Below are 57671 nucleotides of genomic sequence, written 5' to 3' on the forward strand. Positions count from 1 at the left end.
AGCTTGTCAAGCGCTCGATCGGTCTTTGGTCGCTGCTGCCGGCCTGAAAGAATTACCCATTCAGCAAAATTAAAATTTTCGTCACTTCTTCAATGTATAATTGCAATTTTCACAGTTATATATTTGGTTCCCATCTAAATATTATTATTAATAATAATAAATACAATACGTTATATATAATATCAGCGTTATTTCGGCTTCGTATGCTGCTTTATAAAACACGAATCTATATTGATGACGTCAGAATTCCAAAACAGTTTGGGATTTTAAAAAGAATGCTGTAGCGTTCAGCAAATCTGTGGGAGGACACTTTCGAATATGGCAGAAAAGCATTCTGCATAGCCTTTTGTCTGATCGCTGAACTGATAGTCCAGCGGTGTCTTTCGAGGTGAGGAGGAAGCATGCAATTTTTTAATCGTAAAACTACTGTTTCTCTGGCCATGGCTATAGGATTAGCCGTCGGCATAACGCAAACACGAGCTGAAGAATTTGTAAATATTCTGACGGGCGGCACCAGCGGCGTCTACTACCCGCTCGGGGTCGCCATGGAAAAAATCTATTCGAGCATTCCTGATGTGCGTCCTTCGGTTCAGGCGACCAAGGCATCCATCGAGAATATCAACCTGATTAATAGCGGTCGCGGCGAAGTCGCCTTCACGCTGGGCGATTCCCTGCGCGACGCTTATGAAGGCAACGAAGCTGCGGGCTTTAAAAAGAAGCTCACCAATCTCAGCACCCTTGCAGCTATTTATCCGAATTATGTCCAGATCGTCGCCTCCAAGGAATCCGGCATCAAGACGTTGGCCGATCTCAAGGGAAAACGTCTTTCCGTAGGCGCGCCCAAATCGGGAACCGAACTGAATGCGCGCACCATTCTGGAGGCCGCGGGGCTTTCTTATGACGATCTCGGCAAGATCGAATATCTGCCTTTCGCAGAATCTGTCGAGCTGATGAAGAACCGCCAATTGGATGCGACCTTGCAGTCTTCCGGACTTGGCGTGGCCTCATTGCGCGACCTTGCCAACTCCGTGGACATCAACGTTGTTGAGGTTCCGGCAGACGTTATCGAGAAAATTGGTGCGCCTTATCAGGTCAACACAATCCCCGCGAATACCTATAGTGGCCAGGACAAGGACGTCGTGACGGCTTCCGTGATCAACTATCTGATCGTTCGTCCCGATATGGATGAAGAACTGGTTTACCGGATGACCAAGGGGTTCTTCGAGAATCTCGACCAGCTGGCTGCTGCCCATTCTTCCGCAAAGGCAATCAAGCTCGACAAAAGCACCATCGTATCTCCGGTTCCGATTCATCCCGGCGCGCAGCGTTACTACAAGGAAAAAGGCATCGAATAGGCCGGCAGCAATCCTGCCCGGCGGACGATATCCGAGTGACATTGCACGGGTATCGTCCTTTTCCGGCCGACGGCGCTCGATCCCTGTCAATCGGATCGCTCCCGTAACTGTTCATTTCAACTTGCATAATCTGATGAAGGTTCGTTCATGACGCAGAGCGAGAACAGCGCCGTTGAATCGGCTGAGCATATTCCCGCCTGGGGGGTCGGCGCAGGCGCAAAAATCCTGTTTGCCATCGCCGTGGCTTTTTCGGTTTTCCAGCTTTGGACTTCTGCCTATTCACCATTGCCAAGTCAGGTGGTCCGCTCCATCCATGTCGGATTTCTGCTTCTGCTTCTCTTCGGCCTCTATGCCAATGCGAGTACAGTCGCTGCCAAACGAGTGGCTTTCTGGCTGGCTGCCATTGTCGCTTTCGCGCTCAGTCTTTACCATTGGATTTTCTACGAAGATCTGGTGATCCGGGCTGGCGAACCCAATACGCTCGATATCGTGATCGGCATTCTCGTGGTCGGTCTCGTCTTCTGGGCGGGCAAAAAGATGATGGGCTGGACCTTGCCGCTCATCTGCGCGATCTTTTTGGCTTACGGTCTGTTCGGGCAATATCTGCCGCATCCATTCAATCATCGCGGATATGATTTCGAGCAGGTTGTCGAGGTTCTCTTTCTGGGAACAGAGGGAATTTACGGCACGCCGATCTATGTCTCGTCGAGTTATATTTTCCTTTTCATCCTGTTCGGGGCATTTCTCGAACGCGCTGGCATGATCCAGCTCTTCAACGACATTGCCATGGGAACGGTCGGCGCATCGCGGGGCGGGCCAGCAAAAGTTTCGGTAATCTCGTCCGCACTCATGGGAACGATCAACGGTTCCGGTGTCGCCAATGTCGTAACGACAGGCGCGTTCACCATTCCGCTCATGAAGCGTTCCGGCTTCCGCCCGTCCTTTGCTGGTGGTGTTGAAGCGGTGGCCTCGATGGGCGGCCAGATCATGCCCCCGGTCATGGGCGCGGTTGCCTTTATCATGGCTGAAACGCTCGGCCTGCCCTATGTCGAGATCGTCAAGGCGGCAATCGTTCCCGCAATTCTCTACTTCATAACTGTCTTCGTGATGGTTGATCTTGAAGCGCGTCGTCTCAAGATGAAGGGCCTCAATAAAAGCGAAATGCCAAGTGCGCTTGAAGCAATGCGAAAACGCTGGTTTCTGGTTCTGCCGCTGGTCGCATTGGTATGGCTGCTTTTCTCGGGCTATACGCCACTTTTTGCAGGCACGGTTGGCCTCAGCCTGACCGCGCTCATCATCCTCGGTGTGCCGGTTTCCGGCTCGATGTCGATGCCGCTGCGCGTGCTGTTCTGGGTCGCGCTCGGCGTCATGTCGGCTGCGGCTTTCGGCACCACCTTCAGTATATTCGGCTATGTCCTGCGCGGCATCACACTGATCATCTGCCTCGTTGCGCTGTTGGTCGCGATAAATTTTCTGGTGCGCGGCGGACGTGCAACGCTGAGCCTTTGCCTCGAAAGCCTTGCGGAAGGTGCCAAGAATGCGCTGCCCGTGGGCATCGCCTGTGCGCTGGTTGGCGTCATCATCGGCATCCTGGCGCTGACTGGTGCCGGATCAACTTTCGCACGCGCGATCGTCAGTGTTGGGGAAAACTCGCTCTTCTTCTCGCTGGTATTGACCATGCTGGCCTGTCTCGTGCTCGGTATGGGCATTCCGACAATTCCAAATTACATCATCACATCCTCGATAGCTGGACCGGCGCTCCTTCACCTTGAAGTGCCGCTGCTGGTGTCGCATATGTTCGTCTTTTATTTTGGCATCATGGCCGACCTCACTCCGCCTGTCGCGCTCGCAGCTTTTGCAGCGGCACCGATTGCGCGAGAGTCCGGTATGAAGATCGGCATGCAGGCGATCCGGATCGCGGTTGCGGGTTTTGCAGTGCCCTTCATGGCAGTGTACGAGCCGGTTATCATGCTTCAGGAGGGCGGGCCTCTTTCCGAAAAATTCGGTTTCTGGCCCGCCTTCGTCTATATGTTCATCAAGGCGCTGCTCAGCATTCTGCTTTGGGGTGCGGCCGCCATCGGCCATCTTCGAACACCGTTAAAGATGTGGGAACGCATATGGGCTTTCGTTGCCATTGCTCTGATGCTCGCCACCTATCCCTTTAGCGATGAGCTCGGCTTTGCGGCTTGTGCGGCCTTTCTTGTGTGGCATTTCTGGAGGTCGCGGCCTTCCGTTGTCGCGATATCCGGTTGATGGCGGTCTGCATTGCAACGGCTGGCGGCGTCCTGAAAATCGCCGCCACAAGTTTTATTCTTTCATGGACGCACAGCGTTGAGAAAGTGCCATGGCGGGAGTCCTGGACTGTCTCATCTCAGGGGCTTGTCTTGTCGGAAGCTCGCATCAAGGGCTCCGGCGCGGGGATGGATCCGCCAGCGGATGCGGTTCTGAAAGAGGGTTGGTATGTTTATCACCCGACCATTCCTCCTAGGCAGGAAATCCTTCTTGCTGCGTCTGGCAAGACGAGTGGAGGCTGGACTTTCTGTTCGAAACAGCAATGTATGGAACTGGGTAGCAGCGAAGAAGAACCCATCCATATACAAATCTGCAAGTAGTTCTGTTCACTGTATTTCAGCGAACGGAACGATCTCGGAGGACGATCAACCGTTTCAACCATTTGATTGCCAGTCAAGACATACTTAATGAACCTGCTTGGCACACTGGGGGTAGCTTTGCCAAATTGAGAGCAGAACTTAGGTCAGCTGTAACTAATGGCCCTGCAACAACGAACGTCGAGTATCGGCATCCGCGGATCAACGGCCGCATGCCTTTGGGCCCATAAAACTCTGACAGCGCTATCTCTTTTGCCAGCCGTCTTGCGCGAACTTCGGTCGAAGCTTACAAGGAGAAACATAGATTTGAGTCTTGTAGCAAGGAAAGTGGATCATCAGATTTTGGATGAGGCAGAAAATGGAAAAAGGCCGATTTGATACCGGGCCCATTCCGGTTCAAAACGCCTGAGTTGGACTATGGCGGTCATGGTCGCGACGACACGACTGCGCAGCTTGATGCGTCACTTCAAGCCATTTCGGCGATAGCCCACAATATTCGCATGCCCAAGTGCTAAAGCCTCTCTACCGTCGCCCATCCACCGGACGCGCGCACAACAATTGTTGCGCCGGAACCCACACGTGCGCCTCAGTCGCATGATATTTCCGAGGCAGCACCGATGACTGGCACTACCCTGACAATCGGGCAGCCATTGATCGCGCACGTATCTCGAATGTCCTCGATGTCTCAGCCAAGGGCAACATGACACCGATCTATGTTCAGGAGTTGGCGCAAACAATCGTCCAGACCGCCACGACTATCCTCGACGAAGTGAAGGCGCAGTTGGAACCGGTCGCGGCAATCTCTTCAATCGCGACGGTCCTTTAGCAGATGACAGAGCCCGGCCAACCGCTTGATGTGGCCTCTGAAGGTGGGAGGTCAGTTTCATCGCATTGCCGAGACTTCGAACCGCATCAATGCTCATAACAAAGGCCGACACCCTTTGGTCGCCGGCCCTTTGCATGGTGTAATAGCCTCACACTACATCTTCGGCAGAAGCACCCTGTCGACGACATGGATGACGCCGTTGGACTGCTTGACGTCAGCGATCGTGACATGGGCGACGCCGCCCATTTCGTCGGTCAGCGTGATTTTGCCCATGCTTTCCTTAGCTTTCAGGATGCAGCCCCCCAAGGTCTTTACGTCATGGATACCCTTGTCATCCTTGATCATCTTTTCGATGGTCTTGGACATGGCATCAGCGGCAACAACGTGGCAGGTGAGAACCTTGACGAGTTGTGCCTTGTTTTCCGGCTTCAAGAGGGTGTCGACGGTGCTTTTGGGCAGTGCGTCGAAGGCTTCATTTGTTGGCGCGAAAACGGTGAAGGGGCCTTTGCCCTGAAGCGTTTCGACAAGGCCAGCGGCTTTCACAGCGGCGACGAGCGTCGTGTGGTCCTTGGAGTTCATCGCGTTTTCAACGATGTTCTTGTTTTCGTACATGGCGGCACCACCGACTTCCGGATTGGCGGCATAGGCGACGGCTGCCGTGCCGGATACGAGCGCTGCAACTGCAACGGCGCGAAGTGCGGACTTGAACATGATGGTTTCCTCTTCCTCTGAACGCCTCGGCGCGGATTCGCGCCTCCCAGGCCGTCCCCTTTGGGTGACGCAAGAAGAGACGAGCACGTGAGAAAAAGAGTTTCAGCCGAAGCAATAAATATTTGCGAATTTTCTTCTGACGATCGCGAAGCTATGTCTTGGCTCGCCGGAATGGCCAGACGAGTAGGTTTCCAGCAAACACCGCCACCCATACCAGAGGAGGTTGCAAAGGCAGACGGACCAGATGATAGAGGCATTGCCACAGTGAGGCAGTTGCGTCCCCCAGTCCGTCGATTGCATGCTTGATATTGGCGGGGAATACGCAGACGGCATAGAGCGCCAGGCCAATAGCGGCAGCTTTGCGCAACCGCGGCACCAGAAGTCCGGCCGCGCCAGCGATTTCACACAGGCCTGTCAGGAAAATGACTGTCTCCGGCTCGGGAACCCAGGCAGGTGTAATGACGAGAAAGGGTTTAGGTAGGACGATATGTAGAATGCCCGCCAGGCCATAAAACGCGGACAATACCCAACGGCACCGCCGCTGCCATACATCAACCCTGCCATCAATGCTTGCCATCATTCGCGATCCGCCGCTCGACATCCCGCTTCATGCCAATCAGATTAGCCTTTCGGCCAGCAACAGTTTCAATCGCTGCGATTGCCAGGTCGCTGGCCACGAAGTCCGACTTGTGTCCGAGATTGTGGACGACGATCAGGCTTGCGCCGCGAATATCTCGGGCAAGATGCCGGGAGTGGACCTCCGGTGCCACGATCTTGTCCGTGTCACCTGTTATGATCACCGTCGGTGCTTTGATTTTGCGGTAGTTTGCCGACGCGGTTTTGGCCCAGGAGCTCAAAGCGGCAACCTCCCTTGCATTGTGCCGAAACGCGACCGGCCGCAGCGCCTGCCTCGCTCTGGTCTGTTCGAGATAGCCTCGCGGAACCGGGTTCGGCGCGAAGACACCTTTCGTCGCGCGATTGATCGCCACAATGCCGATCGGCGGCACGATCAGGGTGCTGAACAGCGCGCCTGTGACCGGGGAACTTGCAGCTTCGTAGTACCAGGCAATCCCGCCATTCAACGGATAGACCGCCGGAGACAGGAAGACGAGACCAGAAACCATATTCGGATAACGAACCGCAAAGGATGCGGCAATAGCCCCTCCGAAGGAATGCCCGACGATGATCGCGCGCGTGATGCCACGCTTCTTCATCAGCACGGCTATAGCGTCCGCTTGGCCATCGGGCAAAACATTTTGCTCGCCGCCGATGTCGGATTTGCCGTGACCCGGGCGATCGACGAAGAGCAGCTTCGCCCGCCCCTGCAGTTTCGCGCGAAACGAAAACATCGGGTCGTAAAGACTGGCGCTGGCGCCATGAATGAAGACGATAGGCGGAAGGTCTCCTCTCCTGCCCGGCTCATCCAAGACGCTATTGAGCTTGAAGCCGCCGACATTGATACGTACCGGCTCCGCTCCTTGTTTCGGCGCAGCAACTGCGAAAGCAGCAAAGAGCGCGAAGGAACCAGCCATTAGTAGCGCCGCAAACAGGCAAAGAATTCGTATCAGCATATCCTAGAGCTGCCGCGCCGTGCCGCTGGCGACAATTGGACCTGTGGGAAGCCCGGTGCGCGACCCTCCGAAGGGTTCGAGACTGACAGCGAGCGTAGCACCGGCGCCAATTGTCTGTCGCAGATCGGCCGGAATCAGCAACTCGCCGTCGGCATTCGGCTCGAAGACGCCAAGCGACTGCGGATTGCCGCTACCCGGCACGAACCAGAGCTGCAGCGATTTTTCCTGTGCTCTGCCAGCCGCGACGGGGACGATCCTGAGCCGTCCACTGGACGCGTCGAACGAAGCCAGCAGATTGACTCGATTGTCGGGTGCCGAAAGCTGCGCCACGACCAGGCCGCGCGACGAGGACGGCTGAAATACGCCGGACGCATATACCAATGCCGCGACCGCCACGAACGAAGTGGCGAGCGATACCCAGCGCCAGAAGCTTGCGGCGTCCAAGAGCCCGGTCGCGGCGGTCGATTGCGGCGCACCGAACAGCCGCCCTTCGATCTGTGCAAACACAGCCGCTCCTGGCGTCGCCTGCTGATAATCCTCATCGAACGAGGAGAAGTTCGACTGCCAGCGTTGGACAAGCAGCGAGAAATTCTGGTCGCTCTTCATCCGCTGATCCACACGTTGGCGCGCTTCTGCCGACAGGACACCCAGCACATATTCGCCAGCAATTACTTCGTCCTGTGCCCGTCCGCCGTCTTCGATGTGATCGCCCGGTGTCATCGCTGCATGCACTCCCTGAGCTTCAACAAGCTTCGGCGCAGCCACGTTCTGACCGTGTTCAGCGGAACATTCAGGTCGTCGGCCAATTCGAGATAGCTCAGCCCTTCGACATAAGCTCGCCTCACGGCTCCGGCATGGATGGCATCCAGTTCGCGCATGCAGTTGTCGATGCGGCGGCCTTCATCCGCCAGCACCATGTGCTGTTCGGGCGTGGAGATCGTCTCGTCGGCCAGATCGTAAGCCTCGTCAATATCATTGGTGACGGGTTTACGGGCACGGATAACATCGATGGCGTGATTGCGGGCAATCGCCGAAAGCCAGGTGGATGGTGAACCCGAACCGGTGGCAAAGGTCTTCGCTCGTTGCCAGACCTTGATATAGACTTCCTGAAGCGCTTCTTCTGCGTCCGGCCGATGTCTGAGGATCCGAAGACAGATCGCAAATAGTCTCGGATTGGTTGCCTGATAGAGAGACGCAAATGCGGCTCGATCTCCGATGGCAACCCGATTGATCAAATCTGCGATGTCATTAGTTTGCATTCGGGAATACCTCGCCACCGACCTTATATAGAGTTCACCGAATTTAAAAGGCAAGGAGGCGGTGGCAATAAATCTCGGCGCTGGCCGATCTCGGTCGAGCGATGTATTCGAGAGGCGACGACCATCGATCATCTGGATGCTCCCAATAATGGACTCTCGCCGCGTCCAAAAACGCGCATCGCGATCAAGCAGCTGGTTGCGGCGGCCATTGCGGAGAGGATCGTCCCCCAGGCGAGATCAGCGATCGTCAGCCCGATAACACAAAGAAGATAATAGGCGACGGCCGGCGCCCGCCTGAAATCCGCAATCAGCATATTGTCTATAACCGGCTGATAGAGCCTGCCCGCCATAGTGCTCATCCACACGAAGTCGATCGCGGCGAAGACGACAAGCGTCGCGACATAGGAAACAAAAATACGCTTCACGCAAACCTCCTTCATCGCTCGGTCCTCCACACTCAGTTGATCCGGGTCCAATCGATGGCCTTGCACAGAAGTCCGGCCACGATGCACCCTCTCGTGGTCATCTTGTCTCCATTCTCCGTCACCGTCAGCTTGTAGCTCATGTCACGCTGCGGGTCGAAGGCCGTGCCGGAGTAGACGCCATCGGCGCCCCGTTTGATGCTCATGACCAGCTTGTCGCCCTTCTTTCCTTTGGCGTACCTGGCTTGATCCAGGTGTTTATTGCGCAGATATCCGATCCACAGGACGCAATGCGAACCTTTGCATTGCCGTCGCCTCTCGCCCACTGGCCGTCGATATCGACGGCATGGGCTACAGCACAAACCGAAAAAGCCGTGAGTGACGCAGCCGCCGTGGCTAACATTATCTTCATCATGTTGGCGTCTCCTTTTCGAAGTGAGTTACAAATGCTGGATCGTGTAGAGGCCGACATCGATGCTTCCGTCCTCAAACCCTGCCTCGCAGTAACAGAGGTAGTAGTGCCAGAGCCTCTTGAATCGCTCGTCGAAACCGAGTGCGGCAATAACCGGCCAGCGTGCATGAAACCGCGCCCGCCATTCTCGCAGCGTTCGCGCGTAGGACTTTCCGAAATGTTCGACGTTGACGAGCTTCAGTTCGGCGGCACTCACCGCGGCCTCGAGCGCCTTGTCGGACGGCAGGAAGCCGCCGGGAAAGACGTATTTTTGGATAAAGTCGATGCTGCCGCGATAGCTTTCGAAACGTCGCTCCTCGATGGAAATGATCTGGAGGACGGCACGGCCATCCGGTTTCATGCAGCGCTTCAGGGTCTCGAAATAGCTTGGCCAATAGGCCTCGCCCACCGCCTCGAACATCTCAATCGAGACGATGCGGTCGAATTGGCCGTCGGTGTCGCGATAGTCCTGAAGACGCAGATCGACCTTATCAGATTTGCCAGCCTTTGTGACGACGTCTTTCGCCCAGGCGAGTTGCGAAGGCGACAACGTAATGCCGACTACATCGGCCTGGGAATTGACGGCGAGGTCGGAGGCCAAAGCGCCCCAGCCGCAGCCGATTTCCAGCACGCGTTCGCCGCCTGACAGCGCAAGCTTTTCGCGGATGCGGTCGAGCCTCTTGCGCTGTGCCGCCTCCAGGGTCGGCGTCGTCTTGTCGAAGATCGCCGAGGAATAGAGCATGGAAGAGTCGAGCCACTCCTTGTAGAAATCATTGCCCAAGTCGTAATGAGCTTCGATATTACGACGGCTGCCGCGTTTCGAATTGGCATTCAGGATATGGCCAATCCGGTTCATCAGCCGCATGAGGCCGTTTCCGTCGATCGCCGGCGCCAACGATTCGCCGTTTAAAGCCGCGAGCCGGATGACGGCCGTCAGGTCCGGCGTCGTCCAGTCTTCCTGCAAAAACCCTTCGGCGAAGCCAATATCGCCGGACGTCAGCACACGACGCAGCATCCGCCAACGGCGCAACACGATGACAGCGTCCGGTCCGGGCTCAGATCCGCCCGCCTCCACCACGGCACCGGATGGCAATATGACCTTCAGACGCCCATGACGAAGGCGGCCAATCAGGCGTTTCATCAGCCGGCCGCCAAAACCGAGATCTTCGTTCTCCGAGGGCAGGCCCGTCGGGATCCCCGGGAAATCGTCAAGCTGGCTCATGCAATTCTGCCTTCCTGAATGATGTTTCACTGTCGCCCTTCGATCTGCGGACATGGGAAAACGGATCTTCGAGAAGATGTGGGCGCATCCTCAGGCGAACGCCCTTCAGCCAGATCTTGAGAGCTTCCCAGTGAATGCCACCGACGACACGCAGCGTCAGCAAGGGGATCGTGAAGAATGCCCGCAAAAGAGCAGCGTCGGTCACTTCCGTCCGATTCCCCAGGTTCGCGGCCGTAAGCACCAGGCCTTCGCAGTCGTAGGTTTCGATGCGACTTGCCAGCCTACCCTTCGGGGCTGAGACACGGAACGTGAAGCGAAGGTTCATGTCCATGAAGGGCGATACGTAGAATTCCTTGTCGCAATGCTGGACGATCTCGTCGCCGGAACGCTCCTCGAACGGGATCATGTAGGCATGCCGCTCGCCGAAGGTATTGTCGACTTCCCCGAGGATTGCGCGCAATTCGCCGTATCGGCCATGGCAAAAGAAGACGCTGAGCGGGTTGAATGCCCAGTCCAACAACCTTGGCATGGTGAGAAGACGGATCGGTCCGCCATCCGGTTCGACGCCGACAGCGCTCATCAAGCTCTCCACCTGCATACGAAGGTTGGCGCCGGAACGATCGCCAGGATCTTTGAAAAAGAACGAAAAGAGGTTGAAGCGATCGACCGAAAACAATCCCAGCCGGCGATCGAGGATCTCAAGTTCGTCGATATCGATCAACAGCGAATAGATTCGATAAGCGAGCTTTTGCTCCTTAGGCCTCGGCCGCGCATGCGTCACATGACTGGGGACAAGAGCAGATTGAAGTGTGGCGCTCATACCGTCACCTCCAGTCCGACCGGCAGATTATGAGGTCTCACGAGCGGTTTGCGAACGATCCGGGCGCTTTCCTGTGCGACCTGCCAGGGCCGGCGCAGACCGCCGAGATCTTCGGCGACGGCCAGCCCCGCCTGAATGCCGTCCTCGTGGAATCCCGAGCCGAAATGCGCACCACAGAACCATGTATTGCGCACGCCTTGGAGCGACCAGATCTCCTGTTGCGCCCTGTCCGTGGCGGGATTGAAGACCGGATGCTCGTAGATTTCACGGCTAATCACGGTTTCCTCACGCGGCGCATGTTGCGGGTTGAGCGTGACAAATGTCGGGGGCGCCGTGCCGAGCGGCTGCAGCTTGTTCATCCAGTAGGTGATTGACGGCTGGACCGGCTCGTCGCATGCGCCGCACCTGTTATCGGCCACGTAGTTCCAGCTCGACCATGCGGCATGGCGTTTCGGCATCAGCGCGGTATCGCCATGAAGCACTGCCTCGTTGCGCGTATAACCGAAGCAGCCGAGCACGCGCCGCTCGTCATCGCTCGCATCGGCAAGTATGCGGAGCGCCTGATCGGCATGAGTCGCGATCACGACATCGTCGAACACGTGGCTCACACCATGCGTGTCGCTCAGTTCCACCCGTCCCTCAGTCCTGCGGATAGCCTTTACCGTCGTCGAAAGCCGGATTCTGTCAGCAAAACGGCACTTCATCCGCGCCACATATTCGCGGCTACCACCCTTCACCGTTCGCCAGACCGGACGGTTCCACAGTTCGAGCAGGCCATGATTGCAGCAGAATTTTACAAAATGGGCTGCGGGATAGGCGCCGACCTGCATCGCCGGGGTCGACCAGATCGCCGCCGCCATCGGATAGAGGTGATCGTCGCGAAACGCGCGACCATAGAAGTTGCGATTCAAATAGTCGTCGAGCGACATGTCGCCCATGATCGCCAGGTCGCGCGGCGCAGTCCTGTAGAAACGCAGGAGGTCGCGCATTATCGACCAGAAACGCGGATTGGTGAGATTGGATTTCTGGGCGAGAAGACCGAAGCCCGTGCCGCCGGAATACTCAAAGGCCCCGTCATTCAGCGAGACCGCGAATGACATGTTCGAAGCCGCCGTCGGTACATCGAGGGCGTGAAAAAGGGCGGTCAGGTTGGGATAGGTGACCTCGTTGTAGACGATAAAGCCGGTATCGACGGCAACCGGGCCGGTCGCGCTTTCGAACTCAACTGTATTGCTGTGGCCACCGATCCGGTCTGACGCCTCGAAAACGGTCACATCATGCGACTGTGAGAGCAACCACGCCGCCGACAGCCCCGAAATTCCACTGCCAATAATTGCTATATTCAAACGTCTCTTGCCTGCGTTTCGAGGGTAATGTCCCATCAAATCCAAATACCTCGGCATTTTTTTCGTGGCCTAACGATCCCAGTTACGACAGCCGACCCGAAAGAGTTTCACTTCGGGAAGACAAATTCCGAAAGTTTTTTTGCTCAAGCCGAAACTAAGGCCTCCCGCTTTCCGTTGTTGATGGCAGATCACCTTCATGCAGGTGCACCGCCAGACAGATGCGCGAGCAGAAAGGCGCATGGAAAGCCATATGAACATCTCGCTTCTGATCATCATTGCAATCTGGGTGTCGCTCGCCATGGCGAGCGCCTGTGCCATACAGCGCTCTAAGGGCCAGAGCGGCGGGATCGACACGATTTGGTCCGCGGCGGTCGGCATCGGAGCCTGGGCGATCCGGCTCGGCGGCCATATCAGCGTGCGGACTGGAGGGGGCGGTGAAGATCCCCGCTACGCCAGGCTCATCGAGGAATGGGGCACGGGCGCATCTTCAAAATTGTTCATGTTTCTCCAGATCCAGGCACTTGTCGCATTCATTTTGGTCCTCGCCGTTTATCTCGCGGCGGCCAACAATGTTGCCTTCCCGCGGACGATCGATGGACTTGCGATCGCGGTCGCGCTCGTTGCGCTGGGCGGCGAAGCCGTAGCGGACGCGCAGCGCGCACGGTTTCGCAAGACCCCGCAGGCGAAAACATCTGTCTGTGAGGTCGGCCTATGGCGCTATTCCAGTCACCCGAACTGCTTTTTAGAGTGGCTATTATGGTGCTGCTGGCCGCTTCTCGCTCTTGCGGCGCCGATCTGGAGCTGGCTGGCGTTTCTGGCGGCGCTCCTGATGTATTGGTTGCTGGTGCATGTCTCGGGCATCTCGCCGCTTGAAGAACACATGCTTCGTTCGCGCGGCGAACAGTTTCGCGCCCTTAAACGGCACGTCAACGCATACTTTCCCGGCCCCCCGCAAATCCGACCTCAAAAATCAAGGATATCAGCCATGAACATGCTGGCCTTCGCCATCAACACCGCCGAGCGTGCCCCTCTCACCGACGGCATGACGCTCGCCGGGATCGATTTCCTCTGCGGTCGCACCAAGCGGCGGCTTGCGGAAACAACCGCAGACGCGGAAAGGCAGTTCGTCGAAACGATGGGAAGCTTTCCGGTCGCAACCCATACCGATGAAGCAAACCGCCAGCACTACGAGATGCCGGCCGACTTTTTCGCACTGGCGCTGGGACCGCAGCGCAAATATTCCTGTTGTCTCTATCCTACGACCGATATGACGCTCGGCGAAGCTGAGACTGCCGCGCTTGCAGAAACCGTGCAGCACGCAGCCATCACCGATGGCATGACGATCCTTGAACTGGGCTGCGGATGGGGTTCGCTTTCGCTTTATCTTGCACGAAATTTTCCGAGCTCCCGCATCGTCTCGGTGTCGAATTCGACGTCGCAGCGCGCCTACATCCTCGACATTGCTCAGAAAGACGGCCTGATGAACCTGGACGTCATCACCGCCGACATGAATGACTTCACGACAGGGGATCGGTTTGACCGTGTCGTCTCCGTCGAAATGTTCGAGCATATGTCGAACTGGCGAACGCTTCTGGAGCGCGTGCGCGGTTGGGTGAAGCCGGACGGCAGGCTTTTCCTGCATGTCTTCACCCATAAGGATCGGTCCTATCGCTTCGATCAGGATGATCCGGCCGACTGGATCGCCCACCATTTCTTCACGGGCGGCATCATGCCGGCACACGACCTGCCGCATCGCTTCGGCGACCTCTTCCAGGTTGAGCTGGAATGGCGCTGGTCCGGCACGCATTATCGGCGCACAGCTCTTGATTGGCTCGCCAATTTCGATCGTGAGATCGACCGGATCCAGCCGATCTTAACGGCCGTCTATGGCAAGGACGCCTCGCTGTGGCAGCGCCGCTGGCGGCTGTTCTTTCTCGCGACCGCTGGCCTGTTCGGTCACGAGAACGGCAATGTCTGGGGCGTCGGCCATTATCTACTGGCGCCGACTGCATGATGTCCAACAAGGGTATTCAGTCAGACCCACTGACCCAGGCGACGGTCACGATCGCCTGGGTGGTTGCGCTGAACAAGCCATTCTATCCGCTCTATGTCTGGTACCTGGTAGGCAATGGCGTGGCGGCGTCGCTTTGCACCTTGCTGTCGGCGCCGCTTTTTCTCGCCATTCCATTCATTGCGCGCCGGTTCCCGCTTACGGCTCGGGTAGCGTTGCCGCTGGTTGGAACCTTCGACACATTGTTCGAGACTAAGCTCTTCGGTCCTGGCTCAGGCACGGAACTATTCTTCGCGGCTTGTATCATGCTGGTAGCGCTCGCATTTCGTCCCGACGAGAAATGGTGGCAGCGAGGATTGGCGGGACTGGTATTCATGGTCTTTATCTTCTCACGCAGTTTTATCGGGCCGCCATTGCATGTGTGGGCCGACACAGAGCTCTACACGCTCTTCAATCTCAACGCATTTGCCGTCGCCAGTCTGATGGCGTTCGTCGCCCTGCGCTATTCCGGGATCGCAAGAGATCGCGAACCGACAAGCCCGGATGAGAGTTAGGACCGTCAGGGTCTCAAAGAAAAAGAAACAGGAGGGAAGCATGCAGAGAGTTTTCAAGACGATCAATGTCGCGGCACTGGTGTTCATGGCCTTTTCCGGCTCTTCGACACCGGCATGGGCCGAGCCTAAGCCGGTTGCCGTCGGCATGGACCATTATCGCGGGACCTGGCTTGAAATTGGTCGGACACCAATGTGGCTGACCGATGGTTGCGTCGCCGGATATTCGACATACAGGCCGGGCAAGAAATGGGGCGAAATCGCGGTGGAAGACGGATGTCATGTGGACACTCCAAAAGGCCGCTTGAAAACCGTCGAGGGAACGGGCCGTATCCTCGATCTCGGATCGACCAACGCTAAAATGCGGGTTCGCTATCCGCTTCTCATCACGTTCAATTACTGGGTGCTCTACAAGTCGCCGGACAAATCATGGTTCATCAGCGCAAATCCGGGCATGACCGACCTCTGGATTTACGCGCGCAACGTACCGTCCAAGGCGAAACTGAAAACGATGGTGCGCAAGGCGAGCCAACTCGGCTACGACATTCGCAAACTCGAGTTTCCGGCACAACGGTAGCGAAAAAGGTAACGGGAAGAATTGGTTATCTGACCATCCGCTCCTGTCCATAGCTCTGCGGACCCGGTCGTCGATCGCCTCTGCCAGCCGGGACCGGTCTTCCAGTGGCAAATCGGGTACAAAGGCAACCGCCCGTTTCTCGATCGCTTCACGTATGGCCAGATCGGCCATGCAAGCGTCGTGCAAGGCTGCGAATTGCGCATCCCTATCGACGTTAGCTTGTCCCAAAAAAGTCGCCGCCGAAGCCTTCGCCTCGCGCCGTTGGCAATGATATCCGACAGGCCCGCCCGTGTCTGGCACAGCGCGGCGCGAAAGGGTGCGCTGCTCCGGCGGCATTTCGGCGCCCGCCACGAGCAAGGATACCGTATCGATCATCCGATGGCCAAATTTTTGCCAAGTGGCACTTCTGACGACCGATCTGACGAGAAAAAATAGAGGATGATCAGAACGGTGAGGATGAGAGGAGTTCTGTTTATCATATCAATTATCCCCATCATCGACATCGCCGAAGATCGTCGTTGTGTAGCTTTGACTGGACTGGCTGACGAATGCCGTGGCGAGCGTCCCGGTCACCGCACCCGATAGGGCTGCAACGATTTCGATGCCCGCCACCAGGTCCTGAGTTTGCGGCTGAGGGACCGGCTCGATCCCATTGCTCTGTCTGTGGCGCCGTTTTGTATTTTTACTGGCAGCGGATCAGTTTTCCAGACGCCAAGAATGCCATAGAGCTTCCTTTCTGCATCGAAAATGGCCTGCTCCTCTGGTGCCTGCGCAGTGGTCCGGGACGGGTCACGACTGGCGTCTGGCCATCTTCTATCATCTAAAAAGGGAAATCCACGAAGGATTCCATATCGCTGAAAATTGGATTAGATCCAAGTTTGTATTCTTCGGAAAGGTGGTGAATTGGCGACAAATTGCATTCACGAACAAGAAGTTTCGGCAGTGGCTCTACGCGGAATCTCGGGGCCTCGCTCCGCTGATCAAAGCTTACACCAATAAAACATTCATAAAAACGCGACAGAGCTTCACTAGCGCGCGCTGACGACAAAAGCAGTAAGCCGAGCAGTTGGGTAGCGCGTTGGTTTTTCTGATTTCATGTCAAGAACATGAAGTTTGGCACCAAGCCAAGCACACGCCGTTGCCTTCACACAGATGCCAGACAGAATTTCGTGTATTTTGCAGCCATCCAGATCGCGCGGTTGCTCCTATATCGAGCAACCTCACGTCTTCATGGGAACGGCGAGCGATACATCCTGACACAGTGACCATGCAGATGAGGGCGACCACTCGGGAGTCATTATCTGCCTACGAGTTACATACAGATACCGGTTGAATGCGCATATTTATGCGCATATAGTGATCCACCAAAGGAGCATGTCTTATGCCACAACTGGAATCTGCCCGGACCTTAAAGCGCGCAACCAATCTTTCAATCGATAATGAGCTTCTTTCTGAAGCGCGTCGACTTAAGATAAATATTTCGCGTGCAGCCGAGATTGGAATTGCGCAGGCGCTAGCTGCTGCCAAGTCAGCACTTTGGAAAGAAGAAAATCGTCCAGCAATGCAAAGTTCTAATGCTTACGTCGAAGCAAATGGCTTACCTCTTGAACATTATCGACAATTCTAATGCCAAGATATGACGTTTACTCCAATCCGGGTGGCGGCTATGTGCTCGACGTACAGGCTGACCTACTGGATGATCTGAAAACACGTATTGTTATCCCTCTCATTGTTAAAGCGCTGGCCCCAATCCCAGCCAAACGACTCAATCCGGGCTTCGAGATTGAAGGAGAGGAGTATGTGTTAGTTACACAGTTCATGGCGGCAATCCCGGTGTCGGCATTAAAGAACCCAGTAACGAACCTCTCCGATTCGCATGACGAGATCGTATCCGCTCTCGATATGGCGTTTCACGGGTTTTGAACTCTACCGCTCAGTTATTTAGCTGGCTGACAACATTGATGACCAGTCAGAAATTCGCGACTAGTACTAACCGTTTTTAGATGTCTGTTGGTTAATCGTTGCGATAAAGCACAATGAATGTGTATGAACAGCTCAATCGTGTCTTTTGGATTACCCGACCGTTGGCCGTGTGAGGAACTTTTACAACTTGGCTAAAAATGAGTACTCATAAATTCTGTCGCAACGTCTGTCTGGAGCGGGGGGAACCTATGCCCGGAGCTGGTGGGACCGCCCCACGTTACGTGCTCCTCCATTGGCCGCGACGCCACTGGCGCGTTCCAAGAACAAATGCGTTTGACATGCCCGAAGCACTTTCTCAGGCAATGATAACGGCTAATCAGGCTGGTATCCATGTGGCGCTTGTGGAGGGAGATGAAATTGCTCTCTCATGCGACAACATTATTCTACGCACAGCAACGACTGACATTCTGACCGAGCAATTGCTGGTTCTGGCCTCGGGAGGGGAACTCTGCGGAGAGCGCGATGAGCGCATTACCATCCTTTGCTGTACAGATGGAAAGCAGGACCCTTGCTGCGCACGTTATGGTTTTGCTACCTGGAAAGCGCTGCGTGATCAGGCCGACCCGACGGTTTTCCGGGTTCTACAGTCAACGCATATCGGCGGATGTCGCTTTGCCGCGTCGCTGCTCGTTTTGCCACAGCGCGCCAGATATGGACGTCTCGAACCAAAGGACGTTTCCGATTTCCTGTCCTGCCTTAGCAAAGGTGTTCCATTCCTGCCAGCGTACAGAGGCAATCCGGAACTAGACGCCTTGGAACAGGTCGCCGAGCACGCCGCGCTTTCATTCTGGAATGATGTTGGGCCACAGGAGAAAGTTGTTCTTGAGCGCAAAGCAGGGAACACGAATGAAATTGAAGCGGAGATTATTGCCTCCACTCAATCTCAACAGTTGCTCATCCAGTTGAGGCTGGATCAGTTTGACGTCAATACACGCTGCAGCACGCTAGAGCCAGACGGCGATAAGGATCAGGTTGAACGCTGGAGTGCAGTTTCAATTAAGCCGTTGGCCTGACAACCTATTAACGCTTCTGCCGGAGGATTTCCCGCTCGCCGATATGCGATAGAAGCAAAGTCGCAGAACCAATCAGGCCTTCCATCGTTTCGCCGTAGCGACTGCGGTTAAAATACAGAAATTGACGATTGCGAACAGCAAACAGATTGCGCCACTGGACAGTCGACCGGAAGGCGCGCATTTCTGCCTCTTCGTCCAGCATTTCTTCGTAAGTGTCAATGATGATATCACTGTCAAAGTCGGAAAGGCGTTCTAAGCTATAGGGTATATCGCTTTCGCTATTCTCATAAGCGGGAACATGACCAAGACCAAAATCTTTTATCACCTGTTCCATGCCACCACGCCCGATAATCCTGAAACCGTCGCGATAAATCTCCATCGGTGTCACTGTCATTGAAGCGGGTTTCTCTACGCGCCTTCCGAATTCACCGACTATATCCTGATATTCCCGATGCAATTCATCAAAGCGATGACGCTTACCAACAAGATCAGCCAATTGCTCTGAATAGGTTAATATGCCTTCTTCACGTAAAGGCAGCAGCACAACGGGCGCAATTGCTGAAAGCTTATCGCGAAGCGCTGCGTGATAAGATAACCCCACGATCAGGTCTGGCTTCAATGCCGCAATTGTTTCAATATCAGGAGCCTGATGTGTTCCGATATACTGGATTTCTGACGTGTCGTATCTCTGCGATGCACCCCTATAAATTGTGTCCGCGAGCAAGCGCTTGCGGCCCGATGAACCACAAGGCACAACGCTTAATTCCAGCAATTGCGTTGTCAGACTGAAATCGTGCAATGACACCACACAGCGTGGGTGAACTGGCACCTCAACCGAGCCGAAACGATTGGTAAATGTTCTTGTTTCTTCTCCATGAGCACTAACAACAAAGCCGAAACTGCATATAAGAACAAGCAAAGCTGACGCTATTCTGATCATCGGGTCGTTCCTTCTCGCGACAGCAGATATAGAAGATAAGGCGCGCCAACCACTGCAACCACAAGTCCCGCCGGAATCTGAAGCGGGGCGAAAACGGTTCGGCCTATTGTGTCACTGACAAGCACAATACTTGCACCAATCAATGCAGAGAGTGGCAAAAGCAAGCTATGCCTTTCCCCTACCAGCAGCCTTGCAGCATGAGGGGCTAAGAGGCCAATAAAGCTCATTGTGCCAACGTTCGCGACCGCAGAAGCCGTGAGCATCACACTCAGCAAAAGTGCGATGATCTGAAAGCGTGCAACATTCAGCCCGCGACTTGCTGCAACCGCGTTTCCAAGCTGAAACAAGTCAAACTGGCGGGAAAACAACAATATGGGAACAGCGGAAAAGAGCAGCCACAAAAGTTGCCCCCGCACATTTTCCCACCCTGCCCTGTGCAAGCTGCCTGCAAGCCAAAGCAAAGCCGATTCAACATGTTCGATCCGTCCGTAGGTGATAAGCAGGTCTGCTAATGCACTAAGTATTGCTGTTACACCAACACCCACCAGAATGAGACGCAAGGGCGAAACCCCTTTGTTCCAGGCAAGAGCGATAACAAACAATGCAACCAGCAGCCCACCAAGCAAAGCCGCAAGCGGATAAAGCTCAACAACCAGCGCAGATGGCCAAAGAATGAGCGCAGTCAGAACAGTAATGCCAGCCCCTGCCTCAACCCCCACCAATCCGGGTGCTGCCAGTGAATTGCGTGTCAGTACCTGCAATATCACTCCGGCAAGAGCCATCGCCATACCAGAAAAAATGGCAAGCAATATGCGTGGCAGGCGCGTATCAAACACGATGCTACGCAAAATACTATCGGTGCTTTGGGGCGCTGTAACTGCCTTGATTATTTCAGTTAGTGCGACAGGATAGCTGCCGAGCATTATTGCCAATATTGCGGTTACGCCAAGAAACACAGTGGCAGCAATCAGAATGATCCGGCCATGAGAAAACCGAGTGCGGGTGTGATTGGTGACATGGGTTTGCACTGCCATTATTTCACTCTCCCCAGAACGAGGGCGATGAAAATAGGGCCGCCCACAATGGCAGTCACAATACCCGTATTGATCTCCAGTGGACGTAATGCCGTGCGTGATACGATGTCACCGGTAACAATAAGCAATGCACCTATCAGAGGCGCTGCCGGGACGAGAAACCGATAGTCATTACCGAAAAAAATACGCCCAATATGCGGAGCAATAAGACCGACAAAGCCAATAGGACCAGCTATTGCAACAGATGATCCGGCCAGAAGCACGATCGCCAAAAGTGATGAAAGCCGCATCCGCAATACATTCAGCCCCATCAGCGCCGCCGACTGCGATCCCAATCGGTGGAGATTAAGTGCGGGAATGTTCGCTATTGCAATGCATCCAGCGAGAAGGATGAATGGAAAAGTCTGCCAGCGGGCCACTGAACTGTCAAAAGCAAGCGAACCAACAAGCCAGCGCCGCAGAGTTTCAAGCCCCTGCTGGTCAAGCAAAAGAACCATAGAGGTCAGGGCACTGAACAGGGCCGCAACCATCACACCAGACAAAACGAGGCGAACCGGATTGGGGTCCGATCCGCTGTTCAAAAGAACGATCGCTGCTGCAACAATCGCCCCCGCAAAGGCGAGAAGCGGTATCATGGCAAGCGTATTACCGGGGAGCACAAGCAAACCGAAAACGACAAAGAAGGCAGCACCACTATTTACCCCCATCAGCCCCGGATCTGCAAGCGGGTTTTCACTGACCGCCTGCATTAACGCGCCTGCAAGACCGAGAGTTGCACCGACGATGACAGCACTGATCAAACGAGGCATGCGCATTTCCATCACGATATTATGCAATGGGTCTGCCGGAACATAGGCGACAAGTGCTTGCCAGACCACGCTCCAGTCAAGCTGACGCGCACCGAGCTTCAGCTGAAGGATTGCTGCCACGATTAGCAGCACAAAAAGGGCGAAAAACTGAAAAGAACGCAGATAAACTGACAAAGGATGCACCCTTCACGCCCAGGAAGAAGCAATGCACATTGCAATTCCCGTTTCCGGATCATCCAGCATTCTTGATCGCACCGAAAACACATTATCGATATTAGGCACATTGAAGACCTGCTGTGTCGCGCCTTCGGCAACCACGCGCCCATCTTTCAGCATGACAAGTTGATCTGCATAACGTGCTGCCTGATTGAGGTCGTGAAGGATTGCAACCACTGTGCGCCCTGCATCGCGCAAGACCGACAGCAGATCAAGCAGGCTTAACTGGTTTGCAACGTCCAGAAATGTCGTAGGTTCGTCGAGCAGAATAACTGGTGTATCCTGAACCAAAGTCATTGCAATCCATGCACGCTGCAACTGACCACCTGAAAGGCTCTGCAATGGTCTGTCGATGAGTTGTTCAATGCCGCAAAGTGCAACGGCGCGCGAGACAGCGTCTTCGTCTTCACTTGACCAGCCACCGAGCCAGCTTCTCCACGGAAACCGTCCCTGTGCCAGTAATTCGCGCACACTCATTCCGACCGGCGTATGCACATGTTGTGGCAAGAATGCCATTTGCCGGGCCAGTTCGCGTCTTGAATATGAAACAAGCTGCTTAGATCCAAGTGCAACATGACCGCTTTGTATCGCGACCGTGTTCGCCATGCTGCCCAGAAGCGTTGACTTGCCAGAGCCGTTCGGCCCGATCAAAGCGGTAAAACGCCCCGGAAGAATTTTCAGATCAATGTCATGGAGAACATGCTGGGTGCCACGATAAACGTTCACTCGCTTCATTTCGAACATAGCCAGCATCTCCGTGCGCAATTGTAAGAAGCGGCTCTGACAGGCTCTTCCAATCGCGTCATATCATCCGCGCGACAGTGAGCGCGCTGCAATAAGTGTGTTGTGACACTTTTTTAATTTCTTCAAAGTGAATCACATGATAGCCAGAGCATATCTTTGTTGACTGCACTTGTCATGTTTATGCGATGACTTGCCAGCCTCCACTAATTCATGCATCGCTATTGGGGAATTCTATGCCGGTAAACCATCTGAAATCGAATATCGGCAGCCTGCCCTACATGTCAGCATTGCCATATAGCATTCCACTCGCTTGCGCGATGATGGCGCTTGCGGTCAGCAGTGTTTTAGCACAGGAAACGAATGCTGGAATTCAGCTGCAAACGATTGTCGTTCAGGACAATGCCAGCTCAACCGAACCTGTTAAGGGATATGTGGCTAAGGTCAGCAGCAGTGGCACGAAAACGGATACACCTATCCTGCTTACGCCCCAATCAGTTTCGGTGGTCTCAGCTACCGAAATCAAAGATCGCGAAGCGCAAACTCTTGCTGACGTGCTTGCTTATACGCCAAGTTTCACGGCACAGCCCGGCCCATTCTCGCGCGTCGCTGACCGGTTCAGAATTCGTGGATTCGACGTCGAATCCGGCACCGGCGGGATGCTGCGCGACGGCATGCGGCTGCAGAACAACTCTTATGATGGCACGCAGGAGCCATTTGGTTTTGAACGCGTCGATGTTGTACGCGGTGCGGCTTCGGTTCTTTATGGCCAGCTTTCGCCGGGTGGCTTTGTGAACGGCGTCAGCAAACGCCCGACATCCGAGCCTCTGCGTGAAGTCTCGGTTCAGGGCGGGCTTCATAACCGTAAACAGCTTACCGCAGATTTCAGCGATGCCATAACCGACACATTGTCATATCGTTTGACTTTTCTTGGTCGCGACAGCAACACCGACGTCGATTACATGAACAATGACCGCATTTATATCGCCCCGGCTTTGGAATGGAAGCCTGATGAAGACACATCGCTGACCATGCTTGGCTTCTACCAGAAGACCAGCACACGTTTCCCCGCTGCGTTACCCTACGAGATTGTGGAAGGCATCGGTAATGGCCCATTCATCCTCGGCCGCGACACTTTTATTGGCGAACCGGACTATGACCGGATGAAAACTAATATGGGTGCGCTGGGTTACGAATTTACCCATCGTTTCGACAATGATGTTCGGTTCTCAGCAAAATCACGCTATTACGAATCCGATCTGGACTGGCGTTATATGATGGCCCAGACGAGCGCCGCTGCCGTTAATCAGGTCGCACAGACAGGCATACTCGCTCGCCAGTACAGCGACCGTCATGATCGTGCGAAGGGCTTCACACATGATATGAATGTTGCATTCGATGTGGATACAGGTCCACTCTCGCATTCATTGCTCGTCGGTTATGACTTTTACGACACAACATATGATTCAGATAATTTTCGCGCAGCTGCTCCATCAATCGACCTGAACAATCCCGTCTATGGCGCAAGCTTCACAGTTAATCGTGACCCTGCTCGTAACCGTGGTGCGAAAACAAAAACCGTACAGCATGGTATTTATCTGCAAGACAAAATCACCTTTGATGAACGCTGGAACGTACTGCTTGGCGTAAGACACGACTGGGCTGATCAGGATTTCGGCTATCACGCGAACAACCAGTCGATCAGCCGCAATTCTGAAAAAACAACTTGGCGCGCGGGGGTGGTTTACGAAGCTGAGAATGGACTGGCTCCCTATGTCAGTTACGCACAATCCTTCTTCCCGATTTCTGTGGCTGAATATGTCGAAGACATGAATTTCTCACCTATGACGGGAGAACAAATTGAGGCCGGCATCCGTTATCAGCCGCTTGGAACAAACATGTTGTTCAGCGCAGCCGTGTATCAGCTTGATCAGAACAATGTCGTCACCCGTACACTTGCAGGTGATATCACACAGATCGGTCAGCGGCGTGCGCGTGGATTTGAGCTTGAGGCCAAAGCCGAGCTGACTGATTATCTGACCATGGTGGGCTCATATTCGTACACAGATGCCCGGATCACCAAGAGTGAAGAACTTTTGGAACTTGGTCAGCGCAGCGAAAACACGCCCTATCATCAGGCTGCTCTCTGGATGACTTATGATGTAACTCAGTTGGGCATCGACGGACTGACCTTTGGAGGTGGTGTACGATACACCGGATCGACCAGCGCATCAGGCATAGGTAAGCCAATACCCGGCTACACGCTTGTCGATGCAATGGTTCGCTATGAACTGACCAAAAACATTACCTTGTCATTGAATGCCACAAACCTCTTCAATGAAGAATACGCTGTCTGCGAATTTGCAAAGTGTCTTTACGGAGATGGCAGAGAGGTTATGGTGTCTTCCAGTTTCAAATGGTGACACCGCTTTAAGGGCTGTTGGGAATTCATGAGTAACGTCGGCTTCTAAGAATGATCCCCTATTTTCAACCGCGAGAGCAATGTTAGACCTGTGGTCAGGTCTTCCATACCAAGACCACCCAGACACAGCCGGATACCCGTCGCATTATCGTTTCGATCAGCACGAACGGCGTCCGGCTCTGTAACAACAACGCCAAGCGTCGCCGCTGCCTTTTCGAAGGCTTCCGCTTCCGTATGAGGCATTGGCAGCCACGCATGAAAAGCACAATCATCGGTTATGATTGTTCTGTTGTCGAAGAATGACCGGGCCAGTTTTGCCCTTTGCCGCGCCTCGGCACGCAAAGTACCCCTCACCGTTTCCATAACACCACTGGTAAACCACTCTTCGAGGAGCGCATAGTCTACTGGCGAAGAAGACAGTGGCAGCGCACGCAAGGCTTCCTCGGCATGCTCCTCCCAGCCTGAAGGCAAAACCAGAACGCCCAGTCGCAATCCTGGACTGAGTGACTTGGAGAGGCTCGTCACATGAAAGACGCGATCCGGTGCCAGGGTGACAAGTGGAGGAAGGTTGGGAGAGGCACCCAGTGTATAGACACCATCTTCAACAATCGGGACGTTTCGCTTGTTGCAGACGTCCACAATGTCCTTTCGCCGGTTTGCTCCCATAGAAATCGTCGTAGGATTATGAAGTGTGGGGGTCAGATAAACAAGGCGACGGCGCCCACTGTTCTCTTCTTCGCATAGCACCCGATCGAGATCATCCGGCACCATACCCTGGTCATCAATATCAACGCTCCGCATTGGATGGCCGCGATAGCGCGCAAGTGCAATAGCTCCCGAGTAACTGAGACGTTCTGTGACAATCAAACCATTGCCGCCGCACAGAATATCGAAAGCAAGCCAAAGTGCCTGCTGCCCGCTTCCAGCTAATATAATCCTCTTTGCGTCCGCCTCAATGCTCAGGCTTTCGAGCCAGCGCGCCAATAAACGCCGATGCTCATCATGGCCTGCTGGTGGGGGATAAAGATTGACGTGGGCTGAGTTTATTTTTCTGGAGATTGCAGAAAGTGTGCCGGCCAACAATCTGTCACTTAGCATAACAGGCAGCCGATTGACCGAGAAATCAATTGCAGGGCCCTTTCGTGATTCAAATACGGCGACGAATGTACCACTGCCCTTTACACTTCGCGCCAATCCGCGCCGTTCAAGCATCGCATAGGCTTTCGTAACTGTGCCTACTCCGAGGTTCAGTTTCCAGGCTAAATCCCGATGGGCAGGCAGTCTGTCGCCGCCAAGCAACTGCCCCGAGAGAATATCTTCAGACAAAGCTTCTACCAGCCTGTTTGCGGTTGTATTGCCATTATCTGAAAGACGAGGAGTCCATGGAGACTGAAGGCGCATGTTTGTAATCCGACAGAGTGCTCGATATAACACCGTTAGTACCGTCACAAGACATCATTGCAAACCGCTTTAAGCGGTTTAAATTCGATGAAAGAACACCGCAAAGCATTGCGAGTTTAATTGAGTACCAGTCAGAGACATTGGTTCCTTTAAAGCGGGCATGAACTGGTAGCAGGAACTGATTCGTTATGTGTGCTTTCCGGAAGATTTTGACGTAGAGTCAAGAACATGAGCCTCCCACCTACAGCAGGTACACCCAGCTGCGATTTCATGTTACCAGTCAAGAATATTTTCTGCGTAGAACTAAAATTGGGAATTCCATGAGAATTTACCCCGCTGTTATGTTCTAAAAATATTTACCCGCTTCGAAGGATGTGGTTTCCGGCGAATACGAGAGACGAAAATAGGTAGTATTATGCGATATTAAAACCGTCGCAGGTCCAGCAAAAGTACAACGGTTAAACAACAGGTAGTCGCACTCGAGGAGTCACGACCTTCGAATGACTGGATACAGTGGGCTCAAGTTTAGTCAAACTATCATCAGAAATGCGGAGTTTAATGATAACCACAGACAACACATTGTCTGTGGTTTCACGTCCTCATGTCCTGCCCACGGTTATAGCCCCCTTGCGGCAAGCTCATTATCCAATTCGGTTTGCACACGTGCTTCAAGCATTGGCAACTCTCTCTCTAACCGCCGAAGCGAAATCTGCGTGACATTTTGGAGATTAAAAAGATTAATGTGATTTTCTCCCTTCGATGAAGAAGGTTTTGCGAAGGGGATCTCTCCTGAAGCACCAGAAAACTCCAGATGTTCGTGGATATCATCAAGCCTTGGATGAACTATATTAAACGTCGAATTTTCATAAACAATGTTTTTAATAACAATCGTATCTCTAGCGTTTTTTACTTCAAGTCCATTGCAAACCGAGCAAGCTGCGACCAAGTTATTGGGATGAAAGCGAAACTCTGGGTGCAGAGAATCGGGAGCGATGTGGTCGCGCTCTACTCGGCGACGTGAATCGCGTCCCATTTTGAGTCCACAGTACGCGCACATGCCCGCCTGTGTAGCATCAAATATTTTATCCATTATTCTCTTGTATTCTTTAACTTTTTTCGCTCTGCTTTTCCATTTTCTGATATTGCAATCTGGGATTAGATCACTTGCGAGAATAATAATTGGAAGATTACGCATTGTTGAGAATCTCAGCGATCAATGGCATAACCTCAAGAACCACGGGAGCGCGCGCAGCCGCTGATTTTTGGAGCCTTAATTTTATTTCCAAAACCTCTTCCAATTGCCTTGTATTGAGCTTGGATTCGGTCCTTTGAGATTGCGATATTTCGATTATCCTTTGCACGTCTTTCAGCGCGTAATAGCTCGTTGCTGCATCGATTCCAAAAACAGAATAAAGTACTTGTTCCGATGGAAGGCCGTGCGGATCGAGTTCCATCGCCAAGAATTGCTTTCTTGCTCCTATCGAAGGTCTCATAGAGATAACTGATGAGTTCTTGGGTAGATTTGACACCAGCAGATTCGAGTGTGTTGCCATAACCACTGTGCAGCTATCGATAAATGGAACATTCCGATAGAGACCAGGAACATATTCCTGCTGCCGTTTCGGATGCAAGCTTACTTCTGGCTCATCTATCAATATTAATGATCGCGGTTCAATCTCTGAAACTAATCTAAGGTTTGTTCCTAATATTTGTTGATCTCCGCTACTTAGATCAGAAAATTTTACTTCGTTGCCATCTGATTTTTTTTTAAATAAAATTTCCGGATTCGTTATTACTTTAATATCTCTTAGAAATTCCATTCCTAAAATGTCGTTGGAAAATTTCCTATCAAGTAATTCAAATTTAATAAAATCATCATTACTTTTCGATAAACGTTGAACCGAACTCGCTCCGGCGCCTTCGATAAAACTGAATGCTTGAAATATAATATCATCATTCTTCGCTGAAAATATATCACTGTCAATCGAATTAACATTTCTTAAAGTGAACTGAAGTCTGCTACGAAAGCCTTCAAAATCATTAATACTCAAAAGTTCTTTGTCTCTAATTTTGAAACTTGCAGTTACACTTCTATCAAGTCCAACTGTTTGCAATGTATCAGATATCATATCTGCTCGAAGTGTATCCCTTGAAGCAATCCAAATACTTTTCATTATTTTCGACACCAGAGCACTTGTGCTCATCATATTGGTAGTTTGTCGCAGGCCTAAATAAACGTACCTGCTATCATCCGTTTGGATCTTGAACGGATAACGATCTGTCGGCAGGTGCGCGAAAGCAAGTACTTTGCGGGGCATAAAGCTCAAACTTGGTTGGATCAATCTTCGATCCAACATCATGGAAACATTATTTCCTTCAACAGATAAAATAATTTCTTTACTATCAATAATATACTTTATCGAAGAAAATTTTTGCTGCTGGTTTTTCTGTGATTTTCGGCGAGAGTGTTTATTCATTATTATTTCGAAAGCACGATCAAACAGATGCGCTATATTGAAAAGTACAGAACTCTTACCGGCTCCATTTTCCCCCACGATAATTGAGCACTTCACATCATAACTATCTGCTATGAAGTTTACAGTCGTAGTAGAGTTTTCGAACTGGATAAGTCTCAAAGTCACGCGCTAGGCCCCCATACTGACAATACATATCAACGTTGCTTGTTCAACGATTACGCGAAATCAATGTCTCAAATCAACATCGAAAAATAGCTAGACAGCGAACTAAACATCGTTCTCTACAACAGGCATACGCTGGTATAATTCGTAAGCGCGTCCCGCGCCCGCGTGTTCGCAAATGCTCCGTTGGGTGAAACGTTGAAATACATCGCTAAATACTGGGACGGCTTGTGCCTGTTTCTGCCTGACGGTCGCGTCGAGCTGGATAACAACAGCGTCGAAAGAACAATCCGGCCAATAGCATTGAGCAGAAAAAATGCATTATTCGCAGGTCATGAAGCAGGCGCTCATAACTGGGCTACAATCGCCTCACTGATCGAAACATGCAAACTCAATTCAGTCGATCCGCAGAAATGGCTGACCAGCACGCTCACTGCAATCGTCAATGGTCATTGGCAGAGCCACATTGACCAACTATTGCAGTAAGATGATACCGATAAGGTGTGATTGAGACACCGCTCTGATGTCCGTTATCAATGCTTTGGGCGCGAGGTGCAAGTTCGATGCGGCGACTTACGATCTGATCGACTGCGCCTCCCTTGCAACGGCCCACATGAAGCCACTCAGCTCGCGGGCAATGGCGGTACAAACGACCGTCGTTCGCTTTCCTCGTCTGATTAACGTTCGATACCGCGCAGTCAACCGGCTCTGAGCCTTCCATGCTATCTCCCGCACTTTCGGAGGCGCTTGCTCCATACGGTACACCTTCCTCGCGCCGACCTTCGGTGGATGGCGATATGTCCAGGCGCTCTCGACCAACATGTGCCGAACGCGCCCATTGCCCGCCTTGGTGATTGAGCCCCGTCTGACCGTCTCACCCGTTGATCGCTCACCCGGAACCAGGCCGAGATAGCCCATCAATTGGCGGGAGCTTTAAAAGCGGGTCACATCACCGACCTCTGTTGCATAGGTGACGGCAACGATCAAATCGACCCCTCGTAACGTCTGTAGAGCTCGAACGACGCGCGCGAGAGACCAGGTGGGGATAAACTCTTCAATGACCTTCTCCAGTCGTTCGACACGCTCCTTCGAGAGGCGAACTGCCTCGACCATTTCCTGCAAAGCGATCTGATGCGCGGGGTGATCGAAGTGTTGATCCTGCAGCCAGCACAGATATCGCATCGTCCAGCCCTTCTTTCGTGGATAGATGCGACTATGCTTGAGCTTAAAGGCACTTACCTGTTGCCGATGAACCCGTAATGTCTAGACAGCAGCAGCTCGAGCACGAACAAGGTCGCGCATAGCCTCATGGCCCTCGTCGGGGACCCACACTGCCGTAAGCTCGCCGGCCCTCAATAGCCGGGCGAGCGCGAGTGCGTCTCGACGGTTCGTCTTCACCCGGTCGCCAGGCTTCCTCGGGATCAATGACGGGGCAACAACCATGCATTTATGACCAAGGGATGGATCAGCCGATAGAGGCCATAACCGGTAGGTCCGGCTTCATAGCAGAAATGCACGTGATCAAACTTCGCGGCTATTCGCTGAATTATGCGGCGCATGCTGCCATCGGAGGCGTCAACCTCGCCGAAGTAGCGCACCTCTCCGTCCCGGCCAGATTCGGCAACAGCAATCGCATTCTTCAGCTTGGCGACATCAATTCCGACAAAAGCTTCTCTATAATCTGCCATGGCTCGTCCTCCTGTGATGAGGATCGGCTCGGCCCGTCCGAGCAAACCTCGGAAGACCAGTGTAGGGCGAGCCACCTCAGGCGCAAAGACGGACATACGGTCTTACTTTAATTCATTGATGAACAATCGCTTTCACAACAGGTATAATCTATTTTTATTCTAAAGTTGTCACCAGACCAAACCCAAAAGCATCATCGAAATTGCAACAGAGCCAATATTCGGTTTCGATTAACACCCTTTTCCAAAATGAACTGGTAAGACACACCTATGGTTGAAAAATCGTCGCCCGATGCCATTCCATAAACATCCGGTGTTTTTGTGTAAGACTCAAATGTTCCCGAAAGCGTAATGTTGATCGAGCTTCCAGAGTTAAACGCACCGAGAATTCTGGGCTTCCATCGTCATTAAACGTCACCAATCCTGTATCAAAAGCAGCATCCCAGAGCGCAGACAGCAGTAAACCATTATGTACATCAAGCCGCTCGGCATCGTTGTCACAATCCTTCCAAGGCTTGATGTGGGAGGCTCGGAGAAGCGCTTTGTCCGTAATACCCGTCAGAGGGCAACGCCCCTGCCAGTACGCCATCAGCCGCTCGCGAAAGATGTTTTGCCCGACCCGTTGAACGACGAGCCGTTCCGCTTCGGTCGTTTTCGGCAGACCCTTCGTCTGGTATAAGAACTCGTGTAGCGGCGCATCCGGAAGACTGACGGCAAGTTCATAAACGCGCGGCATCGCGGCATACAGCATAGCTAGATCGGCGAACCGATAGCGCGCAAGCCCCGGCCCTCCTCCTTCAATCGGCTCCAAACCAATCTCTGCGACGATACCGGGGTGATCGATCGCGACTACCCAGCCTCCCTTATTTTCGCGTGCGAGCCAGAGTGAGCCTTGCGCAGTTGTCGAGGTGTAGTGCCGCCAGCCGTTAAGCTCCTCATGTGGCCGCCGGAATCCGTTCTGAAATGCTACCTTGTCGCATTCCTGACGGATGACAAAGGACTGCGGCGACTCGATCATAAGAAGTCCATTGCAAAGAGCCGCGCTTCAGGCGGCGTCGATGAAAGTTTGAGCCGCAACGCAGGATGATCAAGCGTGATCTGCGAGGGCGCCGTTGTTGTCGTGACGATATACTGGAATGGGGGCGGACTTCCCTTTTTCTCCAAACTAAGAGCGAAATCAAAAAGATTGGCGTAGATTCCGGCGTCTAGGTCTGCTTCGCGTGGGCTGTCGTGGATAAGAAAGGACGGCATGTCGGCCTTACCATTCACAGACAGGATCATTGCGGCGAGATCGAAGGCTACGATTTTGAACGACTCGACAGCGGCCGTTGATAGTCCCGCGCCACGTTGCAGCAAAATTTCTGGATGAAGGCCGTTGCCATCGAGCTTCATTTTACCAAAACAGCCTTTAGGCATCAGTGTGGCGACGAGTTGCCCAAAAAGCCCCGCTAGATCACCGATTGCTGCCGCGGCACGCTCTCGCTCAAGCGCCGTCTTCTGCCGCGCCCCTTCTAGTTTTTTGTCGATGAGAGCTAGGCGTTGAGCTATCCCAACACGATCCTTCAACTGAAGGTCAAACCAAGTTGTCTCTCTTACGAGTTCGCTCGCTCGGTTGACTGCCATATTAGTCGCCGACATCTGCTGTTCGAGCTGAGCAAATGAACCATCGATCTGAGCGATCTCTCGGTCTAGTCGAAGAATCTCTCGGTCTAGTTTGTCGATTTCTGCTGGCAAAGCGAGCTGCTGGCGCTCTAGCTCCTTTATCTGTTGCTCGGCCAGCGCAATCCTTGACCGCACTTCGTCGAGGTTGCAACGTTCCAATGAGATGCCGCATCCATTGGCCGTCACTTCATCTATGTCGACGTGACAAATTGCACAGCGGACAATGACGCCTGTTTCCAGCCTCGCCTGCTCGGTTCCCTGTTCAGCGCGGGCGGCAGCAACCTGACTCGGAAGGCTATGCAATAGGGCTTTCTTCTCAGCTCTCGCGTCACTGCTCTTGTTCCGTTCGGATTGCAAAATTTGGCGTTTCTCGCGCAGCCCGTCGCCTGGTCTCTGACCTTTTGCGTGCTCAGCACCAACGGCCTTTGCCAGCACTTCATTCGCCTTGTCGATGAGTTCCTTGCGGACCAATTCCTCGGTCGGATCACGCTCCTTCGGGAAAGAAAGCCTTTCACAAAGCTCAGAAAACCGTTGGTTTTGAAACCAGTCGAGATGACCAAGCTTCTCGCGCAGTTTGTCCCGCTCACGCGTGAGAACTCTGGCCTCGGCGGTGGCCTGGATTTCGTCAGCGGAGAGCGCGCGGATAGCAAGGCGCACCACAGTCAGCTTTGTTTCAAGAGAGAGCTCCTGTGCAGGTGATCCTGAGCCGGATCGCTTGGACCGCCAATCAAACACGTCATCCAGCCGACACTCTTGATCGCGGGTGAGCCATGCGAGCAAGACGTCCCAAACTTGTTCTGCCTTCAAGTTTTCAGGAACCTGATCTCGGTAGCGGGTACAAAAGCTCTCCGAAATCATGGGGGCAATCGTCGGAGGTACGGTGGCCACCAGAAGCTCGTCAAAAGTTTCCTCAATGCGCTCCGCGCGGGAGGCGCGTGACGGTAGGTTCATGCCGAAAGGACGGGTAATCACCCAGCATTCGTCATCTATGATTATCTCCGCCCCAACAAAACCATTGGGCAGCTTCTGCTGCATGAGTGGTCGCTGTTCTTCGTGGGAGAAGTGCCGCTCACCCAGGCAGTATCGGATCAGACGGCAGAATGTTGTTTTGCCACTGCCGTGAGGTGTGGCGCCAGTCCCGTTCGTCGAGAGATCCGGCGACCAGACAATATTGACGCCGCGCCGAAGCGGAATGTCACGCAGCAAGGTCTGAGGGTCCTGCCAGAGCGCTATGCGTCGAACCCACAGCCTTGGTCCTTGCTGACCTTCCGGCAAGGTGAGCTCAATTTCGGCCGGCTGAAACAGATCAGGCTGCAACACGGCCCTCCCGGATGAATGGTAGGATAACCGCAGGAACCCGCGCCAATCCCTGATCGAGACTTATGCCTTTGAGCCGAGACCAAGCGAAAAGTGCGCGACCGACAGCAGGATCATTTGCATTCAAGGTTGATCGATCGAGCCTCTTGCCTGCGCCCCAGAGGGTACCGTCGCTGGAAACATCAAGCACGGCCGATGAAACGAGGGCATTGAATGCTGTACCCCATGCAACATTTGTTGGCGGAACGAGCTGGGTCACTTTGCTCGGGTGTGCCACGAGACGTTGCCACTCGCGACGATCTTCTTCAGACAGAAAGCCATCAAGGAGAGCAGGCTGCAGGCAGGCCAGCGCGGCCAGCCGGACGCGACGCACGTCGGAAGGTTCCGGCAGAATACCCACTAGAGCGCGAAGCTGGGTGCGCACCCTGTCGTGTTCGTTATTAGCTTGCGACCAAGCCCAAACTGCATCCGGTAATTGTCCGAGCGACGGAAGCTCGATCGGATGCGCAGCAGCAAATATTGCTTCGGCCGTACCAAGAGTGGCACTTCCGTCTCGCTCTAGCCGATCCCATGCTTCCTCGATCAACCGCTGGGTTCGGAACTCCTTGAACTCGCGGAGTTCAGCGTTTCGAAGTGCTTTGAAGGTTTCCACTCCACAGTCCAGACCAAGGATGTTGTCGGGATCGAGGATGTAGAGCATTTCCTGCTTCGACTGGCCGAATACGTCGCGAGCAACAAGAACGTCGATCTCAGCGGCAACGACCGCACGCTGTTCGGGGTCTTCGACGATTGCATCGGGTGCTTCTAGGATGCCTGCCTTCACCGCCTGTGCCCTGAACTCCTCCATCTCGTCGCCTACGGCACAGAGCGAACAGACGCGGCTCGCAATGGCAGCGGCTGACGGGGTACGCGCGAAGTCGCGCGGAAAGGGCAGGCTGTCCATGATCGTGTAGGACATCTTTAGTGCAACCTTCTTTCTTACCAAGAAGTCCATCACGATCGAGTTGGCGACCCCAAGCCAAAGCAAGTGGTCGCGTGGATCAGCAGACAAGATGATCGTTGGCACCTTGTCCCCGCAGATCACCCCCGGCGGGATGAGCGCTGCGGTAAGCGCTCGTTGGTTCGTCGGGCTGGCGACGTCGCCGAACCCGATACGATAGCGATAAACCCGGCCCCCTAGCTTTTCTGGGATCCGATCTTCGACGATGCGCCATTGCGGCTGAATACGCTTTTCTGCCAACCCAAAAGGGAAGTCGTGCCACTCTGCCGACCGTCCTCGGCCGGATACATAGCCCTTGGCACGGTAGTCGTAGGCGTCAATCATCCGGCCTTCGAATACGGGAAGGCCCTCAGCCCCCTCCGTGAACAGCTCACGGTTATTGCCCATGTGAGCTTCGGCCATGTAGTGACGATGCGGCAAGTCTTCGATGTCCGCCCCGAACTTAGGATAAAGGGCATACATTCGGGCGCAGATGTCGATTTCTGACTGTGCGGCAAATTCCATCACCGCGATCGCCTCCGGCGAGAACTCTTCGACCACGGAAACCGGGATACGCAACCCACCGCCGGTCATAAACTCCTGCAACTTCTGGCTGGAGTTGACGCGGAAGGCCGCATTGAACTGCTCGGTCCTGCCGCCCTTCCAGGCGACGTAGAGGCAGAACTTCATACGAGTATCGATCTTGTCGAACCAGATGCCCTTGGTGTTTTCGAACCCGGCGAGGTGCTCCAAACGAAAGGCCGTGAGCAGTTCCCGCCGGATTGCTGTCGCGTTCGCCCCGTTGTAAAGGCCCTCGGGCACGAACTGGGCGGCAACCCGGCCCCGTCGTGTTGCGGCAAGGGCGGTTTCGACGAACATGCGGTAGACGTTGAAATCCCCCTTGCCCAGATTGCCCTCGGCAAACAGGCGGTATCTACCACTCGACTTGATGAAATGGACGGCCGCGTAGAGGTCCGAGCAGTGCTGCTCCCACTGTGCAGCAAGCACAGGATTGCTTAGCAGTCGGCCATAAGCTTCTTCCTGTTCTTCGGGAGACATGTGCCGGATGTTCGGCTCGTAGACCGAGAAGAACTCCTTGTAATCCGGGCTCATCGTGTCCCAGGGCGGATTGCCCAGAACAACATCGAACCCGCCCTGCTCGATTATGTCGGGAAACTCCAGCGGCCAGTGAAAGGCGCGGGCGCGGCGCGCGGCCTTGGGCGCGTCCATCATCGCCTGCCGGATCTTGCCCTGATTGAGGGCCATCCACAGTTCCTCAGTCGTCGGCACGGTGCGGCTTGATGCCCCTGCCGGCGCGCTGCCCATCTTAGGCAGCAGGAAGGCCGCGACATAAAGGTCTGCCGCCGCCTTGGCGCGGACAAAGGTCTGCTCCTTGCGCAGTTCCTTGAACCGCTTGGCCTTGGCGCCAATTTGTTCCACCGTATCCTCGGGCAGATCGCGGAAGCCTGAAAAATCCAACGCCAGCGGTTTCATCGCGGGCATTGACGCTTGGCCAGTGCCGAAGTCGAACCCGCCTTGGCCAAGTGTCGCGGCTCGATTGGCCTGCAGATAGTAGCGCGCCGTATCCTTGTTGTCGCCCGTCAACGGCTTGTAGGCAGCATCGGGGATGCCGTCCTGCAGCACCTTCAGGTCGAACACCCCAAGCAGCGCGTCGCCGCAGCGGATCTGCGCGTCAAAGAAGCCGAGGGGAAGGCCGGGGTCCACCGTCTCAATCCAGAGCGCTACCTTGGTCAGCTCCACCGCCATTGGATTGCGGTCCACCCCGTGGATACAGCAGCGCGCGACATCGCGCAGCGCATGGCGGAAATCCGCGAGCGAGGGCGTGCCCTCGGCCCGGATGCGCGCGAGCCGCGTGGCGATGCGGCGGGCGGCGGCCAGCAGGAAGTGGCCCGATCCGCAGGCGGGGTCGATGACTGACAGTTTCAGTAGCGCCTTAGCGGGATCGCCCGCCTCGGCCTCGGTCTTGTCGAGGACGGGATCGAGAGCGGTGTCGAGCAGCGCCTGAACCAGGCTGTCGGGTGTGTAATAAGAGCCGGTGGTCTTGCGCTGGTTGCCCTTCTGCTCGGCCGCCTCGGAGGCGAAGACAAGCGTCTTGCCATCGTCGCCGAATTGCGGCTGCAGCTCGAGAAGGGATTCGTAGACGGAGCCCAATTCCTCGGTCTCCATCGCGCGCCAGTTGACCGGCACCATGCCGTTCTTGTCCGCGAGCCAAGAGAGGCGGTAGAGCGCCTCCATGAAGGCGCGGTTGCGCAGCGTGGCGGTTTCGAGGTGTGGTAGTCTGTCTTCCGCGAAGAGCCCGCCGAGAGCGGGCAGCGCGAGGGCCGGCTGGCCATGCGTGAGGGCGTGGAAGACGACCTTCACGCCCTCGTAGCGGTCATGGTGCTTGTCCCAGGTGGCGGCACGGTAGCATTGCTTGCGTAGCGACTGTAGTGAGTAACCTTCGGCGTAAAGGGTTCGCGCCTCCGGTTTTGCCTTGTCCGGATGAAGCAGGTTCCGGTCTTCGGCCACCATGAGGAAGATTAGGCGGTAAACAAGACGCAGGAGCTCGTTGAACCACGCAGTGAGGTTCACTTCGCCGGATTGCAATTTTGCCGCAAGATCTGGGTTGGCTTCGAGGAAGCCGGAGCCGAGAAGCTTGAGAGCATCCTTAACCTGGTATGCCAGGCGATCACGCGCAGCTTCACCTTCCTTGGAGCCGGCGTCGCGCCAACGTTCAAGGGGGCAATCGGTGGCGGGGGTCTCTGCTGCGCCAAAGCGGGAGCGGTGGATCAAGAGCCAGAGCACAGCGAAGGAGGCAATGTCCTCGTTCGTAAACATCTGGGCGAGATCCGCCTCGATGTATGCGGGTCTGGTCAGCGAGGCATTATCACGCATCAAGCGCAACTGCATGCCGTTGGTCACGATGCCCCACAGGGCATCGTCACTGTCGTTCAGGTAGTCCTGGAGCGCGAAGGCCGGGGAGCGCGACCGATCTGTCGAGAGCGTCGGACTGCGGCGATCGATCTGCTCTTGAGGAGGGACAACCACCATGGGCACACGGCCAGACGCCGACAAAGCAATAGGCGCCAACGCGGCCGTCAGGTCGTCGTAGCCGAAGGTTTCCTTGAAGAGACCAGAGATGAAGCGAGTTGTCGTTGCCGCCGATGGATGCTCTATCTTCGCGAAGGCGTCAAAATGTGATTGCCCAACACGGAAGGCTGTTGCGATTTCCTCGCGGATCTGCAGCCCCTTTCGAACGGCATAATCTTCGGGCGTCTGCTCTGGCGCCTGACGTTGATCGATCTTGGCGATCATTGCAGGAGCGATCAGGTTGCCTTCGAGGCTCAGCGATGGCCAAGCCGACATATCAGTGATGGTCTTGCGAGCCATGATTACACCTCCCCCGGAACGAGCACGAAGAGGCCAATGACATCTGGGGGAATAACAGGTTCGACACTGATACGAGACGTCGAACCAGCGGCGGCGCGAAGACGTCCATGATCTTCAACCAATTCGCCCGCACGCTTTCGAACAAAGCCGGCAATCGGACCTGTGAGGAGATCCGGCAGAGCAGCCCGTGCCGAGTTTATCATGCGATCTCGAGCAACAGGCGCCAAGTCTGCGGTCGCGGGAGAGGCGAGTAATTCTCGCGCCTCGCTGCCGGAAGCGATGAGGGTGTTGATTTCGAGGGCAACAAGCGCCGCTTCTTCCGCCAGCAAAAGGCGCTCGCGCCTTGCATGAACCGTCAGTTTGTAACGGATGCGCAGAAGCGCAACCCGCGTCATCTGAGTTACCGCGGCACTCGGCCAGGCGCCGACACGACCTATGCCCAGGTCCGGGAGCGATTCACTGTCCAGTGAGGCCTCAAGAAGGCTTTCTGCCAAGGAAGATGTCAGCGGGTGCGTTCTAGTCAGGAGGGATGTCCCTGACGGCGCTGGCTCCTGCAGTGCAAGCTTGATGGATCCTGTGAGGCCACGTTGTTCCAACGTTTCCTTCAGACTGGGCTGAAGAGCATGGACATGTGCAAGCTGCAACGACTTCTTCTTTTCCAGTGGAACTCCGAACCGCGACATGGCGCGCTCGACAAATTCAAGCGTCTCATCCGGTGACCCAAGCAGGGATTTGACCTTCTCCCATTCGGGGGCGACCTCACTGGGCTTCATGGCATTTTGCGCAAAACGAGCACGTGACCGCTTTTCGTTTTCGCTTGCGTCTCGCCACCGGGTCTCCATCACCTGGATGCCGTTGGTTAGCTGCAGGTCGAGGGTGAGCTGTTGTTGGACTCCGCCACCGCGGCGAAGCATCATCGCGGCCATCAACGCATCGGTGACCGGTCCCCGCTCATCTGGTAGAGGAACAGTGACTCCGGTCGCCTTTCGGATTTCCTCTGCTTTTCGGAGAATCACGTCGAGCACGGCGCCGTCGATCGCGCTATCGGGCGAAAACATCATGATCGACCGCACGAGCTCGGCAGGTTGGCCAAAGCGATCCACACGGCCTTCACGCTGTTGATGGCGTGTCGGATTCCAAGAGAGATCATAGTGGATCACCGTGTCGAACAGTTGCTGAAGGTTAATACCCTCCGACAGGCAGTCGGTAGCAACGAGAATGCGCTGCTCATCAGTGTCAGAATTCACGGCCACCATTTGCGCAACGCGATCGCGGCGTTCGTCCGGTGTGAGCTCTCCCGTCACGGCTTGCACGTTCAGCTTCGGGAAGGTTTTGCGGAGCCCTTCCTTCACGTGTTCCGCCGTCGCGAGGTAGCGGCAGAAAACGACAGGGTTCGCGCCTTCCTTGATCAAAGGCTTGAGGGCCTTGATGAGGGCGTTCAGCTTGGGATCATCCGCTGAAAGAAGTGTGCTGGCCTTATCAAGCAGGCCTTGGAGCGCGGGATCGTTGGAGAAGACGGTGTTTGGCTCGATGTCGACAGCGTCTTCGTCATCGCCATCCTCGTCATAGATCTGCGGCTCGAGGCGCTCATCTTCGTTGGACGCCCGATTTCGCAGCGCACTCATTGCCGCAGCAGGAGATGAGCCGACACACCGCATCAGTGCCAGCGTGCCCCAGAAGGCAAGACGACGATCCTTCTGCGTATCTCCCGCCCGAGAGACGACAGCGAAGCAATAATCGAGGACAGCCTCATGAAATGCTCGATGTTCGTCGTTCAGACGGTACGAGTATTCGGTGGTCTCGTGCTTCGGGAAGGCACGGTTTTCGTCCCACGCCCCCTCTATGAGATCGACGCGTCGCCGCTGAACGAATTGTCTGGCAAGGCGCTCCCGGTACTTTGGGTCATCAAAGTTCACGGTACCGAACTCCTGGTCGATCAACGACAGGAGCCGGGCGAATGCCTCTTCATCTCCGGAATGCGGTGTTGCGGTCAACAGGACCAGCCGACGCTCCGGATCGCGTGAAAGACCCTGCAGCAAGTCGAAGCGCTGCTGCCTCCCTTTATGCGTCCCCACGCAGGCATGGGCTTCATCTATGATCACGAAGTCTGGGCACGCCCTGGCAAAACCATCGCGACGCTTTTCTGCCTTGATGTAGTCGAGACTGACGACTGTGAAGGGGTAAGCATCGAACAAGGTCTGCGCCAACGGCAGATTTCGCTCCAGACGTACGGCCGTCCCGGAGGTGACGGCAACAGCGTCAATCCCGAACCTGTCCTTCAGCTCGATGATCCACTGATCAACGAGATGAGGTGGGCATAACACCGAAAAGGCGTCGACCTCACCACGATCCATGAGTTCGCGAAGAATCAGGCCCGCTTCGATCGTTTTGCCGATTCCGACGTCGTCAGCGATCAGTAGGCGCGGCACCTGTAGACGCAAAGCCATCAACAACGGAACGAGTTGGTAGCTGCGCGGCTCGAATGCGAGCTGCGCGGCCGAGCGAAACGGCCCCGCGCCGCGACGAAGGGTCAGCCGGAGCGAATCCGCAAGGAGTGCCGCCTTTGACTGAACAGTCGGGCGAGCATCGTCCGGCAGGTCAAAGCGAGCAGCTTCGACAGGCGTCAGTTCGAGATCCGGTGCGAGAACAACGATGTCGTTTTCGTTACCTGAGAGTGGGCGTAGAGCGAGGAGCCCCTCCCCAGGTGCCGGCAAAGCTACCCATTCCCGGCCGCGTGCTTTGATTAGGTCGCCAGGAGTAAAATTCAGTGTCATATCAACCTGCAAAATTCTTGATAAAACCGTCTGGTAGCCCTTCGGACGAAACTTCGGGCAAGCTGTATACAACCCAGCCCTTGCTCATCGCATCCGCCTTAGCTTCCGATGTCAGCTTTTTGGTTGACGCAGCAACCATACTTGCACGCCACGCAAACTCGAACTCGACGCCCCCGAAACGGGCGGGGATTGTATCGATCTGAGGAATGCCAGCGGCTCCGAACGCCTCAAGCCAAGGCGATACCACTGCGCCTGGTGCTGCCTTTGCCGCTCGGGAAATCTTTCCCCGACTCAGATCGATTAGGAACTGCGCAACTTGTGGGCTCGCGCGATTGATCAGCTCGTGGTCTGGCTGATTGAAGTAGGAGAGAAGGCAGCGATAGCAGCCACGTACGCAACTCCCATCCTCTTTCTTCTGCAGCAGATCTGCATCCCCCGCCGCAATCGCAGCATCTACATTTTCGAAATGCATCAAGCAGAGCGCCGTCTTGGCGACCTCATTGATTGCTCTTCCGTCGTCAATCAGGCGCGTAAGCACGCCGGCTCCGCCTTCGGTCGCCTCATAGGTGAGAATTGCTCGCCTGTTATCTCTCGCGGGCAACGGCTCACTTAGGATTTCACCTTCCTCGAGCTGGAAGACCACCTCTATCCCACGCAGCAATGCATATTGAACCGTTGCGATCGTTTCCGGCTCGTATTGTTCTGGCCTTTCAAAGCGGAGCAGCAAGGCATTCTTTCGGTCGCGAACGATTGGTACTATGCGGACCGGTTTCACCACATCCGGCGGCACATCCGTGTCACCATCCTCTCCGTCGGACTTCGCCCAGTAACCGGATCTGGGATCGATGTGGAAGCCGAAGACGGTCTGATCTTTTCGACGCTTCAGGCCCTTGTTCAAGCGGCTGATTTCGGCGCTATTGGCGTATTGAAGTGAAAGGAGCGACGTTTCTTCACAGACGAACTTGGCGTTGGTCACCTGGATCTGGCCATCCCTTTTCGGCCAGGAGAACACGGTCTGGATATCAAAGCCCTGCCTTACCCGTTCTTCATCGTTTGCCGTAATGCGCTCAGTCGGCGCCGCTTCGACATTGTCGATACGAAGCGTCTTCTTGATGGGGACCTCTCCAGCCATGTGATTGTCGCACCCGTGACAACGCTCCACTTCGCCTTCGTGGGACGCACCACAGTTGGAGCAAATGTAGATATCCTTGGTCGCCAACTCGGATCCATCGCCTTGGCGTACCTCGGGGGGCAGCTTAGCCTTCATAACCCGATAGGCACGGCCTTCATGGTATATCAGACTGCGCGGCCCGAACTCGGAAATGGCTAGAAAACGGGCCCTGGACAGGAATGTGCCGGTTTTCCCTTCACCGGGTACGAACGCGTACAGCGGTAGGCGTGGGAAATTGTACCCAGGCAGGAAGCCTTCCGTCGCGAGATACCGATACGAATAGAAATCGGATCCATTCGAGGCCTTGCCTTGTTCGAGGATTGCAATTTGATCCTGGGCTTGCATCTGCGCGGCCTTGATCTTGCGTCGGTCCGCTCCCGAGAGCCCAGTGATCTCCGAGCGCTTGTTCGCCTCGGCCAACTGCGTTCTTGCGGAGCTGTAGAGCTCACGCCAACGGTCAAATGCCCGATCAAATGCCTTCGGCGCGTTCATGGCCGTTTGAAGAACGAACGCGTCCGGATCTTCCATCCAGATTGGGGTCTTGCCACCATCGGACGCCAGAATCTGTTTCAGAACTCGCGTCATCGGATCGCGCGCGCCAGAGACAAGAGTAGACTTCGAAACTACCGCCAGAACCTCGTCCTTCAGCGGGAATTTATCGGCGTGAAGGTCTAGGATTTCAGGAATATCGGGGGAAAGCGCCAATTTCGCTTCCGCCAGCCAAACCGCATGAAGGTGCGACCGGACAAGTTCCTCATTCGTGATGTCAAGCGCGGGCGGCCGAACTACACCGGCCACCATATCATTGCGCCGTTCAAAGAAATACTGGTCGTGCGGAGATCCCGAAGCGCAGTACGTCACGACAACCGCCGCCTGCCCAGACCGTCCGGCACGTCCGGCGCGTTGTGCATAATTCGCAGGCGTGGGCGGTACGTTGCGGAGATACACCGCGTTCAATGCCGAAATGTCGACGCCGAGTTCCATCGTCGGGGAGCAGAATAGCGCTGGCAAAAACCGGTCGGTTTCGCCGGTTGCTCGAATTTCCGTGCGGTACTCCGAAGTCGCGAGATGTTGCATATCATCCTGTTCGAACCGGAACCGCCATTCACGCCATTCGCGCTGTTTCTGTGATACCTGCGCCGTATGTTCACGGCCCTCCAGGCCCCAGTAGGAACTACGCCCATCGGCAAAGTCGTTCGCGATCGCGGTGTAAAGGTCATGGAAGTATCGGTTGCCGCGCTGGCTTTCATCAGAAAGCGCGGGCCCGGGGACAAGCCGGACCGCGGATGGTGACAGGCGCCAACCTGTCACGTCACCATCAAGATCGACGGGCACAAGCAGCCCTTCATCGCTCAGGAAGGCAAACACTCCCTTCATGAACTCGTAGTACTCATCCTTGTTCAGCTTCACGCCTAGTACGGACTTCCGGTTCAGGAACCTTGCAATTCTGGAATTGGGGCCAGCTCGGAGAAGAGTTTGTTCTTCGCGAAGCGTGACCACATTCTTGCTACCGCCGCGCAGGACCAGAGAAGAGCGTGCTCTCGGCTTCTCCTTCTGGTCAATTGCCCACGGGGCCTGAAGAAGCATACGGGATTTCTGAGCCACACCATCGAGGAAGGTCAGGTCTAAGGCCTCGGTCTGAACAGCCAGGCCTTCGAGCATCGCAGACAATATAGCCTTGATAATAGCCTGCCGCTGATCGATGCCGAGATCGCCAAGGAGTGGATGGATGGCCATGAAGCGCTCGCGATCTTCCGAAAGTTCCTCAAGGCCGAGGAAATTAACATCGATCAGATTGAGAACAGACAGGCTGGGATTGGTGAAGCGCCATCCACGGCGTAGGTCCGTCCAGACACGATGGGCGAGCACTTTAGCGAGCGAACGCTGTGCGTCTTCACGGATAATGGCGCCAACATTTGCATCGAGAAGCCAATGCTGCCGAGCCTCCTTGTTGGCAGCGGTGAAACCAAGCGCCTTCACTACCTGAAGGCCGTACTCGTCTTCTGCAAGGCCTTCTGAGCCAGCGGAGATCACCGCGTGAAGAATGGCTCCGCGCAACAGACTTACGAACAAGAAGTCGTTGAAATGACCTGACTGCAGTGCGGCATCCTGACGGTTGTCGGTAAAGCCCAGCAGTTTGCGCTTCGTCACAGGTACGCCGCTGCCCGGTTTGTGCATCCACTCCAGGGCACTGGCCACGAGCAGTGTTGTCGCAGAACTCCGCCCTTCGCCAGAGAGCCCGGCAAGCTTGCTGCGTTCACGCATGCCTTGCGTGGGCTCGTCATGACAGCAAAGGCAGAAAGCAAACTTCCCTGGGATGAACCAGAAATCATTGCCGCCCGCTCCATGGCGGCCGTCTGCACCCACCGCATATGATATCGGGGTGCGCTTCTTACGATAGCCTCTCAGCCGCTCGATGCCATTCTTTTCCTCCCGCCAGCTCTCAGGGTAGCCCTCAAGCTCCCCGGTGAACTGAAAGTCACTATCGTCGACATTTACTGGGCAGAGATAGCCGGCAACCTCGTCGTCCTCAGTATCGAGCGGGGTGTCATCAATGCTTCGGGGAAGAAAATACAAATCCCCATCATCCTCGACCTTCGTCACTACATGGTATTCTTGACCACAGCTTCTGCAAAAACGGGTCGGATACAGGCGATTGCCAGGTGCATCCGGATCCTCAAGCTGCCCTTCAAATAAGATCCGCCGAGGTCTGTCTGTGAGTGTTGTAAATACCTCGCCTGCGCCCGAGATGAACCGATTGAGTTTGAAGGCTAGAAAAGCACCATCCTTTGTGCCTCCGCGCTCATTCTCAGGCAAGCTTATCCGGGTCAGGAACTTTTCGAGGTAGTCGCGGCAGATTTCGGCCTCGACCCCAGTGGCCGACGACAGCTTTTCGACAGCTTGTTCGAATGGGACCGGCTTTTTTCTACGAAGTTCAAGCCCGTCGTCCAATCCGAGCTCCAACTCCACCCACACCGAGAGCGGGTGGTGTTTCAAGGCCTCGTCGTCGAGTGTGTCCGGGAGGGACTGTGTTAAGATCTTGCTCAAGGCGCCAACAACGTGCTCAGCCTTCAAGGCATCATCGGTGGCACGCTGCAAAGACTCGTCGATGACCGCATCCGGGCCAATCTCAGCACCAAACAGTCGTGATGCGACGTTTGCGACAGCAACAGCACGGCTCTCATCCGATCCCTCGGATGCCATCGTCGCCGAGGTGCCGATGCAGATCGGTTCTTTGTCAGGAGAGCATCGATCTCGCAGACGCCGAACGAGAACTGCAACGTCAGCCCCCTGGCGTCCGCGGTAGGTGTGCAGTTCGTCCAGAATTATGAACTCGAGGCCGGATGCATTTGCGACTACTTGCGAGTCAAGATCGTCCTGCCGCGTCAGCAGCAACTCGGCCATCATGTAGTTGGTCAGGAGAATATCTGGCGGGCTGGCGGCAATTCGCTCACGCTCTTCTCGGCTTTCCTGACCTGTGTAACGCTTCACCACCGGCCTGAGGTTGTCGGGCAAACCAGAACCAGCGATGAACTTGTCAATTTCCTTCAGCTGGCTATTAGCCAGGGCGTTCATAGGATAGACGATGATTGCCGATGTCCGCCGCGGTTTTCCTGCGCGACGAGCACGGATAATTGCGTCGACAACCGGCACAAAGAAGCACAGGGATTTCCCCGAGCCTGTGCCGGTCGTGACAACGTAGCTCTTGCCCTGTTTCGCCTTCGCAATTGCTTCGGCTTGGTGACGATGGAAGCGAAGGGGTGTAGCTCCAAACCGGAAGACTTTGCCCGTACCCTCATCAAGGTCACCTGTGGCGACGAGTTCATCGACCGTCGGCCCAGCCATAAAGCGCGGATTGAGTGATAGGAGGGCATCAGGCCAAAATTTTCCAGCGTCGTACTGGGCGTCGATCTCGGACTTCAGGTCGGGCGCTCGAATAGTGCTGAATGAACGCGAAAACTGCTCGTAGGCACCAATTAGCTGATGATCAAATTCAAACGCTCTCATCAATTTCCCCCACCTGTTACGACACTTTGATCTTTATAGAATTACTTTTCAAGACCCGCGTCTTTCCCGCTTAAAAACGCGATCCAGCTTCCCCTTATCAGGGTGTGTCGCGAATAGCATTAATTGCGGATAGAAAAACGCACCGTCTGGTATACGAATTACAAGACGCCCCACGCTCGAAACCTCCCCCTGCCGGTCATTTCGCGTAAGCTGAGCTCTTCAACGAGGCGCAGTGCCGCACGGGGCGTGATATCGAGTTCTTTGGCGATGAGTCCTGTCGACACCAGCGGCCTCGCCAGCACCAGTTCAATCAGGCCTGGCAGATTGGAAGACGCGCGGCGGCCCGCAAGGCGCCGTTCAACACGGATGGTTTTCAGGCCGGTGTTGAAGGCCAGCAAATCCGCTTTGCTTGTCAACCCTTCGCGCCGCAGCCGGGAGGCCGCTAACAATCGCCCCAGCCACGGCGCCCGCTGCAACACGGCCAGCTCGTTCCAGGCATCGAGTGCCAGCATGGCCTGCAGCACCGACGGCAAAGCACTGAGCGGCCGCAACACGGTTTGCCATTCGTCAAGCCGCTCGTCCTCCTCCTAATCGGGATCACGGATCAGCGGATCGGTTTCCGGCTTCGGCAACCGCTGCGGCTGTTTCACCTTTGCCAGCACGTCGTCGGAGCGGGCCAGTAGCGCATCAATGGCGTCGAGAACAAGGCCGGGCAGCAACCGATCCTGCCTCCCCTCGCCGTCCCACTTCGGCAGATCATCCGCCGCCTTTTGCACCGCGGTGCTTTTGCTGTCGGCGACGATGCCACCATCCCCAAGAGATGCTGCAGGCCACGCCTGCCGCAGACTGCGCAAACCGTTTGGGCTCAATGCCCAGTCCGGCGGCTGTACCGCAATGCGCCGTCGGTTTTGCAACACATCACGGGCAATGGTCAGCGCGTGACTGGGCGAACGAATATCGCGCGCCGCGTAATGCAGGATCAGATCTTCCATTTCGACCAGCTCGCCGTCGAGCCACAAAGATGCGCAGGCATCGGAAAAATGAAACCGTTCGATCAGTCCTGTGCCAACGGGTGAATGCGCAAGACGCTCATCCAGACGCGCCAAGGCTTCGCTGGCGCGTGCCAATGGTGAAAGCAAGTGACTGGGGCAGATTTGGTGACGGTTCTTTTGTTTTTGAGTCAAAGTCAAGAACATAGCTATGCCTGGATGGTGCTCAATGCACGCATACATGCGCTGACTATCGGTCCAGATCATGGGTGAACAGCAACGGCTGCAATGGGGCCGTAAGCTGTCAGTCCGGTTCCAATGAACAAGGTCAATAAAGTAGACATCCACAGCGCATTCGAAACACGAACTACCGGTTCGAATCTCATCCGGCGGGCCATGCGGGATAGCGATGAGAACTATATCTACTCCATAGCCCTCTATAACCCTACCAAATAAGCATACGGACACAGCTGCGCTGCTTGGCACCCACCAGACGTCGCTTCCCCCATTCCAGTTTTCATTCGTTCTATACGCCGAGGTTAAAAGCGGTTATTTACAAGACATTTTACAGAAAATAGTTCATTGAAGAGCATCGCAATATTCGGTGATGGTGCGGATCGCTTGGGGGAGGATTCGATGAAGCTTACGCATTTGCGTATTTGCAACTTCAGATGCTTTGGGAGCGTCGCGACAGACATTACGTTAGATGACACAACGTTCATCCTCGGACCAAACGGCACTGGCAAGACCGCGGTGCTGCAGGCACTGGCGAGGATGTTCAGTCTCGATCCTGCGCTGCGCAAAATCAGAACCTCCGATTTCCACATTGCGGCCGATGAGGCGCCCGATGAGGCACCGGAAGAGCGCAAGCTCTGGATCGAAGCCGATTTCGAATTTCCGGAGCTCGAACTGGAAGATGCCGACATGCCCGCAGTGCCGGGCAATTTCGCCCATATGCTGATGGTAGATGACGACGAAGTTGTTCGCGTCCGTTTCCGCTTGGCGGCAACGCTTGATCAGGATGGCGATATCGAAGAGACCTTCACCTATGTAACCAAGATCGACGATGACGGGCTGCCGATCGAGGAAAGCCGGGCTTCCAAGCAAGATCGCAACGCCGTTCAGGTGCATTATCTACCTGCTCGCCGCGACCCGTCTGACCATATCTCCTATTCCGCCAATGCGTTGTTGGGCCGGGCATTGCGGGCGGCAGACTGGAGCCTCGAGCGCGAGGCGATCGGCGATCTCACAGCCCAGATTACCGCTGCCCTGACCGGCAACGCCGCCATCGAAGGAATCGGCGAGTCGCTGACCGAGATCTGGACCCAGCTTCACAAGGGCCAGTTCTTCGCCAGCCCCGCTGTCTCTTTCGCGCAGAGTGAGATCGACGCGCTGCTTCGCCATCTGAGCCTTACGTTCACGCCGGGACACGGCGAGCCCCTCGTCAATTTTTCGCGGCTGAGCGACGGTCAACAGTCACTACTGTATATCTCGCTGGTGCTCGCAATGCGCAAGATCAGCGACAAAGTGCTCGCCGGTGAGCTAGAAGGTTTTGACATCGACAAACTGCGGCCCGCTATCTTCACACTGATTGCCGTCGAAGAGCCGGAGAACAGCCTGTCGCCGCATTATTTGGGACGTGTCATCCGCGCGATCTCGGAATTTGCAGAAGGTCAGAACACACAGGCGTTGGTGGCAACACACGCGCCGTCGCTCCTTCGCCGTGTTGCGCCCGAGACCATCCGCTATCTACGGCTAGACGGCAATCGTCGAACGGTCATTGCTCGGGTCGTGCTCCCGCAAAATGAGGACGCGGCAAAATATGTGCGCGAAGGCGTACAGGCCTTTCCGGAACTGTATTTCTCGCGGTTTGTGATTCTGGGAGAAGGCGACAGTGAGGAGGTCGTACTCCCGCGACTGCTCGCTGCCCGTGGGATTCTCACTGATGATGCATCGATCTCGATTGTTCCCTTGGGCGGGCGCCACGTCAATCATTTCTGGCGGTTGCTGCATGGGCTCGGCATCCCGCACGTCACCCTGCTCGACCTCGACCTTGCTCGCTATCAGGGCGGCTGGGGCCGGATCAAATATGCCGCCAAGCAGCTCCTCAAATATGGCGATGTCGAAAACGCCGGCATTGATGAAGCCGATATTGCGGACATTCCGGCTTGGGACAGCGAACAGGGGCTGCTGATCGATGACGACGACTGGCTCGAATATTTCAAAGATCGAGGAGTCTTTTTTTCGTCGCCGCTCGATCTTGACTTCATGATGATCGAGGCGTTTGCCGAGGTATATCAAGTCGATGATGACGAACGTGAGGAACCAGACGACACCACGCTCAAGGCTGTCCTAGGCAAGAAGCACCAAACCGTCGCGGGCCAATATACCGACGAACAGCTTGAGCTGTTCGATGCCTATTACCATCGCTTTAAGCTTGGTAGCAAGCCGACTTGGCATATTCGGGCGATGGCCGTGCTCGACGATGCTGAGCTCGCGGCCGACATGCCTGCGGTCATTACCGCGCTGTTCGACCATGTCGAAACCGCACTGGAAAGCCTGCCGGAATGATCGCGGTCGAGCGATGGTCGCCCGCGGATGGATTGACGCTCGAGCCAAACGCGCTGGCCACCGCTACGGAGATCGCGCGCAATATGGTGCTGACCGCAGGCCCGGGTGCCGGCAAGACCGAGATGCTGGCGCAACGTGCCGACTTCCTGCTTCGCACGGGTACTTGCCGTTATCCGCGGCGGATTCTCGCTATTTCGTTCAAGACCGATGCCAGCCAGAATCTCAAGGCGCGCGTCCGCAAACGCTGCGGACCTGATCTGGCCGCGCGTTTCGACAGCCACACCTTCCATGCATTCGCCAAGCGGATCATCGATCGCTTTCGTCCGGTGCTTACCGGACGCGATGCGCTAGACCCGGAATATTCGATTGGCCCGCGCCGGGTACAGCACCAGTCCATCACCTTCGCCGACATGGTGCCGCTCGCTCATATGATCATCGAAGCCAGTCTCGTCGCGCGCAACGCGGTACGCCAGACCTACACCCATGTTTTCCTTGATGAATTCCAAGACTGTACGGCCGAGCAATATCGCCTGATACTCGCCTGTTTCGGAGGCACCTCAACAATCCTGACGGCGGTGGGCGATACCAAGCAAAGCATCATGGGCTGGGCCGGCGCGCTCGAGGGTATCTTCCAGACCTTTTCCGTTGCCTTCGATGCGCTGCCGCGCAATCTCTACCAGAATTTCCGATCCGCACCGGGGCTCCGCCGCATGCAGAATGCGATGGTCAAAGTGATGGATCCACCGGCCGCGCTCGACGATGCGGATATTGTCGGCGACGAGGGCGAGATCGGCATTCTTCGTTTCGACGATGACGGCGACGAAGCCGCGGGCCTGACCGAGCGGATCCGCGGCCTGATCGACGATGGCGTTGAGCCCTCGGAAATCGCGATCCTCGTCAGCAAACAGCAAAATCTCTATTGCCAGCGTCTCACGGCCGCATTCGAGGCAGCTGAGATCCCGTTTCGCCAAGAGGACAAGGAACAGGACTTAGCGTCGGAGCCGGTCGCCTGTCTGCTCATCGATTTTCTCCTGATCGCGAGCGGCTCGAGGCAACCCGCCGCCTATCGCCGCTTGCTAGATCTCGTTGTCTTCAACCACGGTTATGACGAGGAACGTGAATATCAGCTGCGCTCACGTTGGGATCGCTTCGTTACCGAAACCAAGCGGCAGATCGCGGCTTATGAGATCGATCTTCGACACATCAACGGCTTGCAAACTCTCGCTATGGCACTGACCGATGCGGTTGGCCGCGACAATCTCATCGCGCTGTCGCCGGATTATGCGTACGGCGGTCGCCTCGATCAACTGATCAACCAGGTACTCGAACGCGCGCATCTGCTGCTACAAAGCGGCGCGGATCCGACAACAGCCTTGGCCTCCTTTTCTGGCGACAGCGCTGTCCGCATCATGTCGGTGCACAAAAGCAAGGGTCTGGAGTTTGATACGGTCGTCATCCTAGGGGTCGAAGGCGAGACGTTCTGGGGAGAGCCGTCAGCGGAACGCGCAGCATATTTTGTCGGTATCTCCCGTGCAAAACAGCGGCTCTTGCTGACCGCGTGCCGCTACCGCGAACGCCCGGAGGGTGCGAAGCGGTGGACCGTCGAACGCCATGAGCACCAAGAATTTCTGGGCTACGCACCGAAATGAGATCAAGGCGTAGACTGCGGGAACAGAACAAGTTAAGAACGGAAACGGGGCACCCCCCCTGTTGCCTCGGGGTAGACCCCAAGCTAAGTGGATTCCATGCGTTATACCCAAGGACAAGTACGTGATCTTCTCGACCTGTCTGTCGACGGTTTCCGAACCTGGCGAGAGCTTATTCCCGCTTTGGTCGCTCATAAAGGGCACGGTCCGACCTTCACGCCCGGCGACGTTGTTGCCCTTGCGATCATCGGCGAGCTGGTGAAGGACTATGGTGTGCGGGTGGGGCTCATGACCGATCGTTTCGATCGCCTATTCGCAGCGTGCCGGGGGCAGTCCTGGGTTTCGCTCGAAACGTGTATCGTGATGTTTTCGCGTGACGGGATTCGTGTGGCTGACGCGTGCGCACCGCAGGTGTCAAGCGCAGATGCCGCCACTGCGATCATCATACCTTGCGCGCCGATTGTGGCGCGGCTGCGCACTGCGCTTGTCACATCAGAGGTCGAGCAGCAGCAAGGGTTTCTGCAGTTCCCTCCGACTGCAGTAGGCGCACGATGAAAGACTTCGCCCGACATGTCCTGGAGCAGACCGGTTACTTGGTTGAAGGCGGCGCCCCTGCCGAAGGCCTGATCTTGCCTGACTCTATTTTGGAGTCGGCTGGCGATGCCGCACGGCTGGGTCCGATCTTCACTCAAAACGATGCCAGCCTCGGCGCCGACGCGGTGTTCCGGGTAGGCACGTCTCCAGTCATCTTATTCAAGTCTGCCGATGCGACCGACGAAAGGGAGATCGACTGGCATCGGACCGCCTGGAATTTTGGTGTCGCACCGCTACTCTGGGTGACGACCCCACAATATGTGCGACTGTACAATGCCTATCAGCCCCCGGAGGAATATGCGAAACGGTCGCCACTGATCGCTGAATTCGCAATCGGCGACGCCTTGGTGTCGGCGATGAGGCAGATAGAAGAGGCGTGCGGTCGCCGTCATGTCGCAATGGGTTCGTTCTGGAAATCCGCACTCGCCCGCGACATCGACCGTCGGACGCGCATCGATAACGTCCTATTGGGCGAACTCGGCGAACTGTTGCGAACGCTGGTCAAGCGCGGGCTGAAGCCATCCCTGGCTCAGAAGCTCGTCGGTCGGTGTGTCTTCTTTCAGTATCTGGTCCACCGCGGGTATCTGACGGCAGCTGAACTTGAAAGCCACTTCGGTGCGCCCAACCTCTATTCTATCCTGTCGGACCTTGATAAGGCTTATGCGCTTTTTCGATGGATCCGGGCAACCTTCAACGGCGATCTCTTTCCGATCGAGGATGAGGCAAGCGAACGCGCGCAACTCAGCGAGAGCGACGATCCGATCGGTCCGCTTGCAGACTTTTTCGGCCACTTTAGCATCGTCGATGGCCAAGGGCGCCTCTTTCCTTTCCGTTTCGACGCCATTCCGGTCGAACTGATCAGCTCGATCTACGAGAAGTTCGTCCATATGTCCGAAACGGATGGATCTCCCAAGGCGGGGGTTCACTACACTCCGATCAACCTCGTCGATCTGGTGCTCGATCCCGTCTTCGAAGGACTGGAACCAGGGGCGCGAGTGCTCGATCCGGCTTGCGGGTCAGGAGTTTTCCTCGTGGAAAGCCTGCGCCGTCTCGTCTGGCTCCAGGCTCGCCATTCGCCGCTTACGCGGACCTTGATCCGCCAAACACTGCTCCAGCAAGTTCGCGGCGTGGATATCAGTCCTGCCGCGCTTTCTGTCGCGGCATTCAGTCTCTATCTCGCTCTGCTCGAACTGGATCCTGATCCCCCTCGAGGAATCGACGGGTTGAGCTGCCTCAAATTCGAACCGCTAATGGATAAGGTGCTGTTTGCCACGAGCACCTTCGAGCCCGGCCTTGAGACACGTCTGTTACCGAATGGCCACGATCAGCGCTTCGAAGTCATCGTCGGTAATCCACCTTGGACATGCAGCGCCGACGAAAAGGCTCTCGACCGCGAACTTGCGCGGGCATTCGATGACGAGGATGCAATTGATGAGGAGCTTACCGTCAGCGATATCACACCTGCCCTCGCTAATGACCTTCCCGGTCAACGGTCGGGAACAACCTATGCGCGGCTAAAAGGATTGCCGATTCCGCCGCGATCGACCGACTGGCCGTTTCTCTGGCGGTGCCGGGAACTGGGCGGCTCTGATACGCGGATCGCTCTGGTGTTGAAGGCGACTCCGTTCTTCAGTCAGGCTCCAGCAACGCATGCGGCCCGGGATGCCATCCTGCGTAGCTTTGAGAACGTGACCTTAGTCAATCTCTCACAGCTGCGGACGTCGCGGCTTTTCCAAGAATATGAAGGTGCTGCGGGAGACGGGAGCCAGAAGAAACGAGCGGCAGGGCCGGCAATGTTGTTTCTCTCTAACTGCTTGCCCGTCGACAAGGGATCGGTCGCGGTCTTGAACTTTCCATGGTCGTCGTCTTTCAATCGGACCGGAGTGTTCGAACTGCCGGCGGATCCGCCAAAGCTCCTCGATCTCGCCAGGCTCCAATCGCAACCGGGACTGGTAAAGGCTGCGACGTTTGGAACAAGTCGAGATGCGTGGTTCCTGGAACGCCTGTCGCGCAATCCACGCCTTGCTTCTTTCCAGGCATGGTGCGTCGCTGCCGATGTACCGGCGGGACGGGGACTGCGCGCCGGTTCCGGTATGGACGCTGCGCATCTACGCGGCCTGCCGCACGTTACCGCGCGGGACTTGAAAAAGGGACGCATTGCTATCGACCTTCCCATTTTCAATGATGAGGAGGTCAATCGATCGCGTGAGCCGGCGCTTTTCAAAGGGCCAGTCGTGCTTCTGCCAGAGGGGTCACTGACCGCCGCCCCACTCTACGGACGATACACCGCCGCGGTGGACAGGCGAGACCTCGCCTACAACAGTTCATTCGTCGGCGTGTCGTTCCATGACAAGCCCGCGGCGCTTGGTCGGGCCTTCGCCGCCATGATGCATTCACGCTTTGTCGCGCATCAGCTCGCCTTCACCGCTGGCACGTTGGGCGTCAAGCAGACGAAGGTTGAGGTCGTAGATCTCGAAGCTCTCTATCTACCTCTGTTCGAGAAGCTGTCTGAAGGTGACATAGCAGCGCTTGCGGGTGCCTATGATTGGCTTGCGGGCAACGAGGACGCGGACGACGTTCGCGATGCAGCTGCTCGTATTGATGAGATCATCGAGAATCTGGCGGGCCTGAACGAGGATGACAGAAGCCTTCTAGCCGATGCGGATCGGCGGACGCGCGCGATCTTCTTCGAAACCGAAACCGCGCGGCGGGCTATGGAAGCGGAACCAGTTGAGGCCGAACTCCGCCTTTATGCACACAACCTCTGCTCGGCTTTCAACGCGTTCGCGACAGAGCCTGAGGATGAACGCCTTTTCCCTGATCGATACACCCGGCTTACCCACGACGTGGTCGTTCTTCGTTTTGGACTGATCCAAGGCAAACCCGCGCAGGATACAGCGCTCAGTCTTGGGACGATGGAGGAGATGAGTGATGCTCCCCTTGAATTTCTCGGAGGTTCCGAGCTGCCATATCTGAAGCCATCCAAGTCGCTGCGGCTCTATGTCGGATCGTTCGCCTATGTCTTGAAACCTGCCCAATATCGGTGTTTCTCGCCAGCGGCTGGGCAGACCGATGCCGATCAAATTGTCTCGGATCTGATGAACCCGGCATTTCCGGCTGCCGAGTATGGTGCTGCGTGAGTATCCTGATCGAGCACCTTGCCCCGAGCGCGCTCGCTCGCCCTAACGGCTTTTACCGTGCCCGTCCCCAGGTATTGCGCGTCGTGCTTGAGACATTGGGACGCGCCCTCGATCAAACCGTCTCGATCGTGGGCGACGTGAGGCTGACTGAACCACGCTTCACGCGGCAACTCTTCCTTGATTTCGAACGGGCACGTGATGAAACTCCCGGTTCGCCGCGCTACGATATCACGCATCAGCCTGAGCTACCTATTGCAGGTGCGACAGGGGCGGTAGCCGAGCTAAGAAGGCTAGATTTTCGTCTCGTGTTCCTCCGGCAGATCGGCCGGACCGGCGATTATCTGTGCCTCGAATTCAAGTATTTAGACACCAATGATCGGAACACGGATCGCGAATACGTCGCCGAGGGTGTCGATCGGATCGTTATCGGCGACTACGCGCGCAACCATCCTTGGGCGATCATGGTTGGATTGGAGCGAACCGGTCCGCTCGAACGGACTTCTGGGAATATCGGGGCTCGGCTGACTGCCCGATATGGTGCTGGGATAGACTATCGATCTTCTGTCGAAATTGGGCTTCCGAACGCCTTCAAAAGCAATCACCTCCAGGCGAATGGCCCTCATCAAATTACAATAGTCCACGCCTACTACCTGCTTCAACCAACTATTTAATCAGGCACCTAAAGGTCGGACCGAAAAAGACGACGAGCTTTCGGCCTACCGCGGGTAATTCTTCCGCGTCCTTTCGGCCCTAATTTCGGTATTCAACTGCCTAAGTGCGGGGCTGTTGTCGCAAAATCGGCGGTGATTTGCTGTGAGAGGTTCTCACACGGTGGCATGTGAGAACCTGCCTTTTATCGTGCCATAGAGGGCTATCGGCGGGGCAACTTCCGCGAACCCGAAAATTCTGGTGCGGTGATCGGCGGCTATCGGCGGCAATATCGCGCAATCGGCGGTGTTTGGCGGACCGTGCGGGATTCGAACATATACACCGAAGTAATCGGTTGGGGCTCGGCTGCTACATAAGCAGTGTCGGCTTTTGGCAAATCTAAGTTGTCATTCGAACGGCAGGAATAGAGCGCAAAGCAGCCGTTGCAAGCTGGATAGTCGGCCGTCTGCTACCCACACCATAGCCGACAAATAGCGAAGTTCCGGTAGGCTGCGGCTTTATTGATGATCGCGAGCTTCATTCCATAGCGTGAGTGCTGTGCATCGTCGTGAACCCATCGCCCTCCCCGCATGATCTTGCTGATGCGCGCGACCGGATGCCGGAAAAGAAAAACGGCGTCAACGGATAGGTTGGCCCGATTTCCGATTCTCAAAAAACCGGCACTTCTCAGCTTTATCAAATTGTAATTATTAACTATTGCTTCTTCAATTCAACTTAAAATGACACTCAGTATGGTTACTGGGACATTAACTATGTTGGTCTCTGACCTTCGATAAGTATAGGTTATCGGATATGATATGTACGAGACACTTGTACGTGCTGTAAAACAATGGTATCAATGGCGTATGACCAATCCCGGAGGTCCCGATGCCCCAGACAAGCTACAAGATCAGCGAAGCCCGAAAGAATTTCGCCGAAGTCCTCGATCGCGCCAACCAGGGCGAAGAGATCGTCATCATGCGTGGCAACGAAGTTTACGCCCGCATCGGTCCGGCAGCGGACGGAGGCAAGCGCCCTTTTGGCCTGTTGCGCCATCGTGGCCTGCCCGACAACCTGTTCGATACAGCTGATGCGGAGCAGGCGGCGATCGATGCCGGAGACTGGAATGATGATACCGGCGTCTGGCAAGGCAAATCCAACAATAGCGAAAACACGCAATGAAAATCCTGCTCGACAGCCACGCCGTCTACTGGTGGACAATCGGTAGTGATCGCCTGTCCACGAAGGCACGATCACTGATCGAGGACAAGGCAAATGCTATCCTCGTCAGTGCGGTCACGTTCTATGAGCTGGACAACAAGATGCGCCTGAACAAGCTTGATCTCAAGCCCCAGGAACTGCGGGCAGCCGTCACGGAAAGCGGCCTGCAAACACTGGCCATCACCGATCTGCATGCCGAACTTGCAGCAAATTTTGATTGGGAACATCGCGATCCGTGGGACCGGATTCTTGCCGCTCAGGCGCGGCTTGAGCACTGCACTTTCATCTCGACGAATCTGGCGTTCGATGCGATTCTGCATGAGCGAGTCTGGTAAGGGCAGTAACGGTGAAGGTATTCGTGGACATTGCCGAGGCGGCGGAGCGATTTGACGAACTGATTGACTTCGTTTTGCGCGATGACGAGGTTATCATCTGTCGAGCTGGCGATCCTATTGCCGCGATCGTGCCAATTTCGCAGAACGGTCAGGGCACATGGGATGAAGTCCGGGCACTGGCGCTTAAGGGAAGGCCTGCAAACACGCACCAGAATTCGAACCACGATGAACTATATGACGAGAACGGACTGCCGAAATGAGCAGCTCGTCGTCAGGTTCGATTGAAAAACGCACCGAGACTTTAGATACGATAGCGGCCGTTCTGCCGCTGAACCGCCTCGACAGGCTCGTTGGGCTATTGACCGATCAGGATATCGAAACCCTGCGCCACCTCGTCAATGAAGGCATGGGCGAAAACACGTTGCGCGCGCTAACCTCGGATCTGGCCTATCTCGAAGCCTGGTCGATGGCCGCAACTGGCAGCCCCCTGCCTTTCCCGGCACCGGAAGCCCTGTTGCTGAAGTTCGTTGCGCATCATTTGTGGCGGCCGCAGCAACGGGAGATCGAACCCGATCATGGCATGCCGGCCAACGTGGAAACAGACCTGCGCCG

Annotated in this window: 42 protein-coding genes and 5 pseudogenes (1 of these 47 running past the window's edge); 22 read left to right on the top strand and 25 right to left on the bottom strand. The window is 55.4% G+C overall.

Translation table 11 applies throughout. The features are described from left to right. Positions 1 to 401: 401 nt before the first annotated feature. The 4 genes from CEV34_RS20840 (at position 402) to CEV34_RS27595 (ending at position 4790) form a co-directional block, all read left to right on the top strand. On the top strand, positions 402 to 1355 hold the full coding sequence (locus CEV34_RS20840; RefSeq protein ID WP_064322874.1) for a TAXI family TRAP transporter solute-binding subunit: 954 nt from the start codon (positions 402 to 404) through the stop codon (positions 1353 to 1355). 147 nt (positions 1356 to 1502) lie between these two features. Continuing rightward, a complete protein-coding gene (locus tag CEV34_RS20845; RefSeq protein WP_094544427.1) occupies positions 1503 to 3608 on the top strand; it encodes a TRAP transporter permease in 2106 nt (701 codons plus the stop codon). Further along, entirely contained in the window at positions 3608 to 3967 is a 360-nt protein-coding gene (locus tag CEV34_RS20850; RefSeq protein ID WP_007881541.1) for a DUF1850 domain-containing protein, read from the top strand. Before CEV34_RS20845 ends, CEV34_RS20850 begins: the two co-directional genes overlap by 1 nt. 697 nt (positions 3968 to 4664) lie before the next feature. Continuing rightward, positions 4665 to 4790: a hypothetical protein gene (locus tag CEV34_RS27595; RefSeq protein WP_268877858.1), complete on the top strand. Its 126-nt coding sequence runs from the start codon at positions 4665 to 4667 to the stop codon at positions 4788 to 4790. A 153-nt stretch (positions 4791 to 4943) separates the two neighbouring features. Here CEV34_RS27595 and CEV34_RS20855 read toward each other — a convergent pair whose 3' ends face one another. From CEV34_RS20855 to CEV34_RS20900, 10 genes and pseudogenes are all read right to left on the bottom strand, one after another. Further along, positions 4944 to 5501 carry a fasciclin domain-containing protein gene (locus tag CEV34_RS20855; protein WP_094544428.1) on the bottom strand — a complete coding sequence of 186 codons (558 nt, stop codon included), beginning with the start codon at positions 5499 to 5501 and terminating at the stop codon, positions 4944 to 4946. A gap of 151 nt (positions 5502 to 5652) precedes the next feature. Continuing rightward, entirely contained in the window at positions 5653 to 6024 is a 372-nt protein-coding gene (locus CEV34_RS20860) for a DoxX family protein (RefSeq protein ID WP_312471148.1), read from the bottom strand. Between the two features lie 40 nt (positions 6025 to 6064). Continuing rightward, positions 6065 to 7033 (bottom strand): alpha/beta fold hydrolase, encoded by a 969-nt coding sequence (locus CEV34_RS20865; protein ID WP_094544429.1) that lies wholly within the window; start codon positions 7031 to 7033, stop codon positions 6065 to 6067. A gap of 42 nt (positions 7034 to 7075) precedes the next feature. Next, the gene (locus tag CEV34_RS20870) at positions 7076 to 7792 is read right to left on the bottom strand and encodes an anti-sigma factor (RefSeq protein ID WP_094544430.1); all 717 of its coding nucleotides are present in this window, start codon (positions 7790 to 7792) and stop codon (positions 7076 to 7078) included. Further along, the gene (locus CEV34_RS20875) at positions 7789 to 8331 is read right to left on the bottom strand and encodes a sigma-70 family RNA polymerase sigma factor (protein WP_007881554.1); all 543 of its coding nucleotides are present in this window, start codon (positions 8329 to 8331) and stop codon (positions 7789 to 7791) included. The genes CEV34_RS20870 and CEV34_RS20875 overlap by 4 nt, the downstream gene beginning before the upstream one ends. Before the next feature lie 128 nt (positions 8332 to 8459). After that, complete coding sequence (locus tag CEV34_RS20880) at positions 8460 to 8756, bottom strand: DUF2177 family protein (RefSeq protein ID WP_083898704.1); 297 nt, start codon at positions 8754 to 8756, stop codon at positions 8460 to 8462. Positions 8757 to 8788: 32 nt separating this feature from the next. Then, a pseudogene (locus CEV34_RS20885) lies at positions 8789 to 9156 on the bottom strand (DUF2147 domain-containing protein). A 37-nt stretch (positions 9157 to 9193) separates the two neighbouring features. After that, the gene (locus tag CEV34_RS20890; protein ID WP_007881557.1) at positions 9194 to 10426 is read right to left on the bottom strand and encodes an SAM-dependent methyltransferase; all 1233 of its coding nucleotides are present in this window, start codon (positions 10424 to 10426) and stop codon (positions 9194 to 9196) included. Continuing rightward, entirely contained in the window at positions 10413 to 11246 is an 834-nt protein-coding gene (locus CEV34_RS20895; RefSeq protein ID WP_064322877.1) for a DUF1365 domain-containing protein, read from the bottom strand. Before CEV34_RS20895 ends, CEV34_RS20890 begins: the two co-directional genes overlap by 14 nt. Then, complete coding sequence (locus tag CEV34_RS20900; protein WP_094544431.1) at positions 11243 to 12628, bottom strand: NAD(P)/FAD-dependent oxidoreductase; 1386 nt, start codon at positions 12626 to 12628, stop codon at positions 11243 to 11245. Before CEV34_RS20900 ends, CEV34_RS20895 begins: the two co-directional genes overlap by 4 nt. Positions 12629 to 12842: 214 nt before the next feature. Here CEV34_RS20900 and CEV34_RS27120 point away from each other — a divergent pair. From CEV34_RS27120 to CEV34_RS20915, 4 genes and pseudogenes are all read left to right on the top strand, one after another. Next, positions 12843 to 13541 (top strand): annotated as a pseudogene (locus CEV34_RS27120) (DUF1295 domain-containing protein); the annotation flags it as partial. A 36-nt stretch (positions 13542 to 13577) separates the two neighbouring features. Further along, positions 13578 to 14606, top strand: coding sequence for an SAM-dependent methyltransferase (locus CEV34_RS27125; RefSeq protein WP_179253609.1), 1029 nt, complete (start codon positions 13578 to 13580; stop codon positions 14604 to 14606). Then, entirely contained in the window at positions 14603 to 15157 is a 555-nt protein-coding gene (locus CEV34_RS20910) for a hypothetical protein (RefSeq protein WP_094544433.1), read from the top strand. Before CEV34_RS27125 ends, CEV34_RS20910 begins: the two co-directional genes overlap by 4 nt. 40 nt (positions 15158 to 15197) lie before the next feature. Next, positions 15198 to 15731, top strand: coding sequence for a lipocalin family protein (locus CEV34_RS20915; RefSeq protein ID WP_007881562.1), 534 nt, complete (start codon positions 15198 to 15200; stop codon positions 15729 to 15731). A 480-nt stretch (positions 15732 to 16211) separates the two neighbouring features. Here CEV34_RS20915 and CEV34_RS27600 read toward each other — a convergent pair whose 3' ends face one another. Next, positions 16212 to 16343 carry a hypothetical protein gene (locus CEV34_RS27600; RefSeq protein ID WP_257737028.1) on the bottom strand — a complete coding sequence of 44 codons (132 nt, stop codon included), beginning with the start codon at positions 16341 to 16343 and terminating at the stop codon, positions 16212 to 16214. 769 nt (positions 16344 to 17112) lie between these two features. Between CEV34_RS27600 and CEV34_RS20925 the strand changes: the two genes are divergently transcribed. The 3 genes from CEV34_RS20925 (at position 17113) to CEV34_RS20935 (ending at position 18727) form a co-directional block, all read left to right on the top strand. Continuing rightward, a complete protein-coding gene (locus tag CEV34_RS20925) occupies positions 17113 to 17358 on the top strand; it encodes a type II toxin-antitoxin system CcdA family antitoxin (protein ID WP_007881564.1) in 246 nt (81 codons plus the stop codon). Continuing rightward, a complete protein-coding gene (locus CEV34_RS20930; RefSeq protein WP_094544434.1) occupies positions 17358 to 17654 on the top strand; it encodes a CcdB family protein in 297 nt (98 codons plus the stop codon). Before CEV34_RS20925 ends, CEV34_RS20930 begins: the two co-directional genes overlap by 1 nt. A 338-nt stretch (positions 17655 to 17992) precedes the next feature. Continuing rightward, on the top strand, positions 17993 to 18727 hold the full coding sequence (locus CEV34_RS20935) for a sucrase ferredoxin (protein ID WP_007881792.1): 735 nt from the start codon (positions 17993 to 17995) through the stop codon (positions 18725 to 18727). A gap of 7 nt (positions 18728 to 18734) precedes the next feature. Here CEV34_RS20935 and CEV34_RS20940 read toward each other — a convergent pair whose 3' ends face one another. Genes CEV34_RS20940 through CEV34_RS20955 form a run of 4 tightly spaced genes read right to left on the bottom strand, consistent with a single transcriptional unit; the run spans position 18735 to position 22470 of the window. Then, positions 18735 to 19667 carry an ABC transporter substrate-binding protein gene (locus CEV34_RS20940; protein ID WP_094544435.1) on the bottom strand — a complete coding sequence of 311 codons (933 nt, stop codon included), beginning with the start codon at positions 19665 to 19667 and terminating at the stop codon, positions 18735 to 18737. Further along, positions 19664 to 20701, bottom strand: coding sequence for a FecCD family ABC transporter permease (locus CEV34_RS20945; RefSeq protein WP_094544436.1), 1038 nt, complete (start codon positions 20699 to 20701; stop codon positions 19664 to 19666). The genes CEV34_RS20940 and CEV34_RS20945 overlap by 4 nt, the downstream gene beginning before the upstream one ends. After that, positions 20701 to 21684 carry a FecCD family ABC transporter permease gene (locus CEV34_RS20950; RefSeq protein ID WP_094544437.1) on the bottom strand — a complete coding sequence of 328 codons (984 nt, stop codon included), beginning with the start codon at positions 21682 to 21684 and terminating at the stop codon, positions 20701 to 20703. The genes CEV34_RS20945 and CEV34_RS20950 overlap by 1 nt, the downstream gene beginning before the upstream one ends. A gap of 12 nt (positions 21685 to 21696) precedes the next feature. Beyond that, entirely contained in the window at positions 21697 to 22470 is a 774-nt protein-coding gene (locus CEV34_RS20955; protein ID WP_235819138.1) for an ABC transporter ATP-binding protein, read from the bottom strand. Between the two features lie 233 nt (positions 22471 to 22703). Here CEV34_RS20955 and CEV34_RS20960 point away from each other — a divergent pair, with 233 nt between their 5' ends. Continuing rightward, positions 22704 to 24890, top strand: coding sequence for a TonB-dependent siderophore receptor (locus tag CEV34_RS20960; protein ID WP_094544438.1), 2187 nt, complete (start codon positions 22704 to 22706; stop codon positions 24888 to 24890). A 44-nt stretch (positions 24891 to 24934) separates the two neighbouring features. On the opposite strand, the gene CEV34_RS20965 is transcribed toward CEV34_RS20960, so the two are convergent. The 3 genes from CEV34_RS20965 to CEV34_RS20975 all read right to left on the bottom strand — a co-directional run bounded on the left by CEV34_RS20965 (position 24935) and on the right by CEV34_RS20975 (position 28932). Beyond that, the gene (locus CEV34_RS20965; RefSeq protein WP_094544439.1) at positions 24935 to 26290 is read right to left on the bottom strand and encodes an aminotransferase-like domain-containing protein; all 1356 of its coding nucleotides are present in this window, start codon (positions 26288 to 26290) and stop codon (positions 24935 to 24937) included. Between the two features lie 616 nt (positions 26291 to 26906). Continuing rightward, complete coding sequence (locus tag CEV34_RS20970; protein WP_094544440.1) at positions 26907 to 27485, bottom strand: HNH endonuclease; 579 nt, start codon at positions 27483 to 27485, stop codon at positions 26907 to 26909. Beyond that, positions 27478 to 28932: an AAA family ATPase gene (locus tag CEV34_RS20975; RefSeq protein ID WP_094544441.1), complete on the bottom strand. Its 1455-nt coding sequence runs from the start codon at positions 28930 to 28932 to the stop codon at positions 27478 to 27480. Before CEV34_RS20975 ends, CEV34_RS20970 begins: the two co-directional genes overlap by 8 nt. A gap of 156 nt (positions 28933 to 29088) precedes the next feature. Here CEV34_RS20975 and CEV34_RS20980 point away from each other — a divergent pair. Next, a pseudogene (locus tag CEV34_RS20980) lies at positions 29089 to 29415 on the top strand (IS66 family transposase); the annotation flags it as partial. An 87-nt stretch (positions 29416 to 29502) separates the two neighbouring features. Here the strand turns inward: CEV34_RS20980 and CEV34_RS20985 are convergent. The 7 genes and pseudogenes from CEV34_RS20985 to CEV34_RS21015 form a co-directional block, all read right to left on the bottom strand. After that, a pseudogene (locus CEV34_RS20985) lies at positions 29503 to 30617 on the bottom strand (IS110 family RNA-guided transposase). 265 nt (positions 30618 to 30882) lie between these two features. Then, positions 30883 to 31632: an HNH endonuclease gene (locus CEV34_RS20990; RefSeq protein ID WP_094544442.1), complete on the bottom strand. Its 750-nt coding sequence runs from the start codon at positions 31630 to 31632 to the stop codon at positions 30883 to 30885. Next, positions 31629 to 33593 (bottom strand): chromosome segregation protein SMC, encoded by a 1965-nt coding sequence (locus CEV34_RS20995; RefSeq protein ID WP_094544443.1) that lies wholly within the window; start codon positions 33591 to 33593, stop codon positions 31629 to 31631. Before CEV34_RS20995 ends, CEV34_RS20990 begins: the two co-directional genes overlap by 4 nt. Then, positions 33583 to 37962, bottom strand: a complete 4380-nt coding sequence (locus tag CEV34_RS21000; RefSeq protein ID WP_094544444.1) for an Eco57I restriction-modification methylase domain-containing protein — start codon at positions 37960 to 37962, stop codon at positions 33583 to 33585. Before CEV34_RS21000 ends, CEV34_RS20995 begins: the two co-directional genes overlap by 11 nt. A gap of 2 nt (positions 37963 to 37964) precedes the next feature. Further along, positions 37965 to 40736 (bottom strand): DEAD/DEAH box helicase, encoded by a 2772-nt coding sequence (locus CEV34_RS21005; RefSeq protein WP_094544445.1) that lies wholly within the window; start codon positions 40734 to 40736, stop codon positions 37965 to 37967. Between the two features lies 1 nt (position 40737). Then, positions 40738 to 45915 carry a DEAD/DEAH box helicase gene (locus CEV34_RS21010; protein ID WP_094544446.1) on the bottom strand — a complete coding sequence of 1726 codons (5178 nt, stop codon included), beginning with the start codon at positions 45913 to 45915 and terminating at the stop codon, positions 40738 to 40740. 158 nt (positions 45916 to 46073) lie between these two features. Beyond that, positions 46074 to 47111 (bottom strand): annotated as a pseudogene (locus tag CEV34_RS21015) (RHE_PE00001 family protein). Between the two features lie 429 nt (positions 47112 to 47540). On the opposite strand from CEV34_RS21015, the gene CEV34_RS21020 reads away from it, so the two are divergent. The 9 genes from CEV34_RS21020 to CEV34_RS21060 form a co-directional block, all read left to right on the top strand. After that, a complete protein-coding gene (locus CEV34_RS21020; protein ID WP_094544447.1) occupies positions 47541 to 49475 on the top strand; it encodes an AAA family ATPase in 1935 nt (644 codons plus the stop codon). Continuing rightward, a complete protein-coding gene (locus CEV34_RS21025) occupies positions 49472 to 51124 on the top strand; it encodes a UvrD-helicase domain-containing protein (protein ID WP_094544448.1) in 1653 nt (550 codons plus the stop codon). Before CEV34_RS21020 ends, CEV34_RS21025 begins: the two co-directional genes overlap by 4 nt. Before the next feature lie 96 nt (positions 51125 to 51220). Next, positions 51221 to 51676 (top strand): hypothetical protein, encoded by a 456-nt coding sequence (locus CEV34_RS21030; protein WP_094544449.1) that lies wholly within the window; start codon positions 51221 to 51223, stop codon positions 51674 to 51676. Further along, on the top strand, positions 51673 to 54855 hold the full coding sequence (locus CEV34_RS21035) for an N-6 DNA methylase (RefSeq protein WP_094544450.1): 3183 nt from the start codon (positions 51673 to 51675) through the stop codon (positions 54853 to 54855). The genes CEV34_RS21030 and CEV34_RS21035 overlap by 4 nt, the downstream gene beginning before the upstream one ends. Then, positions 54852 to 55526 carry a hypothetical protein gene (locus CEV34_RS21040; protein WP_094544451.1) on the top strand — a complete coding sequence of 225 codons (675 nt, stop codon included), beginning with the start codon at positions 54852 to 54854 and terminating at the stop codon, positions 55524 to 55526. Before CEV34_RS21035 ends, CEV34_RS21040 begins: the two co-directional genes overlap by 4 nt. Before the next feature lie 865 nt (positions 55527 to 56391). Continuing rightward, a complete protein-coding gene (locus tag CEV34_RS21045) occupies positions 56392 to 56685 on the top strand; it encodes a type II toxin-antitoxin system Phd/YefM family antitoxin (protein WP_007881699.1) in 294 nt (97 codons plus the stop codon). Continuing rightward, positions 56682 to 57059 carry a type II toxin-antitoxin system VapC family toxin gene (locus tag CEV34_RS21050; RefSeq protein ID WP_094544452.1) on the top strand — a complete coding sequence of 126 codons (378 nt, stop codon included), beginning with the start codon at positions 56682 to 56684 and terminating at the stop codon, positions 57057 to 57059. Before CEV34_RS21045 ends, CEV34_RS21050 begins: the two co-directional genes overlap by 4 nt. Positions 57060 to 57070: 11 nt before the next feature. Further along, the gene (locus tag CEV34_RS21055) at positions 57071 to 57319 is read left to right on the top strand and encodes a type II toxin-antitoxin system Phd/YefM family antitoxin (protein ID WP_235819139.1); all 249 of its coding nucleotides are present in this window, start codon (positions 57071 to 57073) and stop codon (positions 57317 to 57319) included. Beyond that, a protein-coding gene (locus CEV34_RS21060) for a site-specific integrase (protein WP_094544453.1) crosses the window boundary here: on the top strand, positions 57316 to 57671 show its 5' end (the start). It continues 790 nt past the right edge of the window; only the first 356 of its 1146 coding nucleotides appear in the window; it begins with the start codon at positions 57316 to 57318; the stop codon falls past the right edge of the window. Before CEV34_RS21055 ends, CEV34_RS21060 begins: the two co-directional genes overlap by 4 nt.

This window comes from Brucella pseudogrignonensis, from assembly GCF_002252525.1.
GTDB classification, from domain to species: Bacteria; Pseudomonadota; Alphaproteobacteria; order Rhizobiales; family Rhizobiaceae; genus Brucella; species Brucella pseudogrignonensis.

What these genes read in the sequence shown, in the direction of transcription:
- CEV34_RS20840 (WP_064322874.1), top strand. Translation starts at nt 402, where the DNA reads ATGCAATTTTTTAATCGTAAAACTACTGTTTCTCTGGCCATGGCTATA.
- CEV34_RS20845 (WP_094544427.1), top strand. Translation starts at nt 1,503, where the DNA reads ATGACGCAGAGCGAGAACAGCGCCGTTGAATCGGCTGAGCATATTCCC.
- CEV34_RS20850 (WP_007881541.1), top strand. Translation starts at nt 3,608, where the DNA reads ATGGCGGTCTGCATTGCAACGGCTGGCGGCGTCCTGAAAATCGCCGCC.
- CEV34_RS27595 (WP_268877858.1), top strand. Translation starts at nt 4,665, where the DNA reads ATGACACCGATCTATGTTCAGGAGTTGGCGCAAACAATCGTCCAGACC.
- CEV34_RS20855 (WP_094544428.1), bottom strand. Translation starts at nt 5,501, where the DNA reads ATGTTCAAGTCCGCACTTCGCGCCGTTGCAGTTGCAGCGCTCGTATCC.
- CEV34_RS20865 (WP_094544429.1), bottom strand. Translation starts at nt 7,033, where the DNA reads ATGGCTGGTTCCTTCGCGCTCTTTGCTGCTTTCGCAGTTGCTGCGCCG.
- CEV34_RS20870 (WP_094544430.1), bottom strand. Translation starts at nt 7,792, where the DNA reads ATGACACCGGGCGATCACATCGAAGACGGCGGACGGGCACAGGACGAA.
- CEV34_RS20875 (WP_007881554.1), bottom strand. Translation starts at nt 8,331, where the DNA reads ATGCAAACTAATGACATCGCAGATTTGATCAATCGGGTTGCCATCGGA.
- CEV34_RS20890 (WP_007881557.1), bottom strand. Translation starts at nt 10,426, where the DNA reads ATGAGCCAGCTTGACGATTTCCCGGGGATCCCGACGGGCCTGCCCTCG.
- CEV34_RS20895 (WP_064322877.1), bottom strand. Translation starts at nt 11,246, where the DNA reads ATGAGCGCCACACTTCAATCTGCTCTTGTCCCCAGTCATGTGACGCAT.
- CEV34_RS20900 (WP_094544431.1), bottom strand. Translation starts at nt 12,628, where the DNA reads ATGGGACATTACCCTCGAAACGCAGGCAAGAGACGTTTGAATATAGCA.
- CEV34_RS27125 (WP_179253609.1), top strand. Translation starts at nt 13,578, where the DNA reads ATGAACATGCTGGCCTTCGCCATCAACACCGCCGAGCGTGCCCCTCTC.
- CEV34_RS20910 (WP_094544433.1), top strand. Translation starts at nt 14,603, where the DNA reads ATGATGTCCAACAAGGGTATTCAGTCAGACCCACTGACCCAGGCGACG.
- CEV34_RS20915 (WP_007881562.1), top strand. Translation starts at nt 15,198, where the DNA reads ATGCAGAGAGTTTTCAAGACGATCAATGTCGCGGCACTGGTGTTCATG.
- CEV34_RS20925 (WP_007881564.1), top strand. Translation starts at nt 17,113, where the DNA reads ATGCCACAACTGGAATCTGCCCGGACCTTAAAGCGCGCAACCAATCTT.
- CEV34_RS20930 (WP_094544434.1), top strand. Translation starts at nt 17,358, where the DNA reads ATGCCAAGATATGACGTTTACTCCAATCCGGGTGGCGGCTATGTGCTC.
- CEV34_RS20935 (WP_007881792.1), top strand. Translation starts at nt 17,993, where the DNA reads ATGCCCGAAGCACTTTCTCAGGCAATGATAACGGCTAATCAGGCTGGT.
- CEV34_RS20940 (WP_094544435.1), bottom strand. Translation starts at nt 19,667, where the DNA reads ATGATCAGAATAGCGTCAGCTTTGCTTGTTCTTATATGCAGTTTCGGC.
- CEV34_RS20945 (WP_094544436.1), bottom strand. Translation starts at nt 20,701, where the DNA reads ATGGCAGTGCAAACCCATGTCACCAATCACACCCGCACTCGGTTTTCT.
- CEV34_RS20955 (WP_235819138.1), bottom strand. Translation starts at nt 22,470, where the DNA reads ATGTTCGAAATGAAGCGAGTGAACGTTTATCGTGGCACCCAGCATGTT.
- CEV34_RS20960 (WP_094544438.1), top strand. Translation starts at nt 22,704, where the DNA reads ATGCCGGTAAACCATCTGAAATCGAATATCGGCAGCCTGCCCTACATG.
- CEV34_RS20965 (WP_094544439.1), bottom strand. Translation starts at nt 26,290, where the DNA reads ATGCGCCTTCAGTCTCCATGGACTCCTCGTCTTTCAGATAATGGCAAT.
- CEV34_RS20970 (WP_094544440.1), bottom strand. Translation starts at nt 27,485, where the DNA reads ATGCGTAATCTTCCAATTATTATTCTCGCAAGTGATCTAATCCCAGAT.
- CEV34_RS20990 (WP_094544442.1), bottom strand. Translation starts at nt 31,632, where the DNA reads ATGATCGAGTCGCCGCAGTCCTTTGTCATCCGTCAGGAATGCGACAAG.
- CEV34_RS21000 (WP_094544444.1), bottom strand. Translation starts at nt 37,962, where the DNA reads ATGGCTCGCAAGACCATCACTGATATGTCGGCTTGGCCATCGCTGAGC.
- CEV34_RS21005 (WP_094544445.1), bottom strand. Translation starts at nt 40,736, where the DNA reads ATGACACTGAATTTTACTCCTGGCGACCTAATCAAAGCACGCGGCCGG.
- CEV34_RS21010 (WP_094544446.1), bottom strand. Translation starts at nt 45,915, where the DNA reads ATGAGAGCGTTTGAATTTGATCATCAGCTAATTGGTGCCTACGAGCAG.
- CEV34_RS21020 (WP_094544447.1), top strand. Translation starts at nt 47,541, where the DNA reads ATGAAGCTTACGCATTTGCGTATTTGCAACTTCAGATGCTTTGGGAGC.
- CEV34_RS21025 (WP_094544448.1), top strand. Translation starts at nt 49,472, where the DNA reads ATGATCGCGGTCGAGCGATGGTCGCCCGCGGATGGATTGACGCTCGAG.
- CEV34_RS21030 (WP_094544449.1), top strand. Translation starts at nt 51,221, where the DNA reads ATGCGTTATACCCAAGGACAAGTACGTGATCTTCTCGACCTGTCTGTC.
- CEV34_RS21035 (WP_094544450.1), top strand. Translation starts at nt 51,673, where the DNA reads ATGAAAGACTTCGCCCGACATGTCCTGGAGCAGACCGGTTACTTGGTT.
- CEV34_RS21045 (WP_007881699.1), top strand. Translation starts at nt 56,392, where the DNA reads ATGCCCCAGACAAGCTACAAGATCAGCGAAGCCCGAAAGAATTTCGCC.
- CEV34_RS21050 (WP_094544452.1), top strand. Translation starts at nt 56,682, where the DNA reads ATGAAAATCCTGCTCGACAGCCACGCCGTCTACTGGTGGACAATCGGT.